Raw genomic sequence first — 57671 nt, forward strand, 5'->3', positions numbered from 1 at the left:
CGCGACTGAAGAGAAAGCTTTGCTTGCATAAGCGACCTGAAAAGGGATGCCAGATTCTTCAAAAGTCCGGACAAAAGCACGTGCATTCTCTCGTATCTTCTGAACATCATAAACAAACAAAGGTGTGCCATACTTTTCAATTAACTCAATCGAATCAATACCACCAATATGCAAATGATTACTACTCATTAATTATCTCACCTTTTCTCTCTGAAGCAAAGCTAATAGAAATAATTTATCATAAATGCGATACTCTTTTCAATTTTAAACGCAGTTTTCATGGCAGCAATCATAGAAGTCCAACCTTCTTAACCAGCAAAAATAAAGCGACCAAATGAATTACTGGTCGCTCTGATTTAATCAGATTTCAATTATTTTGTATTTTCGCCTTTAGGCATTCTTGTTGCTGATTGAGGGTGAACGATACTCGGGCGGAACCGTTGATGTGGAACTGTCATCCGGATGAATACATGCCAAAGTGCTCTTCCGTTGAATGGAATTAATGGCCAAAAATACGGTGTATTCATTGAGATGGTTCTTACTAAATGAAGCAAGTACAAAGTTACGCCGACCATAAATCCAGTTGCTCCCCAGATCGATACAGCGATGACCAACATAATTCTCGCCAATTTATTCGCAACACCAAGTTCATGACTTGGTGTGGAATACGTACCGATTGCGCTTATTGCTACATATAAAATAATCTCCGGACTAAATAAACCAACTGTAATTGCGATTTCGCCAATCAACACCGCAGCAATTAAACCCATAGCCGTCGATAAGGCGGTCGGTGTGTGAATGGCCGCTATCCTCATAAATTCCAGCCCGACATCTGCCAGTAAGACTTGCACAATGATCGGCAAATTTCCTTCTTCTTTCAATCCGATAAATGATAATTCAGGGGGTAAATATTCGGGTTGTGTCGCGAATAACACCCATAACGGCAATAAAAAGATTGACAATATAACACCGAAAAATCGAACCCAACGAATAAACGTTCCGACGGACGGAACTTGTCGACTCTCTTCCGCATGTTGAACATGGTGAAAGAATGTTGTTGGGGTAATCATCACACTCGGTGATGTGTCCACATAAATTAGGACATGACCTTCAAACAAGTGGGCTGAAGCGACATCAGGTCTTTCTGTATAGCGTACTAATGGAAACGGATTAATGCTTTGTGAAACGAGAAATTCTTCCAATGATTTATCGGACATCGCCATGCCATCTACATTAATTTTGTTAATCTCTTTTTTAATGACTTCAACTAAACCGGGATCTGCAATGTCTTTTAAATAAGCCACGGAGACATCTGTTTTTGACCGTTCTCCGACTCGCATAATTTCCATGCGTAGTCGCTCATCTCGTACCCTTCTTCTTGTTAAACCTGCATTCTCAATAATGTTTTCCGTAAAACCATCACGCGCACCTCGTACGACCTTTTCTGTATCCGGTTCTTCCGGCCCTCGACCCGGGTAATTCCTTACATCAACAACAAGTGCGAAAGGTTCCCCATCGATCGTCACTACCACTAGCCCTGCTAATAATTGATTAATGGCATCATCATAGGTTTTAAACTCTTCTACTTGATGGTTCATCAGTCGGTTTTTTATGATTTCGGCCAATTTCCGTTTTTCCGACTCAAAATCATTGATTTCTACCAGTTTCTTGATGATTTCAATCGTATATTCAGAATCGGTCAATCCATTCACAAAATAAAGATCCACATCATGCTCTAATACTGAAAGTGTGCGCCTTCCCACATCAAACGAGGTTCCAATACCTAATAGGTCTCCAAATACTTTACGACTCTTCTTAATCGAAGCATCAATTGTTTTACCTTTAACATCTTGAGCCATATAATTACCCCTTCTAGCCTTTTGGTTTAAAAATTAAGGCAATGATAAATCCAAATAAAATAGCAGAAGAAATACCTGCGGATGTCAATTGAAAAATTCCTACCGCTATACCCATAAATCCATGTTCTTCAGATTGAGCCATGGCTCCATGAAGGAGATTATGTCCAAAGCTCGTAATTGGTACAGTCGCTCCCGCACCAGCAAACTCGATTAGCTTGTCATATAAATCAAATCCGTCTAATACGGCTCCAGCGACAACAAAAGAAGACATGACGTGCGCTGGGGTAAGCTTTGCGACATCAAATAATAATTGACCTATGACGCAGATTGCTCCACCAACTAAAAAAGCCCATAAAAACTGTAAAATCATCAGTCTTTCACCCGCTTTATAACCACTCCATGCGCTATGCATGGAATAGATTCTTTTTGTTGGACAATCGTCGGACTAAGTAATGCACCAGTAGCTACAATAAGTACTTTATCCAGTTTGTTTTCCATCATTTGTTGCATAATGTATCCATAAGTGACCACTGCAGAACTCGCACAGCCACTTCCTCCCGCGTTTACTTTTTGGCTGTCGTGATAGATCATCAATCCACAATCTTGATGCACTTCTTCAATGTCATAGCCTGATTGCTCTGTTAGTTTCTTTACAATCGGCGTACCTACACTGGCTAAGTCGCCTGTCAAAATAATATCGTAATCCTCAGGTTGGCGACCGAAGTCTTTGAAATGCTGGACAATTGTATTTGCTGCAGCTGGCGCCATCGCGGAACCCATATCCAAAGGGTTCGTTACTCCATAATCAATCACTTTTCCGATAGTCGCACCTTCCACTTGGATGGCTGACTTTTCATTTTGTACGAGTACAGACCCAGCACCAGTAACTGTGCAATGAGCCGTATTCGGTTTTTGAATACCATACTCTGTCGGATAGCGAAATTGTCTTTCAGCTGTGGAGTAATGACTGCTTGTACTCGCCACAACTTTAGAACAATGACCCGCATCCACTAACGAAGAGCTGATGGCTACAGTTTCCATCGATGTGGAACAAGCACCGAATACACCAAAAAAAGGAGCATCCAAGTCCCTTGCTACATAGCTGGATGATATATTTTGATTTAATAAATCACCACTAATTAATAAGTCGACAGCATCCTGACGTGTATTTGTTTTGGATAACGTCAATTCAATTGATTTTTTCAGTAACGCTTGCTCTGCTTTTTCCCATGTTTTTTCATTGCAATATAAATCATCAAAACTATAATCAAAAGTATCCGCAAGCGGTCCCTGTGCTTCCTTTGGGCCAGTTACTGTGGCATTTCCAGCAATATATACACCATTTGTAAATTTCCATGAGTTTTTACCTTGCTTCATTTGAGATCACCTCTATTGTTAGAGTAATTGCTGGATTGTATACCGAATTAAGCCAACGACATACGCAGATACAGTACCGAAGACGATTACGGAACCAGCTAGTTTAAACATGTTTGTCGATATCCCATAGAGAATCCCTTCACTCTTATGCTCTAATGCAGCACTTGTTACCGAGTTGGCGAACCCAGTAACAGGAACGGCAGCCCCCGCTCCAGCAAAGCTACCTAAACGGTCGTAGACGCCAAAGCCGGTAAGTAAAGCAGAAATTAATATGAGCGTTGTTACCGTCGGATTTCCTGCTTGTTTTTCTGTAAAATCAAATACATACATATAAAAATAGGTCAATGCCTGTCCGAATACGCAAATTAAACCACCGACAATAAAGGCTTTCATGCAATTCTTTAATAATGGCGGTTTTCCTTGATAGGGTTTGATGCTTTCTTTATAGTTATCTTTCGTGATCATTCATATGCCCCTTTCTAAAAATCAAATATTGTCCATTGAAATACCGAACCGAATATTTTACCTAAGACAATTGCAAGTAAGAGTGTCAATAAATACTGATTCAGCCGAATACGCTTAAACAAAATTGGAAACACATTGAGTACTTCGGTTAACGCGGCAGCAAGCATTCCGATAAAGATCCCGTGTAACAAACCCCATAACACTTCAATTGGCAAAGGTACAGGGATGATAACCGTCTGAAATGATAAGTAGGTCCCGAATACGGCGCCAGCAGTCACGGCATTTTCAAAGAAATGAATAAATCTTCTTGATTTTGATAGTTGAGCTAATCGAGGGATGATTCCTAAAACCGTTAGAAATGCGACAAATCCTGCGCCAACAGTGAAACCAGCTGCTAAGCCGATAAATAAATCAAACAAGTAGTTAATCTTCATCTCGTTCAACCAATTCATTTTCATGGTAGGTCACGTATCTTCGAATATCTTCATCATAGTTGTGCATCTCGATGTCTAGAGGACTCGGTTCTTCATTTAATTTTTTCTTGAAAATATGATTAAAAAATAAGATCATCCCAAAGCCTAAACCAAATGAGTATGGTATTTGAAACCATAAAATACTTCGTCCTTTTTCACCCGTAATCATATAATGAATACGTTCTTGAACTTCTTCCATGCTGACATCATAGTGAAAATTCACAATCGCCATAGCTGAACCAATAAACAGCAGAGACCAAATAAAAACAACGTACAACGGAAAGATTTTCGAATGCTTCTTTTGAAGTTTTAGAATAGTTTGTGCAGGTCCGATTGTTTCTATTTCATATTCCGGATAGATCTTCCTAAGCTTTTCGATAATTGTAAAAATATCTAGAACTTTATAAGTCAGATCTTCTTTTTTAACTTCTGAAACAAAAAGTTGCTCAAGCTTTCGTTTCACTTCCTCGTCAGCTTGAATCCAAGCGATGTCCCTTAAGTAAATCTTTTCATTCATTTGAACTGTTTTATGATGTTTTAACTTAATGTAAATCACTTGTGCCATCGTTTTCACCTTCAATAGTTGACTCTAGCAATTAGTATGTACGTTTAGCTTCAAACCATGTATTTGAATAAAAAAATTGACGATTGAGCTGAATAAATCCAATTTGATATTTAAACAAAAAAGCCTTGCAGATTGATGGGAATTCAACCTGCAAGGAGTGTTCATTGATTCAAATATTCTTTTAAATGATTAAGGATATTTTTTTCCAACCGCGATACTTGCACTTGTGAAATGCTTAGTCGTTCAGCTACCTCCGATTGGGTTTGGTCTTTATAATACCGTAAATAGACAATTAGCCGTTCTCGTTCATTTAAATGCCGGACAGCTTCCTTCAATGCAATATGATCAAACCACTCGGTGTTCTGATCGGCTATTTGATCCATTAGTGTAATGGGATCTCCTTCATTTTCATAAACCGTCTCGTGAATCGAATGTGGTTGTTGGTTTGCTTCAAGCGCTAAGATGATATCTTCTTTTGGAATATTCATTTCTTTACTTAACATAGAAATGGATGGTGATTCACCGAGTTGTTTCGTAAGTTCATCTTTTTTAATACGAATTTTATTGTTCAATTCCTTTAGCGATCGACTCACCTTCAATGAACCATCATCTCTAATAAAACGCTGAATTTCTCCTATAATCATTGGTACAGCGTATGTAGAGAATCGCACTTCATACGACAAATCGAATTTATCAATTGATTTAATCAATCCAATACACCCAATTTGAAATAAATCATCCGGTTCATATCCACGATTCAAAAAACGTTGGACAACAGACCACACAAGCCGCGTATTATGTTCGACGATTTCATCACGAGCTTTTTCATCACCACTTTGACTTTTATTAATCAATTCACGAACCGTTTCGTTACTGAGCGATATATTCTTCTTGATCTGGCTATTTTGGCTCATCGGCATCACCTAATTGTAAGCCGATTGATTGTTTAAGAACTTTTTTCTCAAAGTGACGGTTGTTCCGTGATTCGGTATCGATTCAATTTCAAAGTGATCCATGAAGTTTTCCATAATGGTAAAGCCCATTCCGGATCGTTCTAATTCTGGCTTTGATGTATACATCGGTTGAATGGCTTCATCGACATCTTCAATCCCATTACCGAAATCACGAATTGTCAACGAAATATTATCGTCTTTAAGTTCACATTCAATCAAGACGGTCCCTTTCTCATTTTCTTCATATCCATGAATGATTGCATTGGTAACCGCTTCAGAGACAACCGTCTTAATCTCTGTCAGTTCCTCTACCGTCGGATCTAACTGAGCAATGAATGCAGCCACTGTCGTTCGAGCAAAAGATTCATTTTCACTTTTGGCGGCAAATTCTACTTTCATGAAATTACTCATAATGCCACCCCCAACCGAGCTAGAGCGGCTGCTTCATTTTCAACTGCATCGATAATCTTGAATAAACCCGATAACTCAAATAACCGTTGAACATCATAATTGATTGAGCAGATGACCATTTCACCGCCAATTTCTTTCACTTCTTTATAACGACCGAGAAATACACCTAACCCTGAAGAATCCATAAAATATAAGTTTTCCAAATTTACAACTACATGTTTTGTCATTCCGTTTTGTAAATAAGATTGCCAATCATTTTTTAATTGCTCCGCTTCGTGATGGTCCAACTCACCTGTCAATCGGACTAACAATACATCTTGTTTTTGTTCAAAATCATAAGTAAGACTCAAGGCCATACCCTCCTCTTGGTTTTAGCTACTTGAGTCTTTCTTTAATACTTATGAAAAATCCTTCTCCCTGACAAAACTAGTTCTTATTCGACGTTTTATATCCCTGATGTAAATACTTTCCGACACGATTAAACAATTTAAACAAACCAGCTTCTTGTACATCTTCCTGTACATATAGCGGTATTTTTTTCATCGTCGTATCACCTTTTTTAACATGTAAATGACCCAGTTGTTCGCCTTCCTTCATAGGCCACTTACTGATGTTACCGGGCTCAACAACAGTTTTATAATCTTCCATTTTTTCTCCCTTAGATAATAAAACTGAAACATTTTGATCGGCGACCAAGTTCAGCTCATCTTGCTCTGATTTTAAATGGGACCACGAATATAGAGGCGTATCTTTATCATGCAATTTATGAAGCTCATAATGACTGAATGCATAGTCCAACATATTGGTTACATCAGCGTTTCGATCTTTTACGGTTTCTGCTCCCATTGACACAGCGATCACTCGCATATCCCCTCGTTTTGCGGTAGCCGTCAGACAGTATTTCGCTGCATTTGTATAGCCTGTTTTTAATCCGTCCACACCTTGATAAAATTTCACCAATTTATTTGTGTTGACTAGCCAAAATTCTTCGTCTGTTCCTTTTCGTAAATAATCCTCATAAATTTGTGTATAAGAAGTTATTTCATCATGCTTTAATAGCTCTTGTGCAATCTTGGCCATGTCATATGCAGAACTAAAATGACCTTCCTCAGGTAAACCGGTTACGTTTTTAAATTTCGTGTTTTTTAATCCCAACTCTTTAACACGTTCGTTCATCCGTTTAACAAAGTTTTCTTCAGAAACGGCAATTCGCTCAGCTAAAGCGACAGATGAATCATTCGCAGAAGCGATTGCAATACTTTTCAGTAGGTCGTCAACCGACATTTCTTCATTCGGCTCTAAAAATATTTGTGACCCTCCCATTGACGCTGCATATTCACTCACACGCACTTTTTCACTAAGTGTCAGCTTTCCTTGATCAATCTCCTCCATGATCAATAATAGTGTCATAAGCTTTGTCATACTTGCGGGTGGTAGTTGTTTGTGGGCGTTCTTTTCGTGTAATACTGTGCCTGTATCTACCTCCATTAAAAATGAACTTGATGAATGGTTAGTTAATTCGGCATCTTCGGCGAATATAGATATACTTGGCATCATCAATAAAACAGTCAGTAATAGAATAAAATGTTTACGAATCATAATGTTCCCTTCCCTCCATTCGTTCTGCTTGATATTTTTTCCATGATTCTTGAAATTATTACACCGTTTTACGAATTAGTGAAAATGAAGGGTTATAAGGTTGTTCCATATTGATTAAATAATAATTAAAAAAACCAAGCTACAGGTTGTATTCCATAGCTTGGTTGCTAATTATTTCATTTACTTATTCCGTTATAATTTGTCTGATTAAATCAGGTGGGATTAAAGGATCAGGAGAGATTTTAATATTTTCTTTTAATTTGTTCTCAACTTCTTTAATGTCTTCTTGGTTGCTATGAACGGTTAACAAAGGTTCTCCTTTTTCAATTGTGTCGCCAACTTTTTTCTGCAGTACGACTCCGACGGATAAATCAATTTCTGAATCCTTCGTTAATCTTCCGGCGCCTAACATGCTCGCTGCATGACCTATTTCATCGGCGACCATTTCATGAATATATCCCGACGTATCTGCAAGTACTTCAAATTGATACTTAGCCTGTGGTAACAACGTCGGTTCATCAACAACAGATGCATCTCCACCTTGTGAAGCTAAAAACTCTTTAAATTTTTTCAAAGCATCTCCGTTTTCAATGCTTTTCTCTAATAATGACCATGCATCCGTTAGATTCTCTGCGTGGCCAGCCAAGACAACCATTTGACTGCCTAAAGTTAAGGATAGTTTCGTTAAGTCTTCAGGTCCTGTACCTTTCAGCGTCTCAATCGCTTCCTTGACTTCTAACGCATTTCCGATTGCATTTCCTAATGGTTGGCTCATATCACTAATGACAGCCTTCGTTTTTCTGCCAACAGAATTACCGATTTCAACCATTGCTTTCGCCAAATCAATTGATTCGCTTTCTTCTTTCATAAATGCTCCTGCACCTGTCTTAACATCCAAAACAATTGCATCTGCGCCAGCGGCTATTTTTTTACTCATAATAGAACTAGCAATCAACGGAATCGAGTTGACGGTCGCTGTAACGTCACGAAGTGCGTATAACTTCTTATCGGCAGGTGTTAAATTCCCAGATTGTCCGATAACAGAAACCTTTCTTTCGTTAACGTTTTGAATAAACTCTTCTTTAGTTAGTTCGACATGAAATCCTGGCACAGATTCCAGTTTATCAATCGTTCCACCAGTATGGCCAAGACCTCTTCCACTCATCTTCGCAACTGGCACACCGACGGAGGCTACAAGTGGTGCTAGAATTAATGTCGTCGTGTCACCTACGCCACCTGTGGAATGTTTATCGACTTTCGTTCCTTCGATCTCTGATAAATCAATCATATCACCGGATTGTGCCATCGCCATCGTAATGGCTGCACGTTCTTCCTTGTTCATACCTTGAAAATAAAGTGCCATCGCAAACGCACTCGCTTGATAATCAGGAATTTCTCCAGAGGTATAACCGTCTATAAAAAACTGGATTTCTTCTTGAGACAATTCTCCCCCATCTCTTTTTTTGGCAATAATATCGTACATTCTCATACTGTCCACTCCGATCTACATTTTCTTTAAAATCGAGCGAACGATCTGGATGAAATCCTCTCGCACACGCTCAGTCGTCTCAATTACTTCTTCATGAGACAACGGTTGATCCAAAATACCTGCAGCCATGTTGGAAATACAAGAAATGCCCAATACTTTCATTCCCGAATGGTTCGCAACAATTACCTCAGGTACAGTTGACATGCCAACAGCATCGCCACCTAATATACGCAACATTTTTACTTCACTACTTGTCTCATAAGTTGGCCCGGAATTTCCTACATATACGCCTTTACGAATCGTCTGTCCGAGCTCGTTAGCTGTCTCTTCAGCAAGGTTGCGTAACGATTTACTATAAGCTTGGGACATATCCGGGAACCGAGGTCCAAGTTCATCTGGATTAGGTCCAATTAATGGATTGGTACCCATCATATTAATATGATCTTGAATAATCATTAAATCTCCAGGTTCAAAATTTTCATTAATTCCACCTGCAGCGTTTGTAACAATTAATTGTTCAATGCCTAATGCATGCATCACCCGTACTGGGAACGTCACTGCTTCCATCGGATAGCCTTCATAATAATGAAACCTACCTTGCATCGCTAAGACGGTTTGGCCTTCCAGTTCGCCAATCACTAATTGTCCCTCATGTCCAGCTACTGTTGATTTAGGAAAATGAGGAATCTGTTCATAAGGAATGGTCGTCGGTTCCTCGATATAATCAGCTAAAACACCTAACCCAGAACCAAGAATGAGTCCAATATTAGGTTCCTGTTTGTTTAATTTTTGTTGAATAAATTGCTTTGCTTCTTCAATTTGATTCATTAACTGCATGAATATAACTCCCCTTTACTTGTTATCGAATGTCTTTTAAAAAGCTTTCGCCATGCTCTGGTAACTTTATGTTGAAGTTATCTGCAATTGTCGCTCCAACATCTGCGAAAGTTTTACGAATCGGTAATTCTTCGCCTGTGTTGATATTCTTATGATGAACAAGCAAAGGAACATACTCTCTCGTATGGTCTGTACCGTGATGCACTGGATCATTACCATGATCCGCGGTGATGATGAGTAAATCATCCTCTTTCAATTGTTCAAGCAGTTCTGGTAAACGTTCATCAAAAGCTTCCAAAGCTTCACCATATCCGATTGGATCTCTTCTATGTCCGAATTTCGCATCAAAATCAACTAAATTTAAGAAACTGATTCCTGTGAAATCTGTTTTCATCGTTTCATGAATTTGATCCATTCCATCCATATTGTCTTTCGTGCGAATTGATTTTGTAATACCTTCACCGTCATAAATGTCTGAGATTTTTCCAATTGCAATCACATCATAATCGTTGTCCTTGAGTTCGTTCATCACTGTGCGACCAAAAGGTTTTAGAGCATAATCGTGACGGTTAGATGTCCGTTCGAACTCGCCGGGTTTTCCTATAAAAGGTCGAGCGATGATCCGACCGATCATATACGGCTCATCTTTCGTAATCTCTCTAGCATACTCGCAAATTTCATATAACTCATCGAGTGGAACTACTTCTTCATGAGCTGCGATTTGTAAGACAGAATCAGCTGAAGTGTAAACAATTAATGCGCCTGTTTCAACATGCGCTTCACCTAATTCTTTAATAATTTCTGTACCGGATGCAGGTTTATTTCCAATAATTTTGCGTCCGAATTTACTTTCAATTTTTTCAATGAGTTCATTTGGAAACCCATCTGGAAATGTACGGAAAGGCTGATCGATCCGAAGACCCATCATTTCCCAGTGTCCTGTCATCGTGTCCTTTCCGCTCGATGCTTCTTCCATCTTTGTGAAATGAGCTTGTGGTTGCTCAGCTTTTTCAATCCCTTGAATTTCACGGATGTTACTCAATCCGAGCTTACTCATATTCGGCATATTCAAGCCATTCATTTTCTCAGCTATGTGCCCGAGGGTATCCGCACCGACATCATTAAATTCTTTCGCATCAGGTGCTTCGCCAATTCCTACAGAATCCATAACAATTAAAAATACGCGTTTAAAATCCATAAAAAACTCCTCCGTTTTTAAATAAGTAAAGTTGCCAATTCGTATTATGCCCGAGGATGATAGGTATGATAAATATCCTTTAACCTTGTTTTTGTCACATGAGTGTATATTTGAGTCGTTGAAATGTCCGAGTGACCCAACATTTCTTGGACAGCCCGTAAGTCAGCTCCATTTTCTAATAAATGTGTTGCAAAAGAATGACGCAACATATGTGGGGATACTTCTTTTTGAATGCCTTTCTTTAAAACAATTCCCTTTAACACTTTCCAAAAACCTTGTCGGCTCATCGGGTTTCCATGGTGATTCAGAAAAAGAGCATCTGATTGCTTTTTCTTCTCCAATTGAGAACGAGCATTCTCCACATAATCTTCGATTGCTTTTTGTGCATGTTTTCCGAGTGGCACAATTCGTTCTTTTCCACCTTTACCCGTTATACGGACAAATCCCATTGTTAAATGAAGATCATCCAACTCTAATGATAACAGTTCGGAAATTCTGAGACCGGTTGCATAAAGCATCTCCAACATTGCTTTATTCCTAAGATCAAACGGTGAGTCACCTTGAATATCGAGCAATGACTCTACTTCCTCGCTTGAAAGTACTTTTGGCAACATCCGTTCTTTCTTAGGCGTTTCGATATGTAAGCTCGGATCATGCTCTGCTAAACGCTCATAAATTAAAAAATGATGAAAAGAACGAATGGTTGATATAATTCGAGAAATTGAAGCCGTCGATTTATTTTGTTCTTTTAATGAGAGTAGAAAATGTTTAATGTGCGGTCGCTCAATCTGTTTAACTTCATGCAATGTATATTCGTTTGTCAAAAATGAATAATACTGCTTTAAATCTCTTTCATAAGATTTAACCGTGTTTTCTGCCAACCCTTTTTCAATCGTCAAATAGTGAACAAAATCAGCAATTTCATTATCCATAACGGTATCTCCCTCAAATGATGTGACGTAAAAAAGGCTATAGTTAGAATTTATCATACTACAGCCCTTCATTTCACTTAAAAACTCTATAATATATTAGAGAACATTTAAGAAAATTAAAAAGATGAACTCGAATGTACCGAGACCATCTTATCAATTGCTATTTTATGATACCTTACGAATTCACTTTACTTGTTATTGTTTGGCATTGTTCACAAACACCATGAAAGGTTAAACGGTGGTCTTTCACTTCAAAAGACCATCTTGATTGAACAATGGCTTCAACATCACCGAGTAAATCTTCTTCAATTTCTTTAACGGAGCCACATTCTACACAAACGAGGTGGTGGTGAAAATGTTCCGCCCCCTCTTTTCTAAGATCATAACGTGAGACACCGTCGCCGAAATTGATTTTATCAACCACTTTTAGTTCAGATAATAATTCCAACGTACGGTATACAGTGGCTAGACCAATCTCTGGGGCTTTTTCCTTTACGAGGAGATAAACATCTTCAGCACTTAAGTGGTCTTCTTCATGTTCAAGTAATACACGCACAGTGGCTTCGCGCTGTGGTGTCAATTTATAGCTTTGAGATGAAAGTTGCTTTTTGATCTTTTCAATGCGATTCTCCACTTATATGCACCTCTCCTCTTACTCGTTCAAGGTTTATTATAAGTAAGAGTCGTAAACATGTCAAATTAAAATGATTATTAATAGCAGATTATAATAAATATCTGAAGATAATCATTATTAATTGATAACTAAGTGGATCGCTTGGCTAGAAATTAAAATTTCAACAACACATCCTGCCAAAAGAATACAGAAAGAAATGGCAAGGTTTTTGAAATAACTACTCAACACTTCACCGATAGAAGTTTTGTTTCCTAGTCGGCTAAATAATAGTCGCATGACGCGAATACTGAAAATCATACTCCCAGCAGCCAAGAACAAGTAAGCCGGTATTATCAATAGATTTTGTGGAGCGATCGATACAAGCGAGATAAAAAATCCATCCCAAGCCAATTGGTGGACGAGAAAGCCGACAGTGAAACCGACAACTACACCTTTTAAAAATAATAAAAACCATACAATGGGCAGACCCACAAACGATAAACCAAATAAGAATAGAAATATCATATATTTACCATGCGTATATAAGATATTCAAAAAGCTATCCAAAACCGCTTGATCTGTTGGTCTCTCCAACATTTGAAAATAGTTTTCGACAAAAAACAACAAATCTTGTTGTTGTAAAAAGTTTAAGTTTCCGACCAAATTGGCCCCAAAAATCACACCTATTACAAATAAGACAAATAGAAAGACATACAGACTAATATAAGGTTCAATTGTATATAATGACCCTTTGATCCATCGCTTCATTCTAGATCCCCCAATCTCAATTTCCTATTAAAAATCTATGTGAGGAATCTTAAAACTAGAACGAAAGATCGTGAATTAATCGATGATTTTCCCGTAAACTCCGCCGCCACCAGCTTGCACAGAGATTTTTCCTTCTCGTAAATCTAATATTTTTCTAGCAATTCGCTCGTTGGAGTTTTCCTTCAACTGTTCGAAGCTAGCTCGATGAATAATATACATATCATGATGTAAATGCTCCCTCAACCGTTCAAGCGTCTTCGGGCCCAAACCAGGGATATAATCTAAAGGAACTTGATGAATATAAGGTGGTCGTTCCGTATAAGAACTATCTTCCGTAGACAAATCCTTTATGCGCTCGCTTACCCCTCGAATAACATTTGTCGATCCGCAGTTAGGACAGACCGTCCCGATAATCTCCGTAGTCTCGCATTTTTTACACACTGAATGATGATATTTTCCTAAATGAGGATTCATCCCATAATTTGCTTGAATTTTTCTTCCTGCTTCATTCTTTAACGCTTTTGCAAATTCATTGAACGTAGCTTCTTTTAATTCCAATGCGTTGTATTCACGTGCAATTTTTTCCAATGAATGAGCATCCGAATTCGTAAGGAATGGATAAGCTTTAATTTCTTCGATGTTTCGAACCATGTTTGTATCTGAGCTTAACCCTAATTCAACGGCATCGATCAGAGTTGGGTCAAAGACTTCTGTCAGGCTTTTTTTCACACCTTTGCCGTACAAACTTTTAAACGGCGTAAAGATATGTGCGGGAATAAATAATCCTTCTAATTCTTTGACCTTCTCTTGAAGTGCTTTTCCATCGACATATATTCGTTGAGAGCTTAGTTCCGGATTACTGACGTGTTGACGATACCATTGGGAAAAGTTTTTCATTCGCTCAACCGTTGCAAAAAAGCAGAGGATATGAATTGGTCCACTACTACTTGAATCGTAAATTTCAATTTCCGAGCCTAGTAAAACCGTTACCGATCCATTGGAGATACCGCCATCAGGCAATTCGATATACTTCTTATTCTGTACAGAAAGTTCAATTTCTTCGAGAACAGCGGGCACGTGGGCATCGATAATCCCAATCAAATCCAACCCCTTCTTCTCTTTGACGAATTCCATGATTGTTGAAAGCCTTAATTGATTGGAGGCGGAGATTTTCACCGGTTTCCCATGCATAGTTTCTCCGATATGAATATGGATGTCTGCATAGTAAGTTGATAAACTCAATTGCTACACTTCCTTCATTAAGGCGTAATACACAGCATGGACTGTTTTGGCATCGTGAATTCTTTCTTGTTTAATATATTCAATCGCTTCTGTTGGAGTAAGTTCTATTAATTCAACGAATTCATCGTCATCTCCCAATGATTGTTCTTCTACTTTATAGAGGTCTTTTGCTAAAAATAGCTCAATCTTTTCATCCGCAAAACCAGGTGAAGTGTAGTAAGACATAATAAAGTCAAACTGACGTGCTGCATATCCTGTTTCTTCTTCTAATTCACGTGCAGCTGTTTTAACTGATTCTTCTCCAGGTTCTAGTTTCCCAGCCGGAATTTCAATTATGCTTTTTCCTAAGGGCTTACGGTATTGCTCAACCATGATTATTTTTCCTTCACCCGTCATCGCTAATATGGCAACTGCACCTGGGTGGCGAACAATCTCCCGCTTCGACGTCTTCTTATTTGGTAAAATGACATCGTCAATCTCTAAATCAATGATTTTTCCTTCATAAACCTTTTCGGTGTGTACTGTTTTTTCTTCAAACTTATTCACTTTACATGCCTCCTGCTATTGATTCATTTTACCATAATCATAAGTATCCAATCATTTGTCTTTCCTATTCTTCAATTCTACAATGAATAATAAAGGAGTGAAAATTCGATGAAAAAACGTAGACTTGGAAACTCGAACCTTCATGTCAGTGAAATTGGCTTAGGTTGTATGAGTCTTGGCACAGATGTCAATCGTGCAAAGGATATCATCCATGAAGCCATTCAATCAGGAATTAATTATTTAGATACTGCAGATTTATATGATTTTGGCGAAAACGAAAAAATTGTAGGACAAGCCATTAAAGGACGACGCGATGACGTGGTCATTGCGACGAAAGGTGGTAACCACTTTGATAAAGACAAAAAAGATTGGTTTTGGGACCCATCGAAAACATATTTGAAAGAAGCGGTTAAAAATAGCCTACATCGTTTAGGAATTGATGAAATTGATTTATATCAATTACATGGGGGCACAATTGAGGATCCTTTCGATGAAGTTCTTGAAGCGTTAGAAGAAATGCAGCAAGAGGGATTAATTCGCTATTATGGAATCTCTTCTATTCGTCCAAATGTTATTCAGCAATTTTCCGATCATTCGAAGATTGTGAGTAATATGATGCAGTATAGTTTACTCGATCGTCGTCCGGAAGAATTTGAAGATATCCTTCATGATCACGAAGTAAGCATTATGGCCAGAGGAAGCTTAGCTAAAGGAATGCTTACAGATGATGGAATGAAAAAATGGGAACAAAAAGGCCAAGATGGTTTTCTTGATTATTCAGGGAAAGAATTGCGCCATACGATTAAGGAATTGCTTGCATTATCAAAAGAAAGTGGTCAACCATTACAGTCACTTGCGATGGCTTATTTATTTAATAACAAAGCACTTGGAAGCTTAGTAATTGGCGCAAGTGAAGCAAGTCAGGTTGAACAAAACATGAAGGCTTATGAACAAGCATCGATTTCTGATGAATTGTACGAAGAGTTAAGAAAAATAACGAAATCGCAACGCTATGAAAGTCATAGGGTTTAAATAAAACGGGATTGATCACTACAATAGAGATCAATCCCGTTCTTTTTAATTATAAGTTACTTTTGATGTGTCATCGTCGGTGCATAGTAACTTACACCGTTGGATTCTACATTATTGACCGCACCGATACTTTCAAGATAATCCAATTGTCCAATTGTTTCAGACATTGTTAATCCAAATTGCGATTCATACTGTCTGGCAAATAACCACGTACAAATCTCATACGGTGTCAGAGGGCCTTTTTCTTTTAAATAAACCAATACGTTTTCTGCCCGCTTCGCCTGTCTTTCAAGTCTTCGTTCGATCAACTCTTTATGCCCACGAAACGGATTCCCGTGTCCCGGGAGAAACTGCTCGACGTCATATTCCAGAAGTTTTGCTAATGATTTTCTGTATTCCAATAATGGTTTCGGCCTTGCGTCACCTTTATTCTCTGGTGGTTCTAATAATGGATTGGAAGATATATGCTTTAACAACACATCTCCGACGATCATTTGCCGATTCGTTTCATCCCAAAAAGATAAATGACTCTGTGCATGTCCCGGTGTTTCGATTACTCTCATGCCGGGAATTCCCTCAATAATATCACCTTCAGACAAATAGTGATGCAGTTTACTTTTAGAAGAAAACTTTTTTGTAACTGCTATCGTTTTTTCAATGTTACGAAAACGTTGGGGTACATCCCACTTTTCATATAAATCATTAAAAAAGTCACGATACCCTTCGAAAAATCGATCGGATTGATTCAACCATGGCTCAACCAATCGGTGTCCATAAACAATTGGTTCGTGTTCGAATCGTCCAGTAAGTCCTATATGATCAGGGTGATGATGGGTCAAAATAATTTGTTCGATATCGGATGGTTGTAAGTTAATTTCTTTAAGACCCTTTACAAACTGGTCCCACGCTTCATCAGTATTCACACCTGCATCAATTAATGAGACCGATTCACCTTTATAAACATACATGTGTACATCACCTACGGCATAAGGTGTCGTAACAGTAATTTGATGGATTGAATGATTTATCAATAGTAGGCTCCTTCCGTCTGGTTGATTGAATGGTTATTCATTTAATTATACTACAAAATTATTTTCAGATGTGAATGAAAAGAAAATTCATCTTACAACTAGCTTGATTATTGACTTTTAGTAATCTATACAAGACAATCAAAACAGATAACGATTTGAGGTGTTTTTTGCTGTGACACAAATTATCGCTCACCGAGGCGCGAGTAAATTTGCTCCGGAAAACACCCTTGCCGCATTTCAATTGGCAGAAAAAATGGGCGCAGATGGTATAGAGCTGGATATCCATCTGACCAAAGATCAAATTCCTGTCATTATACACGATACTGATATTAAACGTACAACGAATGGGCGAGGGTTTGTACAAAAATTTACGTATAAAGAACTCCAGCAATACGATGCTGGAAGTTGGTTCAGTGAACGGTTTTCCGATGAACGAATCCTTTCATTGGAAGAGTTTTTCGCATGGATTTTACCAAAAGACTTATTCGTAAACATTGAGATGAAAACAAAAGTCATCAGATACCCAAATATCGAAAAAATTGTGTTCCAATTAATCCGTGAATATGGCTTAGAAAACCGTGTAATCATTTCAAGCTTTAACCCACACACACTTTATCGTATGCGGGAGCTTCATCCTAACATTGAACTAGCTCTTTTAAGTAAAGTAGCCTTCAGAAACATACAACAATACTTAGCTGATACAGGCGCAAATGTTATGCACATTAAATCACGTCTATTATCCTCAAGAATGGTTCGCGCAATGAATCATCATGATATTCCTTTTCGTGTATATACCGTAAATAGAAAAAGCACTTTTAAGCAATGTGTCGATAAAAATGCGGCTGGAATCATAACCGACCGTCCAGACTTGTTTTCCATGAACGAAACTGTTCATCAAAATGAACAACATCTGGACGAATTATAATTAGATAAACATAAACTATTGAATTAAGGGTGGAAGTCAATCATGAATAAACTTTTTTCTCCTTATACAATTAAGGGAGTACAGTTAAAGAACCGAATTGTCATGTCGCCAATGTGTATGTACTCTTGTTTCGATGAAGATGGTCTATTAACACCTTTTCATTACACGCACTATGAAAGTCGAGCAATCGGACAAGCGGGACTAATTATGGTCGAAGCAACAGCTGTCTTGCCAGAAGGGAGAATTTCAGCTCAAGACTTAGGGATTTGGTCTGATAAGCACATTTCTTCTTTTCAACAACTAAACGAACGAATTCATTCACATGGTGCCAAAAGCGCGATTCAATTAGCTCATGCCGGCCGCAAATCTAAAGTCAAAGAAGAAATCTTTGCACCGAGCGCTTTACCTTTTGATGAAACATCACGCATACCGACAGAAGTGACGATTGATGAGATTCATAAAGTAGTTCAAGCATTTCAAGACGGTGCACGTCGAGCGAAAGATGCCGGATTTGATATCATCGAACTACACGGCGCACATGGGTACTTAATTAATGAGTTCCTCTCCCCTCTTTCAAATGTTCGTGAGGATGCATATGGCGGTACAAAAGAAAACAGGTATCGATTTTTAAAAGAAATCATTCAAGCTGTTCGGGTAGTTTGGCATGGTCCCTTATTTGTTCGAATATCAGCAAATGAATATCATGAAAATGGATATGATGTTCATGACTATGTCGATCTCGTGAAAGAAATGAAGTCAGACGGAGTAGACCTTATTGATTGCAGTTCAGGTGGAGTTGTTCATGCACAAGCACCAATTGAAGTTTATCCAAGCTATCAAGTCCGTTACGCAGAAACGATTAGGCATGAAGTGAATATTCCAACTGGAGCAGTCGGGTGGATTCGTGACGGCAATCAAGCTGAAGAAATTGTAAGAAACGAACGTGCTGACCTTGTATTCATTGGTAGGGCCATGTTAAACAACCCTTACTGGCCTAAGCGAGCGGCTGATGATTTACAAGTTGACATCGAAGCACCTAGACAATACAAACGTGGATGGATTTAGTGTAGGAGGATAATGTTGTGGAAATCACTTTTTTAGGTACAGGTTCTGGAGTGCCATCGAAAAACCGTAACGTCTCCTCTTTGGCGTTGAAAATGCTACAAGAACGTGATGAAGTTTGGTTATTCGATTGCGGAGAAGCTACCCAACATCAAATTATGAATACGACAATCAAGCCTCGAAAGATAACTAAAATATTTATTACACATATGCACGGAGATCATGTTTTAGGTCTTCCTGGTTTTCTCAGTAGTAGGTCTTTTCAAAGCGGCGAATCTACTGTTGAGCTCTATGGTCCAACGGGACTAAAAGAATTTGTGGAAACGACTTTAAAAACAACAGGTACGCATTTGAATTATCCTCTCGTTTACAAGCCGATTAAAGAAGGAATTATTTATCAAGATCAAGACATTAAAGTTTCTGCCAAAAAGTTAAAGCACGGGATACCTTCTTACGCTTATAAAATTGAGGAAGAAGATAAAATTGGACCATTGCTTCCTGACCGATTGAAAGAACTAGGGGTCTCCCCTGGTCCAATTTATGAAACGATTAAAAATCAGTCAACGACCGTTCTTCCAAATGGCACGGAGGTTCATCGCGAAAATGTTACGGGGTCTGATATACCAGGTAAACGAATTGCCATCTGTGGTGATACAAAACCAGTAGATTCACTCGCACAATGGGTAAATGGTGTAGATGTATTGATCCATGAAGCGACATTTATTGAAGCGGATGACCAATTAGCAAAGGATTATTCTCATTCAACAGCAGCCGATGCCGCTCGGCTAGCCAAACAAGCACAAGTGAGATATTTACTCCTGAACCATATTTCTTCTCGTTACCAACAAAATATACTTGAAGAGGAAAAGACACGTTTACAAAGTATATTCTCTCCGTTACAATTCGTCGATGATTTTACGGAGTTTACAGTAAAGTAATAAAGGGTGTGAATACATGGAATTATCAACGATTTTACGTGATCATAGAGTAATGTATAGAGCCGGTAAAACAATGACACACACATATCGTATTCATCAACTACAAAAACTGAAAGACATGTTGAATCGCAACGAAAAACGAATCTACCAAGCAATCAAAAAAGATTTAGGAAAATCGGATTACGAGATTTTGATGACTGAATTAGGTGTTCTCTATAGTGAGCTCGACCATGTCATGCGGAATTTAAAAGAATGGATGCGTACAGAAAGAGTGAAAACTCCTACAACCCATAAGGGAGCCAAAAGTTATATTTATAAACAACCTTATGGAACAGTATTAATTATTAGTCCGTGGAACTATCCATTAAATTTAAGTATTACCCCGTTAATTGGTGCCATTGCTGGCGGAAACACAGCGTTCTTAAAACCATCAGAGTTTACACCTTACACAAGTGAACTTCTAGCTGACATAATTGCTGATACGTTTGAAGAGAAATACATTACAGTCGTTCAAGGCGGTAAAGAGGTATCACAAGAGTTGTTGGAATTAGAATTTGATTATATCTTTTTCACAGGGAGCCAAAAGGTTGGACAAATTGTCATGGAGAAGGCAAGTAAACATCTAATTCCTGTGACGCTTGAGCTTGGAGGTAAAAGTCCTGTAATTATCGATGAAGACGCTAAGATCTCATTGGCCGCTAAGCGAATTGCTTGGGGCAAGTTGTTAAACGCCGGTCAAACATGTATTGCTCCGGATTATGCGCTCGTTCATGAATCGGTAAAAAATGATTTTATTCAAGCATTAAAAAAGGAATTATCATCATTTTATGGCAATCAGCCAATGGAACACCCGAATTACACAAAACTTATACATGAGGATCATCTAAATCGATTAGAAAAATTATTGGATAATGAAAATATCATATTCGGCGGTGAAGCGGATCGCGAAAACCGTAAGATGAACCCTACACTCATTGATGAACCTTCATGGGATCGACCAATTATGCAAGAGGAGATTTTTGGCCCGATTTTACCTATCCGTTCGTTCAGCCATTTGGAGCAAATCGTTGATGAGATTGAACATTCCAGAAATCCACTAGCTTTGTATTATTTTTCTGAAAATGAACAGAAACAGCAATGGGTTGCGAACAATATCTCATTCGGTGGTGGTACAATCAATGATACGATTATGCATATCGGCACACCTCACCTTCCATTCGGCGGGATTGGTGCCAGTGGTATAGGTGCTTATCATGGGTATGAAAGTTTTCGTACGTTCACACATCGTAAAAGTGTACTGAAACAAACAACGGCCTTCGACTTATCTTTCCGCTATCCAAATTCGAAATTCGGAGAGCAGATTATGAGAAAGTTGTTTAAAAAATAAAATATTGAAAACACCCCGAGTCAAAGGATTTATCCTCCTTGCTCGGGGTGTTAATCAAAGAGGCTGAGAAAAATCAAAGTTATAAACTCAGAAACACGAATAATAATCTAATTTAGCGCAGGAAATATACGGAGACTTCTGCGGTCAGAAAATAAAAGAAATTCCGCTAAAACCGCACACGTCCTGTGTGCAACGCGGAAACCACCACATCCTGTGGAAGTACGTCCTGTGGCCAACGTTGACACTAGCTAGCCCTGGGCGTCGGGAGCAAAAGCCTAAGTGAGACCCTGCAGTGCGTAGCACGAGGGGGCTCACCAGCTGCCCGCGATATAGAAGACACTGCGATTTATCGCAGATGTCGCCTTATGCCCTGTGGGTAAAAGTGAAGTATATTTCCGAAGCGAGTATTTCCACCGTACTGAATTAGAATGGTTCGTATCTGTGTCAACTTTAAAGATTTTGTCTCAGTCTCTTTTTTCATTTTTAAAATCATTTAAAAAATCTTTCTGAAAACTCGTTGATAAATTTGGACGAGTTCTCTCTTTTGGCTGAATGAACACATCGTCGCCGTATTTTTCTTTCATATCTTCAACCGTTTGATAAAGTTTTTCTTTTTCGGCTTCTTCTTGATATGTAAACAAATTTAATTGTTTGGACAGTTCATGCTTTGGTACAAGGTCTTGTGCAGTTATTCCTAGTAGTCTAATCGGCTCCCCATTCCAATGTTCATCAAATAACATCTTTGCATTCATGAAAACTTCATCTTTTTTTTCTACGAAGTCACGTAATTGTCTACTACGTGTAACCGTTTTGCGATCGTGATAACGAATCATAATTTGAATGTTCTCAGAAACTACATCTTTATAACGTAATCTGGCTGAAACTTTATCGGCCAATTGGTCTAATAACGAATCTATTTCTAGTTGGTCTGTTGTATCGTGTGGCAATGTTCGTGAATTTCCGATGCTCTTAAATTCATAAATGGCATCTGGATCGACAGGACGATTATCATGTCCATTCGCACGGACGTGAAGTCGCTCTCCATTGATTCCTAAAAGCTGCTTCAATGCTACAACATCATGGTTTGCTAAATCTCCAATTGTTTTAATTCCAAGCTTTTGTAGCTTCTCCTCTGTTCGTTCACCAACACCATACATTTCACCTATTGGCAATACCCATAACTTCTGCTCAATCTCTCGCTTGCGAAGGACAGTAATACCCATTGGTTTCTTCATATCAGATGCCATCTTGGCCAAAAACTTATTCGGTGCAATGCCAATACTACATGGCAAATTTAATTCATCATAAATCTTCTTTTGAAGCCATTCAGCAAGCTCGATTCCATTCATTCCGAAGTCATGGTCTGTCACATCGAGATATCCCTCATCAATTGATACTGGTTGGACAATCGGTGAAACCTCATAAAGAATTGAAAATATCTTACTTGAAGCCTCACGATATTTCTCGAAATTAGGTTGTAATGCAATTAAATTCGGACATAACTCATAAGCTTTCCATAAAGGCATTGTCGTCTTGACGCCTTTAGCTCTAGCTTCATAACTACTTGTAACAATAATTCCCTTTCGCTTTTCAGGAGCTCCAGCAATGGCAACTGGTTTCCCTTTCAGCTCTGGGCGATCTGCAATTTCAACAGATGCATAGAAGCTATTCATATCGACATGGAAGATTACGCGACCTTTACTCATTTTTCTCACCTACATAATGGAAGCCCCATTCAAGCTTTGAATGAGGCTAGTTTACAACGGAAATAGTTATTGTTCAATCGATTAAGCTGAACCTTCTTCTGCTGCTTCAATCACAATCCCTGCAAGTAATGAAGAGATCTTCATCATTTCACTAATTGAAATTTCTTCTTCTGGAGTATGAATGTTTTTATAACCGACACATAAGTTTACCATTGGGAAGCCGTAACTGCTGATCACGTTCGCATCGCTACCACCGCCAGTGGCTTTCAATTGCGGTTCTAATCCAACGCGTCTGGCTGCTTGACTTGCCACTTTTACAACTTGTGTGTGTTCATCATGTTTGTACCCTTTGTACATAATTGTAACATCGACATCAATTGAGCCGCCAACTTCTTCCTCTGCTTGTCGGCAAGCATCCTTGATTTGTTCAATTTGACGATCTAATTTTTCGGGAACAAGCGAGCGTGCTTCTGCAATAACAACAGCTTCATCACTTACGATATTCGTTGCCTTCCCACCTTCAAATCGACCGATATTCGCAGTCGTATCTTCATCAATTCGGCCTAATTTCATTTTTGAGATGGCTTTCGAAGCTAGCGTGATCGCAGAGATCCCTTCTTCAGGTGCAACACCAGCATGAGCTGTTTTTCCATGGCAAGTGATTTCAAATTTTGCTTGCGTAGGAGAGGCGACGATTAATCCCCCGACGTCTCCGTGACTGTCCACGGCATACCCATATTTTGCATCGATGAATGTGGCGTTCAGTGCTTTTGCACCAATTAGACCAGATTCTTCACCAACTGTAAGAACAACTTGTATTTGGCCGTGGTCAATATCGTAATCCTTTAACAGACGAACCATTTCAATTATCGCAGCAATCCCCGCTTTATCATCGGCACCTAAAATAGTCGTGCCATCTGAGCGAATGATCTCATCTTCTATTTGTGGCTTGATCTCTTTACCAGGGACGACTGTATCCATATGGGAGTTAAAGAAGATTGGGTCGACACCCTCTTTAGTACCTTCCAATGTACAAATCAAGTTGTTAGCTCCGTGGCCTGTTTTCTCCTTGGCGTCATCTTCTACAACGGTAAAACCTAATGCTTCGAACTTAGCCTTAAGAACAACCGAGATTTTTTCTTCATTGCCTGTCTCTGAATCAATTTTGACCAGTTCAATAAATTCACTGACCAATCGATCTCGATCTGCTTGAATCAAAAGATAACCTCCTTATAATGGAATGTTTCCGTGTTTCTTTTTCGGTCGCTCCTCTTGTTTATCCTTTAAAATATCTAATGCTTGGACCAGTTTTTCTCTCGTCTCCCGTGGATCGATGACATCATCAACCATTCCGAGCCCTGCAGCAACATAAGGGTTAGCGAATTTTTCTCTATACTCATCAATCTTTTCTTTACGTGTCGTTTCAGGGTCGTCACTCTCGTTAATCTCACGAGCGAAGATAATATTCGCGGCTCCCTCTGGTCCCATTACTGCAATTTCCGCATTTGGCCACGCGTAAACCAAATCAGCGCCAATTGATTTACTATTCAAGGCAACATAAGCACCACCGTAAGCTTTACGTGTAATGACGGTAATCTTCGGTACAGTAGCTTCAGAGTAAGCATATAAAATCTTTGCTCCGTGGCGAATAATTCCACCGTGCTCTTGTTTAACACCTGGGAAGAAACCCGTGACATCTTCAAACGTAATCAACGGTATATTAAAGGAATCGCAGAAACGAATGAATCTGGAAGCTTTATCGCTTGAATCAATATCCAAACCACCTGCCATAAATTTCGGCTGATTACAAACTAAGCCGACGGTCTTCCCTTTTATTTTTGCGAAGCCTACAACAATATTTTTCGCAAATTGTTTATGAATTTCAAAGAACGAATTTTCATCAACGAATTCTTCGATAACGACACGAACATCATAAGGGCGAATGGAATCAAAAGGAATAATATCCGTCATATTCGGTCGATAATCATCCATTTCCTCCACTTCGATCTCAGGAGGTTTTTCATTATTGTTTTGTGGTAGATAACTAACCAAATCTTTTACTTGATCTAATGCCTCTTCCTCGGTAGCAGCTTTCAGATGCGCATTTCCGCTGATTGCATTATGTACATCCGCTCCACCTAAGTCTTCGGCAGAAATTTTTTCACCGGTTACCGTCTCAATGACTTTTGGCCCTGTAATAAACATTTGAGATGTTTTTTCAACCATAACAACAAAATCGGTAATTGCTGGTGAGTAGACAGCTCCACCTGCACTCGGTCCCATAATCACTGAAATTTGTGGAATAACACCGGAATAGATTGAATTACGGTAAAACACATGACCGTATCCATCAAGCGAAGCAACACCCTCTTGAATTCGTGCTCCACCAGAATCGTTTAGTCCGATAAAAGGCGTTCCGTTTTTTGCTGCTAAGTCCATGACTGCAGCGATCTTTTTACCGTGCATTTCACCAAGAGCTCCACCATAAACCGTAAAATCTTGAGCGAATAAGTATACGGGTCTTCCGTTAATTTTACCGAATCCGGTGACAACACCTTCACCCGGAGCTTTTTTACCCGCCATCCCAAAATCGGTGACACGGTGTTCCATAAAAGCATTCAGTTCCACAAACGATCCATCATCTAACAAATAATCAATTCGTTCTCGTGCGGTCATCTTTCCTTTTGCTTTCTGCTTTTCAATTTTGTCATCTCCGCCGCCTAATTCAATCTCACGACGCTTGTCATAGAGTTCATTAATTTTATCGTAAATATCCATGATTAATCCTCCTGTTTCGGCTGACAAAGTTCTAATAGGACACCATTCGCTGCTTTAGGGTGTAAAAAGGCTACTTGTGTATCATGAGCTCCTTGTTTCGGTTGGTCATTGATCATCCGTATACCTTCAGACTTGAATTGTTCCAGTCTCGCATGTATGTCATCTACTTCTAGAGCGATATGGTGAATACCTTCGCCCCGTTTCTCGATAAATTTCGCAATTGGTGATTCTTCATGAAGAGGTTCTAACAATTCAAAATTACTTTCTCCGATTGATAAGAATGCTACTTTGACCCCTTCACTCTCTACTTCATCAACGCCCCTGAACGCTAACCCGAGTGTATCTGTGTAAAAGGGCAGCGTTTCCTCTATGTTTCTTACAGCTATTCCGATATGATTGATTTTCTTCATACGGAATCACCTTGTACTTTCTCCTCAATGAAGTCGGCAACAGCAGTCATTGGCGTACCTGGAGTAAAGATTCTTTGTATTCCATGATCCAATAAAAATTGTATATCTTCTTCCGGGATCACCCCGCCGCCAATCACAGGAATGTCTTCTGCTTCCCTCTTTCTTAGCTCTTCCATTACTTTAGGAAATAATGACTTATGAGCTCCGGACAATGAGGATAGACCGATTACATCTACGTCTTCCTGAATAGCCGTCTGTGCAATTTGAGCGGCCGATTGCCTCAATCCCGTATAGATTACTTCCATTCCACGATCTCTCAATGTCTGTGCAATGACTAAAGCACCACGGTCATGTCCATCAAGACCAGGCTTAGCGACTAATACACGTATCTTTCGATTCATCTCTTCTTCACCTCTCTTAAAAACTATAAACTGTATTCATTAAGCACCTGTATATTCACCGAAGACGTCACGCATTGTATGACAAATTTCTCCGACTGTTACATACGCTTTCACACAAGCTAAAATATGAGGCATTAAATTTTCATTTGGGTCTTCTGCCGCTTCTTTTAAATCTCTTAATCTTTCATCGACAAGTTGTTGATCTCGGTTGGCCCGAATCTCTCCCAGTCGTTCGATTTGCTCTTGTTCTAACTTTTCATCGACTTTTAATAAATCTGCATGCGTTTCTTCATCCGTTGTAAATTCGTTCATCCCTACAATAATATCTTCTTTCGATTCAATTCGTTTTTGTGCTTCATAAGCTGCTTGGTGTATTTCTCGTTGCATATAACCCTCTTCAACAGCTTGTACAGCTCCACCCATATCTTCAATTTTGTCTAAATACTCACGGATTTGCTTTTCTACTTCGTCTGTCATCTGTTCTACATAATAGGAACCAGCTAATGGGTCGACCGTATCAGCTACACCACTCTCGTGTGCGATGATTTGTTGTGTACGTAAAGCAATTCTTGCAGACTCCTCTGTAGGTAATGCTAGCGCTTCATCACGGGAGTTTGTATGCAAGCTCTGTGTGCCTCCCATAACAGCCGATAAAGCTTGTAAGGCGACACGCACGATGTTATTATCCGGTTGCTGAGCAGTAAGTGTAGAACCGCCAGTTTGTGTATGGAAACGTAGGCGCCAGCTCTTTTCATTTTGCGCTTTATATTTATTTTTCATCAAATCTGCCCAAACTCTTCTCGCAGCTCTAAATTTTGCTACTTCTTCAAAGAAGTTATTGTGCGCATTGAAGAAGAATGCCAAACGTGGAGCGAATTCATCAATTTCTAAACCGCTTTCAAGTGCTGCATCAACATAAGCGAGTCCATCCGCAATGGTGAATGCTGCTTCTTGTACAGCGGTAGAGCCTGCTTCTCTAATGTGATAACCCGAAATACTAATTGTATTAAATTTTGGAACGTTGTCACGGCAATATTCGAAAATATTTGTAATTAGCCGCATGGATGGTTTTGGAGGGTAAATATAAGTCCCTCTAGCGATATATTCTTTTAATATATCATTTTGAATCGTACCAGTAATTTTTTCTTTTGGCACGCCTTGTTTTTCAGCAACAGCGATATACATGCATAGCAATACGGATGCTGGCGCATTAATCGTCATAGACGTACTTACTTTGTCTAGTGGAATTTGATCAAGCAAAATTTCCATATCTTCTAATGAGTCAATTGCTACACCAACTTTTCCGACTTCACCTTCAGCCATCGAGTCGTCTGAGTCATAACCGATTTGAGTCGGTAAATCGAATGCGACGGATAAACCTGTCTGTCCTTGATCTAATAAATAACGAAACCGCTCGTTCGTTTCTTTTGCGGAGCCAAAACCAGCATATTGACGCATTGTCCAAAAGCGATTTCGATACATCGTTGGCTGGATTCCCCGAGTAAATGGATACTGTCCAGGAAACCCTAATTTTTCTGCATAGTCATCATAATTCGATTCATTTTGAGGTACATATAAAGGTTCGATAGGAATCCCAGATAGATTTGTAAATGGATCTTTTCTCTCTGGAAAGCGTTCTTTAACTTTTTCACTCTGTTGTTCCCATATCTTTTTTTGTTCTGTAAAATGTTCACTCATTCATAGAACTCTCCCTTCTAATAACCATTCTACTATAAATATAAGGAATTTTTAATCTTCTTCATATTTTAGTGGAAAAAATACACTTGTCCAACAGCAAGTTTTTCTATAAAATAAGAAGTAATGGATATGAATGCAGGGAGGAATACACTTGGCTAATCAAAAAAAGAAAACGAGAGCACCGTTTTCGTCAAATAGAAGAAAAAAAGCAAAATGGACGACTATTGTCATTTATGCAATGATTATCGCAATGCTTCTAAGCTCATTGCTTGCTGGAGCAGCTATGTTTGTATAATAAAGAAAGCAACCACCATGTTCCCTTCTGGTGGTTGCTTTTTTACTTAACTTGGTTTCTCTTATTTTATTTAAAGCTCTTGATTGATCGTTTCAATGTTAAATATTGTTCGATTTCATTTAAAAGGATATATAAATTAGCTTGTCTTTCAAATTCTTCTCGGCTAACCGGCAATTCCTCTTTGTTAAATCGCTGTCGAATAGTACGCAATCGCTCCAAATATTGAATCGATGTATCACCTGGGTGTACATTTTTCGATAGATCTTCAAACAATTTAGCAATATATTTATACTGATTATCTGTTGCGTTAAGATGAGTAATAAAAGGCAGCATACGTTCCAATATTTCAAATTGCTTTTCACGCATATGAAAATAGTCGATATACGGATGCCGAGTGCGCAAAAGATGATTTTCAACATCTTTATTGGCTAACTCTTGAGCCTTCTCAAGCAATTGTGCCGTTTCAGCTAATTCCTCGCCTGACCATGAATGGTCTCCTGTTTCAATAAAGCGTGCCACTTCGTGTAATATACGCGAAAAATTATTTTCAATTTCCTTTCGAATTGTGACTAAATCATCGGTTAAGCTAGGCATATATAAATTCAGTACAATTCCAATAGTAATTCCAATAGAAAGCAAGATCACTTCATTAATAAACAAACCTACCGTTAACGCACCCGCATTATAAATATGAAGAATGATTACCGTACTTGTGATAATTCCTTCTGTCGCTTTCAGTTTTACTGCTAAAGGGATAAATAATAGTAACGTCAAACTAAACGTTAGTGGTGAATAGCCGATAAATTCAAATACCAATCCACCTATTGTAACGCCAATCAAGAATGAATAAAACCTGGACCATGCTTTTAAATAAGATGCCCTCCGCGTTGTTTGAATACATAGCATGGTGATGACTGCCGCAGAGATTGCATAATCCAGTTGAAGTAACTGCGCTATAAATATGGCTATGGGAGCGCCGATGGCTGTTTTGATCGTTCGGTAGCCTATTTTAAACATAATTTTTCCTCTCTTACTCAATTTAGTCTTAAACGATTACTGCATTAATGATTATATTAAAATAGGAACGATTTTAGTCGTTTACAGAAAAAAACTGACGGGATAGAATGTCACCGTCAGTTACCCCTTTCTATTCATAGAAAGAATTAATATTCTTCACAATGCTCGTCAAACAATGATTGAAGTCGCTGAACAACTTCCATTGGTGTGGAGCTTTCAATTTCTTCGCGTGGAACCATCGTAACAATTTTTCCATCTTTCATTAGTGCAAACGATGGTGAAGATGGTGGAAAGCCTTCAAAGTAATCTCTAGCTCTATCGGTCGCTTCACGATCTTGACCTGCAAAAACAGTTACTAAATGGTCTGGTCTTTTATCGAAATGAATCGAATTTGTCGCAGCTGGACGTGCAACACCACCAGCACAGCCACACATTGAGTTAATAGCTACAAGTGTAGTTCCTTTTCGAGTAAGTGCCTGATCGACTTCTTCAGGTGTTTTCAATTCTTCATAGCCAGAATTCGTAAGCTCTTCACGTGCTTGCTTAGACATATCTTCCATATATAGGCTAAAATCCATCTATGTGTACCCCCTAATTTTCTAAGTGTCAATTTCATCCTATCAGCTTCGAACAAGCTTTTCAATTTATTTGCTATAGCTATTTAACTATAAGATCAAATGATTATATGCTTGTTTTACAAAAGAACCAGCAAAAGACGATAAGCTTTGCTGGTTCCTTTGCTGCGTTTTAATTAATAAATAGATGTATTTTTCTCAGACATATTTTCTAAAATTTCTTTCACACGAGCTAAGAACTGACCACAAATCAAGCCATCAAGTACACGGTGATCTAATGATAGACAGAGGTTTACCATGTCGCGTGCTCCGAACATTCCATTTTCCATGAAAACAGGTTTCTTCACGATGGATTCTACTTGAAGGATTGCTGCTTGTGGGTGATTAATGATCCCCATTGATTGAACTGAACCGAATGAGCCTGTGTTATTTACGGTAAATGTTCCACCAGACATATCTGCGCTCGTTAACTTGCCAGATTTAGCTTTATTCGCAAGCTCAACAATTTCTTTAGCAATTCCCTTAATGCTCTTGTCGTCAGCATTTTTGATTACTGGCACAAATAAACGGTCTTCATGTGCTACGGCAATCGATAAATTGATGTCCTTTTTCTGGATAATCTTATCGCCTGCCCAAGAGCTGTTCAGTTGTGGGTATTCTTTCAATGCTTGAGCGACTGCTTTTACGAAAAATGCAAAATAAGTTAATGAGAAGCCTTCATTTTGTTTGAATTCTACTTTTTTCGCATCTCTAAATGCAACAAGGTCTGTTACATCCACTTCGACTGTCATCCAAGCGTGAGGAATTTCAGTTTTAGACGTAACCATATTTTGTGCAATTGCTTTTCTAACACCCGTGACAGGAATCTCGATATCTCCATCTTGCGTTGGCGCAGAAGGTGATTGAGATTGCGACTGCGTTTTAGCAGACATCGATTTCGTTTCATCTGCTACTTGTTGTGCAGGTGTTTCCTCTTGTGCAGATGGCTTTGGTATGTCGCCAGAAGCGATAATTTTCTCAATATCCTTCCGTGTAATTCGTCCACCTTTTCCTGAACCATCTACTTGGTTCAGATCAATATCATTTTCTTGAGCCATGCGCATCACTGCTGGTGAATAACGTTTTTTCATTGATTGATCTTTGTTTTCTTCTTCGGTTGTTTCACTTTTTTCTTGTGTTGAGGTTTCTTTATTTTCTTCTGTTGATGAATCTTCACCTGCTGATTCGGTTTCCATATAACAAATGAGTTCACCGACTTCGATTGTTTCTCCTTCTTTAGCTACAATCTCTTTGATAGTACCCGTAAAAGAAGAAGGTACTTCCGCATTTACTTTATCTGTTTCGACTTCTGCAATTGGATCATATTTATTAACGTGATCCCCAGCTTTCACAAGCCAAGAACTGATTGTGCCTTCTGTTACACTTTCCCCTAACTGAGGCATCGTAACTTTTTCTACCGCCATGATCTTTACCTCCTTCGTTTAAAATTCAGCTAATTCACGCATTGCTTTTTCGACTTTATCTGGATTGATCATAAAGAATTTTTCCATCGTTGGTGCATAAGGCATTGATGGTACATTTGGTCCTGCCAAACGCTGTACTGGTGCATCTAGATCAAATAGACAGTTTTCAGCGATAATTGCTGCAACTTCACCAATGATACTACCTTCTTTGTTATCTTCTGTTACGAGTAAAACTTTCCCAGTCTTCTTAGCCGCTTCAATAATCGCTTCTTGGTCAAGTGGATACACTGTTCGAAGATCTAGAATATGTGCAGATATTCCTTCTTCCGCCAATTTTTCAGCCGCCTGTAAAGCAAAGTGTACGCTTAAGCCATATGTTATAACTGTGATGTCTTCCCCTTCGCGCTTTATATCAGCCTTGCCAATTGGCAGTGTGTAATCATCTTCAGGCACTTCCCCTTTGATTAATCGGTAAGCACGTTTATGTTCAAAAAATAGTACAGGATCCTCATCTCGAATAGCCGCTTTTAACAAGCCTTTAACATCATAAGGAGTCGATGGCATAACAATCTTTAATCCCGGTTGGTTAGCAAAAATAGCCTCAACAGATTGCGAATGATATAGAGCCCCGTGAACACCGCCACCATAAGGTGCACGAATGGTGATCGGTGCATTCCAGTCATTGTTCGAACGATAACGAATTCGAGAAGCTTCGGAAATAATCTGATTAACAGCTGGCATAATAAAATCAGCAAACTGCATCTCAGCAACTGGGCGCATACCGTACATTGCCGCTCCGATTCCAACACCAGCGATTGCCGATTCAGCTAATGGTGTGTCAATGACACGAGATTCGCCAAACTGATCATATAGACCTTCAGTTGCTTTAAATACACCGCCTTTTTTACCAACGTCTTCTCCTAAAACAAATACTTTCTCATCACGTTCCATTTCTTCTTTCATTGCGAGTGTAACTGCTTGAATATAAGACATTACAGCCATTTTATTTCCCTCCTTCTTCAGCATATACATATTTCAATGCATGTTCAGGCTCTGCATATGGTGCGTTTTCAGCTTCGTCTGTTGCTTTATTCACTTCATCATCTAATTCCTTCATTAATTTCTCTTCAGCTTCTTCTGTAAGAACGCCTACTTCCTTTAAATATCTGCCAAACGCTAGCACGTTATCGTTTTTCTTCATTTCTTCAATTTCTTCCGCATCACGATAAGCTTTATCGTTATCATCGCTTGAGTGAGCAGTCATACGATCTGTCATCGCTTCAATCAATGTCGGACCTTCTCCGTTTGTTGCGCGCTCATGTGCTTCTTTAACGACCTTATAAACTTCCAAAGGGTCGTTACCGTTCACTTGATGTCCCGGCATTCCATAAGAGCTTCCTCGAATGGCTACGGACTCACTGGCAACTTGTTTTTCCAACGGTACCGAAATGGCATATTTATTATTCTCAACCATTGTAATGACTGGCAATTTATGCACTCCTGCAAAGTTTAGGCCTTCATGGAAATCACCTTGGTTGGAAGAACCCTCTCCTAATGTAACAAAAGATACTGCTGGGTTCTTATCCATCCGTGCAGCTAGGGCAACCCCTACAGCATGTGGCAACTGAGTTGTAACAGGTGAAGATCCCGTTAAAATACGATTCTTTTTCTGCCCAAAGTGTCCTGGCATTTGACGGCCACCTGAGTTTGGATCATCCGCTTTTGCGAATGCATGTAAAAACAATTCTTTTGTTGTCATGCCGAACGCAAGCACAACTCCTACATCACGATAATATGGAGCGACATAATCTACATCTCTGTTCAGTGCGAATGATGCCCCAACTTGTGCCGCCTCTTGACCTTGACAAGAAATAACAAATGGAATTTTCCCAGCACGATTGAGTAACCACATTCTTTCGTCAACTTTCCTTGCAAGCAACATGGTACGATACATATCAATCACTTGTTCGTCACTCAACCCTAACTCTTTATGACGATTCTTCTTTTGAGCCATACTATTTGCCTCCTTTAATTATCCATGAATTTGTTTTCCATCTACAGCTAAAGCTGCTTCACCTATTACTTCTGATAGTGTCGGATGAGGATGGATAGTCTCCCCGATTTCCCATGGTGTAGCATCAAGAACCATTGCAAGGCCTGCTTCGGAAATCATATCTGTTACGTGCGGGCCAATCATATGAACACCGAGTAAATCTTGATTTTCTTTATTTGATATCATTTTGACAAAACCGTCTGATTCCCCGTGAACTAATGCTTTTCCGACTGCTTTAAACGGAAACTTACCTACTTGCACATCATAGCCTTTCTCTTTTGCCTGCTTTTCTGTTAAGCCGACACTAGCAATCTCTGGATTTGAGTATACACAAGAAGCGACATGTTCATAACGGATTGCTTCAGGCTCTTCATTAGTGATATGCTCTACTGCCAAGATTCCTTCGTGAGATGCGACGTGAGCCAATTGCATCCCACCAATCACATCACCGATTGCATAAATATGACTTTCTTTTGTCTGGTTGAACTGGTTGACTTTAATAGCCCCCCGTTCAGTTTCAATATCTGTATTGTTCAAGCCGATATTATCTACGTTCGGTTTTCTGCCAACAGATACTAGCAGACGATCAGCTTCAAATGTTTTCGTTTCATTGTTGATTTTCGCTTGAATGGTTACGCCTTGATCTACGTTAACTGAATCACCTAGTACTTCTGCCTCTGTGAAAAACTCGATTCCTTTCTTCTTCAATTGCTTTAAAGCTTCTTTCGAGATCTCTTCGTCTTCTGTTGGTAAAATTGTAGAAGCATATTCAAGTACCGTTACTTTTACTCCAAAGTCCGCAAGCATTGATGCCCATTCAATTCCGATGACACCTCCGCCAACAATAATGATTGATTTAGGTAATTCATCCATTTCCAAGGCTTCCTCTGAAGTCATGATTGTTTGTCCATCAATTTCAAGTCCTGGAAGTGTGTTTGGAGAAGAACCTGTTGCGATAATGACATTCTTCGGTACGAGCATTTCATTCTCTTCGCCGTTGTTCATTTCAACAGAAATTGTTCCAGCAGTAGGAGAAAAAATACTAGGTCCAAGGATTCTGCCATGCCCTTCATAAACATCAATTTTTCCTTTTTTCATCAATCCTTGAACACCTTTATGTAGTTGTTCAATAATGGAATCCTTTCGTTCTTGAACACGCGTAAAATTTATTGTTGGAGAACCTGTTTCAACACCAAATTCAGCGGCATTCTTTGTTTGCTTAAATACTTCTGCACTTCGCAATAAAGCTTTAGACGGAATACATCCACGATGAAGACAAGTTCCACCTAACCCTGTTTTTTCGACAATTGCTGTTTTCAATCCAAGTTGGCTAGCACGTATAGCAGCCACATAACCGCCTGTGCCCCCGCCTAATATAACCAAATCGTACTCTGTAGCCATCAGTTTCTCCCCTTTCTTCTTTAAACCAATTTCGCCTTGCCAATTACATGAGTGAAGAGGAAACCAAATACGTTCCCTCTCCCATGTTTATTTTAATCTAGATAATGGATTCATTTCATTCGTTAAGAAAGTACTTCTAGAACGCTGAACGCTAGCAATTCTTTCTTCAGCCAAATGATCCGCTGCAGCTTGTGTCGGTATATTTTTCTCTTTGGATATTTCAAAGATCTTTTCCAAGCTTAAACCAATGTTTTCTACTTGTTTGTAAGCACGTTCTTTATTGTAGCCATTTAATTCATCTGCAACGTTAATGACACCACCGGAATTAATGACAAAATCCGGCGCGAAAATGATACCTTTTTCATGAAGGATTTCACCATGTCGTTCTTCCTTCAATTGGTTGTTAGCAGATCCTGCGATCACTTTCGCTTTTAACTTATCAATTGTTTCGTCATTAATTGTTGCACCAAGCGCACATGGAGCAAAAATATCACAATCCACTTCATAAATTTCCTCAGTACCTACAGCTTTGGCACCAAAGTCTTCTACAGCTCGATTGACAGCTTCTTCATTAATGTCTGTAACAATTAGATTTGCGCCTTCTTCATGCAAATATTTACACATCGTGTACGCAACACTTCCAACACCTTGAACGGCAATCGTTTTTCCTTCGAGTGAGTCAGAACCAAATGCCGCCTTAGCTGAAGCTTTAATACCTAAATATACACCGTAAGCCGTTGCAGGTGATGGGCTTCCGGCCGAACCATGTTCTGGAGATTTACCAGTTACATAGTCTGTTTCCATATAAATAAAGTCCATATCTTCAGTGTTTGTGCCCACATCGACAGAAGTAATGTAACGACCTGCTAGTCCTTGAATATAACGACCGAATGCACGGAATAATTCTGGACTTTTATCTGTTTTCGGGTCACCGATAATAACTGTTTTACCGCCACCTAGATTTAAGCCGGCAGCTGCATTTTTATAGGTCATTCCTCTTGCTAAGCGTAATGCATCTACTAATGCTTCTTCTTCGGATTCATATGTCCACATACGAGTACCGCCTAATGCTGGTCCTAATGTAGTATCGTGAATCGCAATAATTCCTTTTAAACCTGAGTTTTTATCTTGGCAAAATACCACCTGTTCATAATCATATTCCTCTAAGTATTTAAATAGTTCCATCGTAATAACTCCTCCTTGAATTATAAATTGGTTAAATTTCCATAAACCTAAGGATTGGGTCAACCATCCTCGGCAGAATTTAGTTGCTTTCCGATATTATACTTATCCATTTTGTAGTACAGATTTCGAATAGATATGTTTAACTGTTTTGCGGTTTTCGATTTGATATAATCATTTGCTTCCAAGATTTCCAAAATGAATTGTTTCTCGAATTCATCCATCGCTTCTTGCAAAGTCGCATATTCTTCATCTCGATGGTCGTGAAGTAAATCCAACTGATCAAAAGTATGTTTATGAAGTCTAGGAATGTGCTGCTCTTGGATTACACGTTCATGTGGGTGCATCTTAATGATTGCCTGAGCAATAATATTTTCCAATTCCCTAACATTTCCCGGAAAGCTGTATTTCCGAAGTTTTTCTAAAGCTTCTTCAGAAATATCATCTATATGCCGACCATAATTTTCATTTAAATGATTTATTAAATGTTTGGCTAAAGGTTTTAAATCATTCATTCTTTCTCTTAATGGAGGTAAATGAATCGGCAGTCGATTCAGCCGGTAAAACAGCGATTCTTTAAAAGAACCGTTAATGATCGCACGTTCCAAGTTCACACTTGTTGCCGCTATGATTCGAACATCGACGGGTATCCGTTCATGTCCTCCGAATCGAACAACTTCCTGATCTTCGAGAACTTTCAATAATTTACCTTGCATTGAAAGTGACATTTCACCTATATCATCTAGAAATACACTTCCGTTGCTTGCCTCTTCGAATAATCCCTTTTGTCTTTCTGGAGGTCCTAATTCATCACCGAAAAGTTCTTTCTGTAACGTCTCATCATCCACCGTGCCGCAGTTTACACGAATGAACTTATCAAACTTTCGGCGACTTTCATTATGAATTGCATGAGCTAGCAATTCTTTTCCGGTGCCAGGTTCTCCTCTCAACAGAATTGAAGTAGGCATTTTCGCACCGATTTTCGCTTGTTCAAGCGTTAAGCGCATATCCTCTGAGTTGGCAATGATGTCATCAAAAGTGTACTTGGCTTCAAGGTTGCGAATGATTCGTTTCGCTTTTTTTAATTCTGCACTGAGAGATTCAATTTCTGATAAGTCATGAATGACCCCTACACTACCCTTTAATGCTCCATCGACGATGATCGGTGCTACATTGACAAGTACATCTTTGTTGAAAGGACCAACTTTCATTTTTCGCCCTCTCACAGGTTTTCTCGTTCGTAACACTTCATAGTGAACACTATCACCTTCAGATATATCGATGGTGGCTGGCTTCCCGATAATCTCCTTCTCATCAAGTCCGGTTATCTTGGTATACGCAGGATTGATCATTAAACCAATACCATTTTCATCAACTACAGAAATTGCTTCCTCACTAGATTGGATAATTGCTTCAAGCATTGTTTGTACTTCTTTTAAATCAGTAACTTCCTCAGCAAGGCCTACGACTTCCGTTATATCTTTGAAAACTGCGAAAGCACCGATCAATTCGTCTGAGTCATCGATCATTGGTATTCTTGTCGTAATCACTTTTTTACCATTCTCAAGAGTTAATTGTTTATTAATTTCTTTCGTTCTCGTTTGGAGAATGTTTGGTAATGCTGAATCAGGAATAATTTCACGAATTTTCTTTCCAAGCATCTCTGTTTCCTGCAGACTTAGAATATTCGCAGCAGACTGATTAACAAATGTGATTTGCTCATCTGTATCGACAACAATCATTCCATCATGAATAGAAGATAGCAGGATCTCTCGCATATTCACTTCATTTTCAACTTGACTCATTAATCCTTCTTTTTCATACAATAGATCCGCAATCACGTGCGCCACTGTCCCAGGAATTAATACGCAATTTTTAGGTTTCATTTGCCTTAATTCTTGAAAAACAGTTGCTTCACCAGTCGTTTCCACGATAATATCAACGGTGTCGTCAATTGCTTCTTTGTAAGATAAGTATGTTGAAATCCCATTTTTTCTTGCTTTAATCATACCAGGCGCATTTGGATTAATGTCTGCAACTTTTTGCACAGATAGCAAATCGATATCTGAAAATAGATGTAAAATTGCAGTTCCACCTTTTCCTGCTCCTACGATTAACACATTTTGCATCTTATCCACCTTTATCACTGCAATTTTTTGCATAGTTCTATCATATATGAAAACGCTTTAATTTTTCAAGTGTTTTCTCTGTGTTTTAAAGATAAATTTGATATAATCATGGAGGGATATAGAGAAAAGAGGGTATGCAATGATTCGTTTAATCGCTTTAATCATTTTATTGATTCCTGGTATTTTAGCCGCTTACGGCATTAAATTACTTCGCGATTCATTTTTCGGTGAAGTTGCTCCAATATTTATTAATGTCATGATCCAATTTGGAGCAGGTATACTGTTCATTATTATTGGTATCGGTTTTATTGGAGGATTTATCTACCGAAGAGATCAGAAGAAAAATAAAACGAAGGAATCCAGGAAAGATTGTGTATTAATCGACGATAAAAACAATGATATGAAATAAATGATTATAAAATGAATAAAAAGGCAGAGCAGTCGATGTTGTTGACTGCTCTGCCCTTTTTTATTTATTCTCTTTTTCGTGCAAAATGTTTCCTGCTAATGCGTACAGAATAATTGTTGATGCCAAGTGTGAAGAAAAATCATTTGGATCTTGAATTGGATAAATCTCAACCAAATCCATGCCAATAATTCCTTTTTTAGCGAAAGCATGTACTAATTCAACCAACTCAAAAGAAGTTAGGCCATTTCCATCAACCGGACCACCTGGGTTGAAAGCGAAATCTAACACATCACTACAAATGGATAAATAAACAGCTTCAGTACCTTCGCTTGCAATTTGATATGCCTTATCTGCCATTGCTTGAATATTATTTGCATAACGAATTTCCCTCGACGTAATGGTTGTAGCACCTGCTTCAGCAGCAAACTTTCCAGTTTCTGGTTTATTTCTCGGTCCATGAATGCCCATATGGACGATACTTTCACTACGAACATTCTCATCTTCATACAAACGTTTGAATGGTGTTGATCGAGCATACATTTCGCCTTGATAATCATTCATATTGTCATAATGCGCATCTAAATGAATGATTCCCACTTTACCATCGATTTTTTTACCCAATGCACTGACTATCGGAAAAGTGATTCCATGATCTCCGCCAAATGCTACCGGAAACTTACCGGTGTCCCATACTTTGCCGGCAAAATTTTCGATTCGATTCATTGTGTCAGGAACATCATGAGGAACAATATCAACATCACCTAAATCACCTAGTTGATAATGAGCGAGTACATCAATCCCGTCCAATTCAGGTAAATAACCGCTGTAACGAGCGGAATTTAAACGAATGGATTTTGGACCGAGCTCTGCTCCTGTATAGTCTCCCCAAGTTACAGCGCCTTCCCATGGCACTCCATAGATCAATACGTCTCGATCATTTACTTGGTCGGTTCCAATCTGAACTTTTTTACCTCCTAAAAAACATGGGGTGTTCCCGTAAATTTTATCTGTCATCGAAATCACATCCTCTTCTGTGTTCAAGAAAAGGCTTGGAGTGTACTCCAAACCTTTTCTGTCGTTCTATGTCTATTTTATAGTTATTATAAGTTATTGACAACCTTATCATATTCTTCTGTAATCTCTTCTGAAGGACCTTTGCCAATTACACTAACTAATATAATAGTTAAACTACCGAACAGGAATCCTGGTACCATTTCGTATATTTCATAGCCTGTTAAGGACCACGTCATGACCGTTAAGCCTCCGACAATCATACCAGCAAGAACACCGTTCCGTGTCGTTTTTCTCCAGAATAGGGAGAATAAAATTGGTGGTCCAAAAGTAGCACCAAAGCCAGCCCAAGCATAAGAAACAAGGTCAAGTACTGAACTACTTTCATTCCATGCTAGGATAACTGCGATAACCGCAATGAGTAATACTGAAATCCGCCCGACCCACACCAGTTCTTTTTCTGACGCGGCTCTTCTGAAAAACCTGCGATAAAAATCTTCTGTTAATGCACTGGATGAGACCAGTAGCTGTGAGTCGACTGTACTCATGATCGCAGCCAATACAGCGGCTAATAAAAAGCCAGCAACCCATGGATTATAAGTCATTTGTACCAATACAATAAATACTTGTTCCGGGTCAGCCAGTGGCTCTGAAATTGATACAATTCCAATCATCCCAACTAGTAAAGAGGAATATAGCGGAATGACAACACCCATGATCATGGCAATAAGTCTGGATTTTCGGATTTCCTTGTGGCTTCGAATAGCCATAAAGCGGACTAAAATATGCGGTTGACCGAAGTAACCAAGTCCCCATGCTAACGCCGAAATAATACCCACTATACCGATTGCGCCTGCTGACTCCCATAATATGCCATTACCTTGGTCATATGCTGTTCCGGCAAATGCGTCCGTTAAGCTTTCACGGACACTACCCATACCCTCAAATAAAGCACCAAATCCTCCAATTTCATACACACCGACAATGGCTGTGATCGCTAAAGCGACGAACATTAAAAATGCTTGAATGAAGTCCGTAAAACTAACTGCTAAAAATCCTCCAAGGAATGTATAAGCTACAATAACGATTGCACCAATTAACAGTGCATTATGGTAATTAAAATCAAATGTTCCTTCGAATAACTTAGCTCCTGCAACAAGTCCTGAAGCTGTATAAAAAAGGAAAAAAGCTAAAATAAATAATGCCGAAATGAGACGCAACAAATTAGAACGATCTCGAAAACGGTTTTCAAAGAACTCAGGTAAAGTAATTGAATCTTTGGAGAACTGTGTATATACGCGTAATCTTTTAGCAACGAAACGCCAGTTAAACATCGCTCCGATTGCAAGACCGACGGCGAGCCACAAACTCCATTGTCCGAAACCTGCAGCGTATGCCGCACCTGGAAGTCCTAATAAAAGCCATCCGCTAAAATCACTTGCGGATGCAGAGAAAGCCGTCACCCAACTGCCAAGACGACGCCCTCCTAAAATATAATCGGACATCGTGTTTGTCATTCGGTACGTCGTAATACCGATCGCAAGAAGGACGACTAAATACAGAAGGAAAGTAATATACGTTGGATTCACTCAGAATCATCCTCCTTCGGTGCATCAGTATAATATGATATGACTGCCCATATTGCCAATAATGGCATAGGCACAAGAAACCAGAACCAAGTCCAGCTTGTTAAAGTAAGTATTACCATAGCCAAGTTTCCTCCCAATAATTTAGTTCTCTCTATTTTAAATTTATCAGATAATTAAGTCAACTTGATGTTGGCTACTCAAAAAATTCACGATAAAGAGATTGAACAGTTTGTTGAAGCTTTTCAGACTCTATTCCGAACATCATGGAAACTTCTGAAGAGCCCTGATTAATCATCTCAATATTCGTTGTCGCTTCAGCGATAGCCTTCGTCGCTTTCGCTGCAACATTAATCCGTTGGCTCATCCCTTCGCCGACCAACATAATCATTGCCAAGTTATGTTGAATAGAAATTGTATCAACATTTAATTCTGATTGGATTCGTTTTAATACTTTCTGTTCTTTTTCTTTCGTCAGTTGATGGGATCGGACAATAACTGACATATCGTCAATTCCAGATGGAGCATGCTCAAAAGATATGTTTTCATCGACTAAAATTTTTAAAAGTCGAAGTCCGAATCCTAACTCTCTGTTCATTAAATATTTCCGTACGTAAATACTCGAGAATCCCTCATCACTTGCAATTCCTACAACTGGCTTAGAGAAATCTTCTTTTTCAGCTTTAATCATTGTTCCTGGAAGATCAGGTTGATTCGTATTTTTAACAACGACTGGAATTTTCTTTTTAAAAGCTGGGATTAAAGCTTCATCATGAAAAACAGAAAATCCGGAATAAGATAATTCGCGCATTTCTTTATACGTAAGCATCGTAATTTCTTTCGGTTGAGGTACAAGCTTCGGATTGACACAGTAGACAGAGCTTACGTCCGTGAAATTTTCGTATAAATCAGCCTCAACGCCTGCAGCTATAATGGATCCCGTAATATCTGAACCACCACGTGGGAAAGTTCTCAATTGGCCGTTTTTTGTATAACCAAAGAACCCTGGAATGACAATAACACCACGTTCATTTCGGAGTTGATGTATTTGTTCATATGCTTCATCCAGAATGACCGCATTTCCATAATCGTCACTCACAATGATTCCAGCTTCTTTAGGGTTTCTATATGTAGATTGTATTCCCAATTCAGACAAATAATCACTTAGAATCCGAGCCAATGTGTCTTCGCCAAAGGATTTTAATTCATCCACCAGTTGTTCATCGCTCTTTTTCATAGAAAATAATTTTTCAATCTTATTTTTCAGGTCGTTTGGAATATCATTTGGTAATAATAATTCTTCTGTAATCATTCGAAAACGATTTACGACTTTGTTCAATGTGTCTTGGTAGTCGACACCGTCTTTGAATTGCTTTAGTAATTGGATAAATAAATCAGTTACTTTGTGATCGTCTTCAAATCGTTTCCCTGGCGCTGAAACAACAATAAATTTGCGGGTTTCATCCGCTTTAATAATATTGGCTACTTTTTTCAACATCTCTGCACTTGCTACTGAACTTCCACCGAATTTCGCAACTTTCATGTAGACACCTTCTTTTCCTCACCTGAATTAAAGATGTTCTATTTTAACATGAAAGCAACATTATTAACATATCAGGATTTTCCAAATAGGCGTTGAATGAAAAATAAAAAAAGCGACCGAAATGGCCGCTTTTTTGTTCAATTAACTCACTTTATGTTCTAAACGAAGTTTATCTGCAATCATTGCAATGAATTCGCTATTTGTCGGTTTCGCTTTGGAAACGCTTACTGTATATCCAAAAATCGATGATAATGAGTCAATATTTCCACGGTTCCACGCTACTTCAATCGCATGACGGATTGCACGTTCTACACGTGATGCCGTTGTATTGAATTTTTTTGCGATATCTGGATAAAGTACTTTTGTAATCGAACCGAGTAGCTCAATATCATGATAAACCATTGAAATTGCTTCTCTTAAATACATATAACCTTTAATATGTGCCGGAACGCCGACTTCATGAATAATTGAAGTAATATTGGAGTTTAAATCAATTTTCTTTGGTTGTGCTACGCCTTCATTGTATGATTTAACTCGTGTCATTGTTTGCCCACCAGCCGCTTGAACAATTTGATCTCTTAAATGTTCCATATCAAACGGTTTCATCATGTAGTATGTAGCTCCAAGATCAACAGCTTTTTTCGTAACCGACTCGTGTCCAAATGCGGTCAACATGATCACATTAGGCAATGTTTCAATTTCTAATTGATGCATATCTTCTAACACCGCTAAGCCATCGATATGTGGCATGATAATATCCAATACTAAAACATCTGGAATGGTCTCTTCCAACATGCTTAAACATTCTTTTCCATTATAAGCTGTTCCAACAACTTCCATTCCTTCTTCTGTTAAATACTTCTCTAACATATGCACTAAATCTTTGTTGTCATCTGCGATTGCTACATTAATCTTTTCCATAATTACCCTCCAAATTTGTAATTTCCATTTCCTTCTACAGTATAACTTCTATAAATAACCTAAATCCCCTCTTTTTTCTTTAAATTTTTTTAAATTATCTATAAAAAGCGAGTTTTTCTAATGAATGCTCAAGAATTCGTTTAGTTTCAACAAATTATGATGTATTTTGTCGAAAATATTATGTAAATTAACCAGTCGGGATGTACCGACTGGTTAATGGTTAACTTGCTAATGCTGTTTGTTTATCAGCTATTTGTAGACCTGCTTCATTTAACATCCACTCAACATGTACACCATATCCGCTTTTTGAATCATTTAGAAACACATGGGTAATTGCTCCTACCAATTTTCCATCCTGTATGATTGGGCTTCCGCTCATACCTTGCACAATTCCACCGGTTTTCTTAAGCAAACGTTCATCGGTAACTTTAATAATCATTCCTTTTGTTGCTGCTTTCTGAGAAGGCTTAGAACTAATTATTTCTACATCAAATGTTTCAACTTCATCGCCTTCAATTACCGTATAGATTTTTGCTTTACCTTTTTTGACTTCATCGGATGAAGCTACAGGAATTGGCTTTTTTTGTGAAAATAATTCGGATCCTTTTGTAATTTTACCAAAAATACCGAAATCGCTGTTCTTTTGTATTGTGCCTAAGCTTGAATCTTTCATGGAAAATCGCGCTTTTTTCTCACCGGGAACACCGTTTTCGCCTTTGTTTATAGATGTAACCTGCGATCGAACAATTTTACCATTATAAATATCCATCGGTTTTTTTGAATGTTGATCGGTTATCCTATGACCAAGTGCACCATATTTCTGAAATTTGGGGTCGTAAAAGGTCATCGTTCCAATACCTGCTGTTGCATCTTTGATGAATAAACCTAATTTTAGTTCATCATCGATCTCGTATGGTTTTAAATTAATTGGAAAGATGTTTTCTTTTCTCTTGACCATTAATTCAACTGTATCGGATTTCTCGGTCATCCGTTCTAATAAGGAAGTGAATTCGCTCATGTTTTCAATTTTTGCTTGATTTACTCGGATAATGATGTCACCAACTTGAAGACCTGATTGCTTTGCCGGAGAAATTTCGCCATCTGACGTTTTAATTTCACTAAATCCTGCAACGACTACGCCAGAGGTGTGTAATTGTACACCGACTGATTGGCCACCAGGTATGACATGAGTTACTGTTGGTTGGTTTTCCGCTAAAATAATGGTGCCAGATGCGAATGGAGTGATGAACGAAACAAGGAGGATCATAAAAAGGGTTACGCGGGAACGGATCATATATTCAACTCCTCATTTCATGGTGTTTTCATCTTCTGATGTTTCACCATTAATTTGAGCTAAATCGATGTTTTTTAAACGACTTAATACCATGCAATGAAGTTTAACTTTTCCTTTTATGAGTGAAATTATGACGTATAGATCGTATTTTTGATGTATTTATGCTAAATCGAGAAATGATTGGACAATAAAAAAGCTATCCGTTTATTGGATAGCTTTTGAATTATGATTATGCTTTTTTTAACTGAATCGATTGGTCAATCAATTCTTTGGCATGTTGTTTTGTTGATTCTGTCATTGTTTCCCCAGATATCATTCGACCAATCTCCTCAACTGCTTGATCGTCTGTCAATAAATTGACAGTTGTACGTGTCGAGTCATCACTTTTTTGATGTTTTTCAATACGATAATGGTGATCAGCCATTGCTGCCACTTGCGGTAAGTGGGAAATACAAAGGACTTGCGATCCCTTTGAAATGTCGACAATTTTTTGAGCTATCGCTTGTGCAACTCGCCCACTGACACCTGTATCGACTTCATCAAAAATGACACTTGTAATTCCTTGATGTTTAGAGAAAATTCGTTTTAGCGCAAGCATGATTCTCGAAATTTCTCCACCAGAAGCCACTTTGTGGAGTGGTTTTAATGGCTCTCCAGGATTTGTACTTATTTTGAATTGAATCTGATCGAAACCTTCTTTAGTCAGTCTGATCGATTTATCTTTCCAATTCACATCACCCGAAGGCTGGGAAAAATCAACTTCAAAAACTGCTTTTTCTAAGTATAAGTCTTTCAATTCCTGTTGAATTTCTTTTGTGAGGTCAACACTAATTTTTTTTCGAAGTGTATGCAGCTGTTCTGCTTCAATCAGTGCATCCTTCGTAAGTTCGTCAATTTGCTTTTCATAAGACTGAAGATGGACTTCCCGATGTTGAAGCTGTTCAAGCTCTTCTTCCATCATTGCCATATGAGACATGAGGCCTTCTAGATCTTTATTGTACTTTCTTTTCAGTCGGTTTAATTCAAATAATCTCGATTCAATTTCATTTAAGCGATCTGGATGAAATTCCATCTGATCCAATTCGTGACGAATATCAAAGCTTAATTCTTCTAAAGCGAAATAATGCGACTTCATTTGTTCTGAAATCTTTTGTAATTGATCATCTACATCTTCAATTTGTTCGAGTGCGTTCATTGCATTAGATAAGAAATCAAGTCCTCTGTTTTCACCATATAGAGAACCATAAGCTGTTTGAAGTCCATCAAAGATTCGTTCATAATTTGCTAATTGATTCCGTTCTTTTTCCAATTGCGTGTCCTCTTCAGGTTCCAATTGCGCCTCTTGTAGCTCAGTCAGTTGGAAAGTAAGCAAATCTAAACGTTCTGTCGTCTTATGTTCGCTTTCGGAAAGCTCTTTCATTCGTTCTTTAGCTTTTTTCAATTCATTAAATATCATTAAATAATCATTTTTAGAAGAAGCAATTTTCTTTGCATCAAATTGATCCATTAACTCAATATGCTGATCTGGATTCATTAATGATTGGGTCTCATGTTGACTATGTATATCGATCAGTTTGCTACCGACTTCTTTCAATATCGCTAAAGTCACTAATTTGTGATTAACACGACATATGCTTTTTCCTTTAGCTGTTATGTACCGTTCTAAAATAATATTTCCTTCTTCATCAATCGGTAAATTGAAATGCGAAAGAATATCATATACTTCATGTTTTTCATCATCTATAAAGAAAAGGCCTTCAATTCTTGCTTGGTCTTGGTTGTGACGCACGAAATCGACTGATGCACGTGCACCAGCCAACAGTTGAATTGCATCAATAATAATGGATTTACCGGCTCCAGTTTCTCCTGTAAGAACGGTTAATCCTTCTTTAAAATCTAACGTTATTTCATCAATAATTGCGAAATCTTTGATTGAAAGCTGACCAAGCATTGTGTCACCTCAATTAATAAATCATTTCCATAAACCGTTCATATACAGCCTCGCGACTTTCTTCCGAACGGCAAATGATTAAACAAGTATCGTCTCCACAAATCGTTCCCATCATATTTTCCCAATCCAATTGATCAATTAAAGCGCCAACAGATTGTGCATTCCCAGGCAATGTTTTTAAAACAATAAAACAGTTAGCGTGATCGATTGTCACTAGGTTATCCACTAACGACCGAGAAAGTTTTTCACGTGGATTTCCGGTTGGTTTAATCGGTAAACTGTATTTATAAGTTCCTTTTTCCGTTGGTACTTTGACGAGTTGTAATTCCTTAATATCACGTGAGATTGTTGCTTGTGTCACATTGTACCCTTGTTCATTAAACTGGCGAACGAGTTCATCTTGTGTCTCGATTTCATGCTTTGTAATAATTTCTCGCATTTTAATTAACCGTTGTGTCTTTTTCACTTGTCATTCCTCACTATTCCTAAAGGTTACGACATTTTAAAAAATAAAAGCACTTAAAAAGATTCATGAGCAGATGATATGACCTCATTAATTTTTTCGCTGACATGATCAATATTTCCTGTTGAAGACCACCTTGCGTGAATTAAATATTCAATATTTCCATCACCACCGGTAATTGGTGAGTAACTTAAATCAACGGCTTGAAAGCCTTCAGACACGATAAACTCAGTAAGCTCACGAATTACTTTTTCATGTGTTTTAGGATTGCGTACGATCCCCTTTTTTCCGACTTCTTCTTTTCCCGCTTCAAACTGTGGTTTAATTAATGCAATAATATCGGTATCGTCTTGAACAAGCTTTTTAATCGTTGGGAAAATCAATCGAAGCGAAATAAATGAAACATCGGTCACAACAAAATTCGGTCTGCCATATTTCAAATCTTCAGGTGTGACATAACGGAAGTTCATTCGCTCCATGACATGTACTCGTTCATCACTTCTCATTTTCCAAGCCAGCTGATTATAGCCTACATCAATTGCATAAACTTCTTTTGCACCGAAAGACAATGCACAATCCGTAAAGCCACCCGTTGATGAACCGATATCCATCACTAACTTATCTGTGATATCTACGTCAAATTCCTTTAACGCTTTTTCTAACTTCAAACCCCCTCTACTTACATAAGGAACAGCTTTTCCTTTTACAGTAAGCTTGGTGTTAGGGTCAATCTTCACACCTGGCTTGTCCAATATCTCACTTTCAGAATGAACAAGGCCAGCCATAATAGATCGTTTCGCTTTTTCTCTCGTTTCAAAGTAGCCCTTTTCGACTAAAAGGACGTCTAATCGAACTTTTTTCATTCGTTAAGCTCTTTTCTTTTGTAGTGGTACAATTTTTTTAATCTTCTTCTTAATATCGTCTACGGTTAAGCCAGTTTCTTCGAGTAGTTCGCCGACACTTCCATGTTCAACAAAATAATCCGGAAGGCCCATACGATAAACAAATGGATATAAATAGTCTTGTTGCTCAATAAATTCCAAAACAGCACTTCCAAATCCACCTTGCAACGCATGTTCTTCGATCGTTAAAATCGGGATATTTTCTTTGACGACTTGATGAATCATTTTCTCATCCAACGGTTTAATGAATCTTGCGTTGACTACCCGGACAGATAACCCTTCTTCACTCAATTGTTCCGCAGCTTCCATTGCCAAGTCGAGCATAGTTCCAAAAGCGAATATGACACTATCTTGTCCTTTTTTAAGAACTTCCCAAGAACCAATTGGAACTTGTTCAAACGGTACATCCTTAGGAGCTTCTTTTGCATTACCACGAGGGTAACGAATCGCCATCGGACCATCCTTTTGACTTAGTGCTGTATAAACCATGTTCTGAGCCTCTGTCGCATCTTTCGGCATCATGATTCTCATGTTTGGCAAATGTCTTAAGAAGGAAATATCGAACACACCTTGGTGTGTTTCTCCGTCTGCTCCAACAAGTCCAGCACGGTCAATACCGAACGTTACAGGTAAATTTTGTCTAGCTATATCATGAACGACTTGATCAAATCCACGTTGTAAAAACGTTGAATAAATCGACAAGAAAGGTTTCATTCCAACAGCTGCCAATCCACCAGAAACAGTTGTCGCATGTTGTTCAGCAATTCCGACATCGAATAAGCGGTCAGGAAACTCTTTTTTGAAATCCTCTAATTTTGAGCCGACCGTCATCGCTGGCGTAATAGCAACCACTTCTTCATCGTCTTTTGCGATTTTCATTAAAGAGTCACTGATTACTTTACTCCATGCAGGGCCTGATCCGCTTTTTTTCAACGTTTCACCAGAATCAATTTTATAAGGGCCAACGCCGTGCCACGTACCAATTTTATCGGATTCAGCTGGGCGATAACCTTTTCCTTTTTTCGTAATGACGTGAAGAATGATTGGTCCTTCCGTATTTTTCGCATAACGAATTGAACGGAATAAATCTTCATAGCTATGACCATCAATTGGACCATAGTACGTAAATCCAAGTTCTTCAAAGAACATTCCAGGTACGAATAAATATTTCATACTATCTTTCAATCGCTCGGCTGTTGATGCTAGTCGACCGCCGATCGCCGGAACCTTCTTCAATAAGTATTCCATTTCGTCTTTTACATAATTGTATCTTTGACCACTTCGAAGTCGGCCCAACACATTGTGCAAGGCGCCAACGTTTGGTGCGATGGACATTTCATTATCGTTTAAAATGACGATCATGTTCTTCTGTTCATGACCGATATGGTTTAATGCTTCAAGTGCCATTCCACCGGTTAATGCACCATCACCGATAATTGGTACGACAGCGTGGTCTTCACCACGGATATCCCTCGCAATCGCCATTCCCATTGCTGCAGACAAGGAAGTGGAGCTGTGTCCAGTTTCCCAAACGTCATGTTCACTTTCCGAACGTTTCGGAAAACCACATAAGCCTCTATATTGTCTTAACGTATTGAAGCCCTCCATACGTCCTGTCAGCATTTTATGCACGTACGCCTGGTGTCCGACATCCCAAATAAACTTATCTTTTGGACTGTCGAAAGCATGATGCAAAGCAATCGTCAATTCAACTACACCTAAATTTGGGCCAAGATGGCCACCAGTCTTCGAAAGTTCCTGAATAAGGAATTGACGAACTTCTTCACTCAGTTTTTTTAAATCATCGATCGAGCATTGCTTGATATCGGATGGAGTCTTAATATCTTTAAGATCCATATGCGGATCCCTCACCTTATAATTATATTTCTTTTCGCTTCTTTTTCTTCAAATCGGGTAAAATTTTAATATGCAACTTTTTATCGAAAAAAGCAAACATTTTCCCCACAACCAAAATGATATTTGTTGATCGGTGAATGGCATATGTTTTGGCAATTGCCTTACCACCGACCGTCAATGCGGCGACAAAACTTGTTAATATGATATTCAATATGAATTGTAGGTTCGTTACATCAGACTGTAACACCACAGCCAATTGAATGACGACCAAAGTGGACGCTGCACCACTAATGATTCCCGAAATATCTCCGATTACATCATTACAAAACGTAGCAAATCTGTCTGCATTTCTGACGATGACAATCGCTTCTCGTGCACCATTCACTTTTTCAGAAGCCATTGAGTGAAACGGTTTTTCATTAGCAGCAGCTGCAGCTACTCCCATCATATCAAAGAATACACCAATCAATACAATAAATAAAACAATAAGTAAGCCTAGATACCAGCTTGTACCTTCTAATGAAGCGTTTGATATAACTGAAAAAATGGCCGCTAACACAGCTGTGATAACGGCAATTCCAATACTAAATTTAATTGATCGTTTCAACAAACTTTTTTTCATAAATAACCTCATCTTAGCTCATACTAACAAAATAATAACTATGTATAGAGGGAATGGACACTTAAATGGTAAAAATTGTGGCTTAGGTCCAGTAGGTTTTCCCAAGCTGCTACCATGTGTTGCCACATTGGCGGTTTCCCTTTAAAGCAACCTTAGCCGCGTCACCGCCAGCTAGACTGGATTACCACTTAGTCCACACCATAATCCCATTTAAGTGCATGTTACGACAGTCTAGGAGATTTCCTCAACAACCTTTGACCATTTCCTAGCCTCTTTTGCAGTACTTATTTCATGCAATTGTGCTCACACACTGGTAACGACGGCCGATCGTTGTAGTATGTTAAATTGCAATCCCCTAACTACCACTCAAGGCAGGCTACGCTGCCGATAGAGTTTCCCCTATCCAGCAGGTTCATACCCCACTTCATATCTCGGTAAGCGCAATCACCGAAACACAAGAGTGGGCCTCCGCGGAAGCAGGGTCTACGCCCACATGCCTTTGTGGATCGCCCTACGACCTTAACTCCCAGCATTGACCCCAGGCTGGGCGCCTCAAGCCAACACAAGGAACTTCATCGATGTGCCCTTTGGCGGATTTTTAGGCCCGCCTTCAGAAATGGAGGGTCGACTAGAATACTGTTCCACTCCCTATTTAATTATATTTTATCACAGAACGAACGTTCATACAATTTATTGAACCTAATTTGATCGGTTGCCAAACACATTAATAAGCTCTAAAAGACGCGGTTGATTAACATTAGAGGATAAATAGGCTTCCTTGGCCTTATCCATATATTGGTTTTTCTGATCTTTGGCACCTTGTAAACCGAGTAACTTTGGATAGGTACTTTTATTCCTAGCTAGATCACTTCCGGTTAGTTTCCCTAACTCATTTGAATCCCCTTCAACGTCCAATAAATCATCTTGAACTTGAAACGTTAACCCTAAATAGTAACCGAAAGTTTGTAATGATTCAATTTGTGGTGGAGTAGCTCCTCCTAAATAGGCACCGATCTTTATTGCCGCTTGTATAAGCGCACCTGTTTTCTTGATATGGATAGTTGATAATTCATGTTCTTCAATCTCTTCGTTTTCTGCTTTTAAGTCTAAGTATTGGCCACCGACCATGCCATTAACACCGCTCGCTTGACTTAATTGTTGGATGACATACACTTTTTCCTCTGCTTCAAGGAATGGTGAGGAAGAAATTAATTGAAAAGCATACGTTAATAATCCATCACCAACTAATATCGCCGTAGCTTCATCGAACTGACGATGCAACGTCGGTTGACCTCGGCGTAAATCATCATCGTCCATAGCCGGTAAATCGTCGTGAATTAACGAATACGTATGGATAAGTTCCAAAGCAACTGCTGGGTGCGTTGCTTTTTTAAGCTCTGTTGAGAATCCTTCATATGTCGACATCAATAATATAGGGCGAAGTCGCTTCCCTCCAGCTTTTATTGCATATTCAATGGCTTCTTTTAAAAGGCTCGGTGCTTCGAGTTCTTCAACCAACTCAATTAGCTTCTTATCAATCAATTTTTGTTTATTTATAATAAAACGATTAATTGTCACCAGGTTCTTCCTCCATTGTGAAGTCTTCAGTAGCACCGTTTTCTTTCATAATCTGAGTCATCTCTTTTTCGACAGACGTCAATTTATGATTACATATTTTTGAAAGCTCCATACCTTTTTTATACAACTCGATTGCTTTCTCCAAAGGGACGTCACCCTCTTCTAGTGCACGTACAATTTCTTCTAATTGCTCCATTGCCTGTTCAAAGTTCAGTTCTTCATTGGCCGTCTTGCTCTCTTCAGTCATTTAAATCATCCCCTTCGATTAATTGTTCCACTTTACAATCCATCATTCCATCCGATAAAGATACACGGACTTGATCGCCGACGCTAACTTTGTCAGTCGATTTTATAAGTTTTCCAGAAGGTTCGTATACGATTCCGTATCCTCTTTTCATCGTTTCAAGTGGACTTAAAATCGTTAATTTTTCCAGTTGATTATAAAAACTCGTCGCTTTATGATCAAAAAGATTTGAAGCAGATTTCACGATCGATTGTGATAAATAATGCAACTCACTTTTTTTCTCTGCTACAAGATGACGAGGTGAATAGCTAATCATTTGCTCTTTACGACGTTCAAATCGTTGCTCTTTTCGATCAAAGAGGATACGCATATTTCGATCCAAACTAGCGACAAGTCGATCAAAATCTTGTTCTTTCTGTTGCGTTAGTTGAACTGGATATTTGAAGGCGTACGTATTTTCCAATGCTTTTAGCTGTTCTCTTTTTCGTCTAATCTCTGCGTTCAAGTGATAATTTAAACGATTTTCAAGGTGGTTTAATTGATTATGTAATTCAAGCATAGATGGAACAGCTAGTTCTGCTGCGGCTGTCGGAGTAGGTGCTCGCAGGTCTGCAACAAAATCGCTTATTGTAAAATCTGTCTCATGACCTACTGCCGAAATGATTGGTATTGACGACTTCGCAATGGCACGAGCAACCTGTTCTTCGTTGAAAGCCCATAGTTCCTCAATGGAGCCTCCACCTCTACCAATGATCAACACGTCGAATGACTCACCATTCGCTTTTTCAATTGCTTTCACAATCGATGGAGCAGCATCTCGACCTTGCACGTTGACAGGAAGTAATGTTCGTTTAATAAATGGAAAACGTCGTTCAATCGTTGTTAAAATATCTCGAATAGCGGCCCCAGTCGGTGAAGTAATGATACCAATATGATTCGGAAATGATGGTATTTGTTTTTTTCGTTCATCCTGAAACAAACCTTCTTGTGTAAGCTTTTTCTTTAATTCTTCATAAGCTAAATAAAGGGAGCCGATTCCATCAGGTTCCATCGCCTGTACATAAAGCTGGTACTGTCCTTGTGGTTCGTATAAATTTACTTCTCCTTTAACGAGAACTTTCATTCCATTTTCAGGTCGAAATTTCAAAAATTTATTTTGAAACGAGAACATTACCGCAGAAATCCTTGAATTTTGATCTTTTAACGTAAAATACATATGACCCCGTGAATGATGGTTGAAATTTGAGATTTCTGCTTGTAACCATACACTTCGTAAATGTTTGTCTGTTTCAAGCTTTCTCTTCAGATATTTTGTTAAGGCAGTAACTGTTAGATACCGTTTATCCATTTTTCTCCACCTTTTGACGCAAAAATTTACTGATCTTCAGTGATTCGTGCTTTTGCAGAAAGTACTGTATTGTACAAAAGCATTGTGATCGTCATTGGTCCTACACCCTTTGGAACAGGTGTTATAAAACTTGCCTTTTCTTTTACTTCATCAAAAGCAACATCTCCGACAACTTTTCCTGACTCAAGATAAGTATTTCCTACATCAACAATGACTGCTCCTTCTTTAATCATATTTGCAGTAATGGTGTTTGCCTGACCAACAGCAATAATCAATAGGTCTGCTTGCTTCGTTATTTCTTTTAAGTTTTTTGTTTTGGAATGGCAATAAGTAACTGTCGCATCGTTGTTTAATAAAATTTGCCCAATTGGCTTACCGACTATATTGCTTCGTCCGACTATGACTGCATGTTTACCGGTAACTTCTACTTCATAATAACCAAGCATTTTTTCAATACCTAATGGTGTGCAAGGAATAAACCCTGGTTGATTATTTGATAATCGGCCGACATTGATTGGATGGAATCCATCAACATCCTTCTCAGGTTTAATCGTTTCTAAAATTTTACGTTCGTCAATTTGTGGTGGAAGTGGAAGCTGAACAAGAATTCCGTGTATGTTTTCATCTTCATTGAATTCATTGATTTTATCTAAAAGTGTTTCTTCATTTATATCATCCGGAAATTCTACTACCTTTGAATAAATCCCGATCTTTTCAGCTGCGTTTCGTTTGATTCGCACATAAGTTTTAGATGCATAATCATCACCAACAATAATGACTGCCAAACCTGGTTGAATATTCTTTTGAGATAAAACTTTTACTTCTTCTTTTAAGTCGGAACGCATTTTATTGGCTAATTCTGTTCCGTACATAACTGTTGTCATCGTGCGTTCCCCCTTATTTTGTAGTAAATTTTGATAAAATACCGTTAATGAATTTTCCCGATTGTTCTTCATTAAATCGCTTCGCTAGATCAACAGCTTCATTAATCGAAACTTTGACTGGTACATCATCTATATATAATATTTCATACACAGCAATTCTTAGCACTGTTTTTTCAACAGTACCGATACGATTAAAAGACCATTTTTCTAATTTTTCACTGATTGCTGTGTCAATTTTCTGTTGATGTGTAAAGACACCTTCAATAAGTTCATGAGCATATGAATCCACTTCCTCCTCAATTGCTCGGAACAAATCCTTATAATTCACTGTTTCATTAATATCTAGTTGGTACAATGCTTGAAATGCTTTTTCTCTTGCGTGTTTTCTTGAAATCATATATAAACTCCTTAACTAACCACTATTTCACTTATTATATACATAATATCCTTCGTTAGTTTACCATGAAACATGAGAAATAAAAAAGAATATATTGAACAAGTTGGTCTGATGGCAGACGACAATAAAAAAGCCTAACAATAGAAAGTATCCTTTCCATTGTTAGACTTTTTACATTTATGCTTTTTCTTCAGCTTTATCCTCGATTTGTACGCCAACCACATGAACATTGACCTCAAGAATCTCTAATGCTGTCATATTTCGTAGTGTTGTCCGGATGCTATCTTGAATTTTTTGAGCGACCGTTGGCACAGAAACTCCATAATCAAGAACGGTGAAGATATCAATCTTAATACCCTCGTTTTTTAGTTCTACTTTAACGCCTTTTCCATGTCTTTTCTTACCTAACTTCTCAGATACATTGGATGCTATGTTACCGCGCATGTTTGCAACACCACTAACATCATTGGCAGCAATTCCTGCAATGACTTCAATAACTTCTGGTGCAATTTCTACACGACCTAATGATTCGTCATCACTGACATTCAACAGTTGTTTATCGTCCATTATTGCTCACCTCTTTCTACTCTCCATCATCTTCCATAACTTTATAATTTTCAAGGAATTTAGTATTGAAATCACCTGAAACGAAAACAGAATGATTCATCATACGTTGATGAAAAGGGATTGTTGAGTGAATACCTTCAATCATGAATTCATCTAAGGCACGTTTCATTTTATCAATCGCTTCTTGTCTTGTCGCGCCATGTGTAATTAATTTTGCAATCATGGAATCATAGTAAGGCGGAATCATCCAACCGGAATAGGCGGCAGAATCAACACGGACTCCGAAACCACCAGGAGGCAAATACATCTCTATTCTACCTGCAGATGGCATAAAGTTCTTATAAGGATCCTCGGCATTAATCCGACACTCAATCGACCATCCTTCAAATTGAATATCCTCTTGTTTGACGGATAGTACTTCTCCACTTGAAACACGAATCATTTCCTTGATTAGGTCAATTCCTGTAACCATTTCTGTAACAGGATGTTCTACTTGAATCCGTGTATTCATTTCCATGAAATAGTACGTATTATCTTCCAGATCATAAATAAACTCAACTGTACCTGCGCCAATATAGTCAACAGCCTGTGCTGCACGAACAGCTGCTTGTCCCATATCAGCTCGCGTTTTTTCATCAATAGCAGGTGAAGGGGTTTCTTCAATTAATTTTTGTAAACGTCTCTGGACTGAACAATCTCTTTCACCTAAGTGAACAGCATTCCCATGACCATCGGCCATTATTTGAATTTCAACATGACGGAAATTCTCAATGTATTTTTCTAAATATACACCTGGATTACCGAAAGCTGTTTCAGCTTCATTTTGAGTGATTCGAATTCCTTTGACTAACTCTTCTTCGTCTTTAGCGACTCGAATTCCTTTTCCACCGCCCCCAGCTGTAGCTTTAATAATTACTGGGTAACCGATTTCTTTGGCTACTTTTTTGCCTTCTTCAACGTCAGCGATAATTCCTTCTGAACCAGGTACGATTGGAACTCCAGCATCTTTCATCGTTTCTCGAGCAACATCTTTTGTACCCATCTTAGAAATCGATTCAGCACTTGGCCCAATAAAAATGACATTACATTCTTCACACATCTCTGCAAAATCAGCATTTTCAGCTAAGAAACCATACCCTGGATGAATCGCATCGCAATTGGTCAACTTCGCGACACTCATAATATTCGTCTTATTTAAATAACTATCTTTACTAGAGGCAGGTCCAATACAGTAAGCTTCATCTGCCAATTGAACATGTAGTGATTCTTTATCGGCTTCTGAAT

At 38.6% G+C, this 57671-nt stretch carries 56 protein-coding genes and 1 pseudogene (2 of these 57 running past the window's edge); 7 read left to right on the forward strand and 50 right to left on the reverse strand.

Annotation, left to right across the window (positions count from 1 at the left end):
* The 19 genes from lysA to FPQ13_RS00730 all read right to left on the reverse strand — a co-directional run.
* Positions 1 to 189: the 5' portion of a diaminopimelate decarboxylase gene (lysA, locus tag FPQ13_RS00640; RefSeq protein ID WP_144087369.1), read on the reverse strand. 1089 nt of this gene lie to the left of the window's left edge; the window shows 189 of its 1278 coding nt (coding positions 1-189); its start codon is at positions 187 to 189; the stop codon falls past the left edge of the window.
* 182 nt (positions 190 to 371) lie between these two features.
* The gene (locus FPQ13_RS00645) at positions 372 to 1859 is read right to left on the reverse strand and encodes a spore germination protein (RefSeq protein ID WP_144087370.1); all 1488 of its coding nucleotides are present in this window, start codon (positions 1857 to 1859) and stop codon (positions 372 to 374) included.
* Positions 1860 to 1872: 13 nt separating this feature from the next.
* Positions 1873 to 2229 carry a stage V sporulation protein AE gene (gene spoVAE, locus FPQ13_RS00650; RefSeq protein ID WP_144087371.1) on the reverse strand — a complete coding sequence of 119 codons (357 nt, stop codon included), beginning with the start codon at positions 2227 to 2229 and terminating at the stop codon, positions 1873 to 1875.
* Complete coding sequence (gene spoVAD / locus FPQ13_RS00655; RefSeq protein ID WP_144087372.1) at positions 2229 to 3236, reverse strand: stage V sporulation protein AD; 1008 nt, start codon at positions 3234 to 3236, stop codon at positions 2229 to 2231. Before spoVAD ends, spoVAE begins: the two co-directional genes overlap by 1 nt.
* A gap of 18 nt (positions 3237 to 3254) precedes the next feature.
* Entirely contained in the window at positions 3255 to 3701 is a 447-nt protein-coding gene (spoVAC, locus tag FPQ13_RS00660) for a stage V sporulation protein AC (RefSeq protein ID WP_144087373.1), read from the reverse strand.
* A 14-nt stretch (positions 3702 to 3715) separates the two neighbouring features.
* Complete coding sequence (locus FPQ13_RS00665) at positions 3716 to 4135, reverse strand: stage V sporulation protein AB (protein ID WP_144087374.1); 420 nt, start codon at positions 4133 to 4135, stop codon at positions 3716 to 3718.
* Positions 4125 to 4739 (reverse strand): stage V sporulation protein AA, encoded by a 615-nt coding sequence (locus FPQ13_RS00670; protein WP_144087375.1) that lies wholly within the window; start codon positions 4737 to 4739, stop codon positions 4125 to 4127. Before FPQ13_RS00670 ends, FPQ13_RS00665 begins: the two co-directional genes overlap by 11 nt.
* A 161-nt stretch (positions 4740 to 4900) precedes the next feature.
* Complete coding sequence (gene sigF, locus FPQ13_RS00675; protein ID WP_144087376.1) at positions 4901 to 5653, reverse strand: RNA polymerase sporulation sigma factor SigF; 753 nt, start codon at positions 5651 to 5653, stop codon at positions 4901 to 4903.
* 9 nt (positions 5654 to 5662) lie between these two features.
* Positions 5663 to 6103, reverse strand: a complete 441-nt coding sequence (gene spoIIAB, locus FPQ13_RS00680; RefSeq protein WP_144087377.1) for an anti-sigma F factor — start codon at positions 6101 to 6103, stop codon at positions 5663 to 5665.
* Positions 6100 to 6453 (reverse strand): anti-sigma F factor antagonist, encoded by a 354-nt coding sequence (gene spoIIAA, locus FPQ13_RS00685; protein WP_144087378.1) that lies wholly within the window; start codon positions 6451 to 6453, stop codon positions 6100 to 6102. The genes spoIIAB and spoIIAA overlap by 4 nt, the downstream gene beginning before the upstream one ends.
* 76 nt (positions 6454 to 6529) lie before the next feature.
* Complete coding sequence (locus tag FPQ13_RS00690) at positions 6530 to 7702, reverse strand: D-alanyl-D-alanine carboxypeptidase family protein (protein ID WP_144087379.1); 1173 nt, start codon at positions 7700 to 7702, stop codon at positions 6530 to 6532.
* Between the two features lie 184 nt (positions 7703 to 7886).
* Positions 7887 to 9191, reverse strand: coding sequence for a pyrimidine-nucleoside phosphorylase (locus FPQ13_RS00695; RefSeq protein ID WP_144087380.1), 1305 nt, complete (start codon positions 9189 to 9191; stop codon positions 7887 to 7889).
* A 15-nt stretch (positions 9192 to 9206) separates the two neighbouring features.
* Entirely contained in the window at positions 9207 to 10028 is an 822-nt protein-coding gene (locus FPQ13_RS00700; protein WP_377863225.1) for a purine-nucleoside phosphorylase, read from the reverse strand.
* Between the two features lie 22 nt (positions 10029 to 10050).
* Positions 10051 to 11226 carry a phosphopentomutase gene (deoB, locus tag FPQ13_RS00705; RefSeq protein WP_144087381.1) on the reverse strand — a complete coding sequence of 392 codons (1176 nt, stop codon included), beginning with the start codon at positions 11224 to 11226 and terminating at the stop codon, positions 10051 to 10053.
* 44 nt (positions 11227 to 11270) lie between these two features.
* Positions 11271 to 12158: a site-specific tyrosine recombinase XerD gene (gene xerD, locus FPQ13_RS00710; protein WP_144087382.1), complete on the reverse strand. Its 888-nt coding sequence runs from the start codon at positions 12156 to 12158 to the stop codon at positions 11271 to 11273.
* 175 nt (positions 12159 to 12333) lie between these two features.
* Positions 12334 to 12792, reverse strand: coding sequence for a ferric iron uptake transcriptional regulator (fur, locus tag FPQ13_RS00715; RefSeq protein ID WP_144087383.1), 459 nt, complete (start codon positions 12790 to 12792; stop codon positions 12334 to 12336).
* A gap of 117 nt (positions 12793 to 12909) precedes the next feature.
* Complete coding sequence (gene spoIIM / locus FPQ13_RS00720) at positions 12910 to 13539, reverse strand: stage II sporulation protein M (protein ID WP_144087384.1); 630 nt, start codon at positions 13537 to 13539, stop codon at positions 12910 to 12912.
* Positions 13540 to 13614: 75 nt separating this feature from the next.
* Positions 13615 to 14781 carry an endonuclease Q family protein gene (locus FPQ13_RS00725; protein WP_246065288.1) on the reverse strand — a complete coding sequence of 389 codons (1167 nt, stop codon included), beginning with the start codon at positions 14779 to 14781 and terminating at the stop codon, positions 13615 to 13617.
* Positions 14782 to 14784: 3 nt separating this feature from the next.
* Entirely contained in the window at positions 14785 to 15327 is a 543-nt protein-coding gene (locus FPQ13_RS00730) for an NUDIX domain-containing protein (protein WP_144087385.1), read from the reverse strand.
* A 108-nt stretch (positions 15328 to 15435) separates the two neighbouring features.
* On the opposite strand from FPQ13_RS00730, the gene FPQ13_RS00735 reads away from it, so the two are divergent.
* Positions 15436 to 16359 (forward strand): aldo/keto reductase, encoded by a 924-nt coding sequence (locus FPQ13_RS00735; RefSeq protein ID WP_144087386.1) that lies wholly within the window; start codon positions 15436 to 15438, stop codon positions 16357 to 16359.
* A gap of 56 nt (positions 16360 to 16415) precedes the next feature.
* Here FPQ13_RS00735 and FPQ13_RS00740 read toward each other — a convergent pair whose 3' ends face one another.
* Entirely contained in the window at positions 16416 to 17390 is a 975-nt protein-coding gene (locus tag FPQ13_RS00740; protein ID WP_144087387.1) for an MBL fold metallo-hydrolase, read from the reverse strand.
* A gap of 172 nt (positions 17391 to 17562) precedes the next feature.
* On the opposite strand from FPQ13_RS00740, the gene FPQ13_RS00745 reads away from it, so the two are divergent.
* From FPQ13_RS00745 to FPQ13_RS00760, 4 genes are read left to right on the forward strand one after another with little or no spacing between them, the layout of a single operon-like run.
* Positions 17563 to 18315 (forward strand): glycerophosphodiester phosphodiesterase, encoded by a 753-nt coding sequence (locus FPQ13_RS00745; RefSeq protein ID WP_246065290.1) that lies wholly within the window; start codon positions 17563 to 17565, stop codon positions 18313 to 18315.
* A gap of 39 nt (positions 18316 to 18354) precedes the next feature.
* Positions 18355 to 19380, forward strand: coding sequence for an NADPH dehydrogenase NamA (gene namA, locus FPQ13_RS00750; protein ID WP_144087389.1), 1026 nt, complete (start codon positions 18355 to 18357; stop codon positions 19378 to 19380).
* A 17-nt stretch (positions 19381 to 19397) separates the two neighbouring features.
* Positions 19398 to 20315: a ribonuclease Z gene (gene rnz / locus FPQ13_RS00755; protein ID WP_144087390.1), complete on the forward strand. Its 918-nt coding sequence runs from the start codon at positions 19398 to 19400 to the stop codon at positions 20313 to 20315.
* A gap of 16 nt (positions 20316 to 20331) precedes the next feature.
* Positions 20332 to 21702 (forward strand): aldehyde dehydrogenase, encoded by a 1371-nt coding sequence (locus FPQ13_RS00760; RefSeq protein ID WP_144087391.1) that lies wholly within the window; start codon positions 20332 to 20334, stop codon positions 21700 to 21702.
* 464 nt (positions 21703 to 22166) lie between these two features.
* Here FPQ13_RS00760 and FPQ13_RS00765 read toward each other — a convergent pair whose 3' ends face one another.
* The 5 genes and pseudogenes from FPQ13_RS00765 to FPQ13_RS00790 form a co-directional block, all read right to left on the reverse strand.
* Entirely contained in the window at positions 22167 to 23408 is a 1242-nt protein-coding gene (locus tag FPQ13_RS00765; RefSeq protein WP_144087392.1) for a DNA polymerase IV, read from the reverse strand.
* 81 nt (positions 23409 to 23489) lie between these two features.
* The gene (locus FPQ13_RS00770) at positions 23490 to 24626 is read right to left on the reverse strand and encodes a M20/M25/M40 family metallo-hydrolase (protein WP_144087393.1); all 1137 of its coding nucleotides are present in this window, start codon (positions 24624 to 24626) and stop codon (positions 23490 to 23492) included.
* A 12-nt stretch (positions 24627 to 24638) separates the two neighbouring features.
* Positions 24639 to 26186 carry an acyl-CoA carboxylase subunit beta gene (locus FPQ13_RS00775; protein WP_144087394.1) on the reverse strand — a complete coding sequence of 516 codons (1548 nt, stop codon included), beginning with the start codon at positions 26184 to 26186 and terminating at the stop codon, positions 24639 to 24641.
* 2 nt (positions 26187 to 26188) lie between these two features.
* A pseudogene (gene mce, locus FPQ13_RS13695) lies at positions 26189 to 26997 on the reverse strand (methylmalonyl-CoA epimerase).
* A gap of 39 nt (positions 26998 to 27036) precedes the next feature.
* On the reverse strand, positions 27037 to 28695 hold the full coding sequence (locus tag FPQ13_RS00790) for an acyl-CoA mutase large subunit family protein (RefSeq protein WP_144087397.1): 1659 nt from the start codon (positions 28693 to 28695) through the stop codon (positions 27037 to 27039).
* 151 nt (positions 28696 to 28846) lie between these two features.
* Here FPQ13_RS00790 and prli42 point away from each other — a divergent pair, with 151 nt between their 5' ends.
* A complete protein-coding gene (gene prli42 / locus FPQ13_RS13355) occupies positions 28847 to 28990 on the forward strand; it encodes a stressosome-associated protein Prli42 (RefSeq protein WP_246065292.1) in 144 nt (47 codons plus the stop codon).
* Between the two features lie 66 nt (positions 28991 to 29056).
* Here prli42 and FPQ13_RS00795 read toward each other — a convergent pair whose 3' ends face one another.
* The 8 genes from FPQ13_RS00795 to FPQ13_RS00830 all read right to left on the reverse strand — a co-directional run bounded on the left by FPQ13_RS00795 (position 29057) and on the right by FPQ13_RS00830 (position 38810).
* Positions 29057 to 30007, reverse strand: coding sequence for an aromatic acid exporter family protein (locus FPQ13_RS00795; RefSeq protein ID WP_144087398.1), 951 nt, complete (start codon positions 30005 to 30007; stop codon positions 29057 to 29059).
* Positions 30008 to 30153: 146 nt separating this feature from the next.
* Positions 30154 to 30585, reverse strand: a complete 432-nt coding sequence (locus FPQ13_RS00800; RefSeq protein WP_144087399.1) for a BrxA/BrxB family bacilliredoxin — start codon at positions 30583 to 30585, stop codon at positions 30154 to 30156.
* A 173-nt stretch (positions 30586 to 30758) separates the two neighbouring features.
* Positions 30759 to 32045: a dihydrolipoamide acetyltransferase family protein gene (locus FPQ13_RS00805; RefSeq protein ID WP_144087400.1), complete on the reverse strand. Its 1287-nt coding sequence runs from the start codon at positions 32043 to 32045 to the stop codon at positions 30759 to 30761.
* A gap of 18 nt (positions 32046 to 32063) precedes the next feature.
* Positions 32064 to 33047, reverse strand: a complete 984-nt coding sequence (locus tag FPQ13_RS00810) for an alpha-ketoacid dehydrogenase subunit beta (protein WP_144087401.1) — start codon at positions 33045 to 33047, stop codon at positions 32064 to 32066.
* Between the two features lies 1 nt (position 33048).
* Positions 33049 to 34059 (reverse strand): thiamine pyrophosphate-dependent dehydrogenase E1 component subunit alpha, encoded by a 1011-nt coding sequence (locus FPQ13_RS00815; protein WP_144087402.1) that lies wholly within the window; start codon positions 34057 to 34059, stop codon positions 33049 to 33051.
* A gap of 18 nt (positions 34060 to 34077) precedes the next feature.
* On the reverse strand, positions 34078 to 35499 hold the full coding sequence (gene lpdA / locus FPQ13_RS00820) for a dihydrolipoyl dehydrogenase (protein ID WP_144087403.1): 1422 nt from the start codon (positions 35497 to 35499) through the stop codon (positions 34078 to 34080).
* 87 nt (positions 35500 to 35586) lie between these two features.
* A complete protein-coding gene (locus FPQ13_RS00825; RefSeq protein WP_144087404.1) occupies positions 35587 to 36684 on the reverse strand; it encodes a Glu/Leu/Phe/Val family dehydrogenase in 1098 nt (365 codons plus the stop codon).
* A 59-nt stretch (positions 36685 to 36743) separates the two neighbouring features.
* A complete protein-coding gene (locus tag FPQ13_RS00830; protein ID WP_144087405.1) occupies positions 36744 to 38810 on the reverse strand; it encodes a sigma 54-interacting transcriptional regulator in 2067 nt (688 codons plus the stop codon).
* Between the two features lie 139 nt (positions 38811 to 38949).
* Between FPQ13_RS00830 and FPQ13_RS00835 the strand changes: the two genes are divergently transcribed.
* The gene (locus FPQ13_RS00835) at positions 38950 to 39219 is read left to right on the forward strand and encodes a DUF2627 family protein (protein ID WP_144087406.1); all 270 of its coding nucleotides are present in this window, start codon (positions 38950 to 38952) and stop codon (positions 39217 to 39219) included.
* A 60-nt stretch (positions 39220 to 39279) separates the two neighbouring features.
* Here FPQ13_RS00835 and FPQ13_RS00840 read toward each other — a convergent pair whose 3' ends face one another.
* From FPQ13_RS00840 to accC, 17 genes are all read right to left on the reverse strand, one after another.
* Positions 39280 to 40233, reverse strand: coding sequence for an agmatinase family protein (locus FPQ13_RS00840; protein WP_144087407.1), 954 nt, complete (start codon positions 40231 to 40233; stop codon positions 39280 to 39282).
* 86 nt (positions 40234 to 40319) lie between these two features.
* Complete coding sequence (gene putP, locus FPQ13_RS00845) at positions 40320 to 41819, reverse strand: sodium/proline symporter PutP (RefSeq protein WP_144087408.1); 1500 nt, start codon at positions 41817 to 41819, stop codon at positions 40320 to 40322.
* Positions 41820 to 42012: 193 nt separating this feature from the next.
* Complete coding sequence (locus FPQ13_RS00850) at positions 42013 to 43359, reverse strand: aspartate kinase (protein WP_144087409.1); 1347 nt, start codon at positions 43357 to 43359, stop codon at positions 42013 to 42015.
* 141 nt (positions 43360 to 43500) lie between these two features.
* Positions 43501 to 44280 (reverse strand): sporulation transcription factor Spo0A, encoded by a 780-nt coding sequence (gene spo0A / locus FPQ13_RS00855; RefSeq protein WP_144087410.1) that lies wholly within the window; start codon positions 44278 to 44280, stop codon positions 43501 to 43503.
* Between the two features lie 220 nt (positions 44281 to 44500).
* Complete coding sequence (gene spoIVB / locus FPQ13_RS00860) at positions 44501 to 45574, reverse strand: SpoIVB peptidase (protein ID WP_144087411.1); 1074 nt, start codon at positions 45572 to 45574, stop codon at positions 44501 to 44503.
* Between the two features lie 229 nt (positions 45575 to 45803).
* Entirely contained in the window at positions 45804 to 47525 is a 1722-nt protein-coding gene (recN, locus tag FPQ13_RS00865; protein WP_144087412.1) for a DNA repair protein RecN, read from the reverse strand.
* A 13-nt stretch (positions 47526 to 47538) separates the two neighbouring features.
* On the reverse strand, positions 47539 to 47991 hold the full coding sequence (gene ahrC, locus FPQ13_RS00870; protein ID WP_144087413.1) for a transcriptional regulator AhrC/ArgR: 453 nt from the start codon (positions 47989 to 47991) through the stop codon (positions 47539 to 47541).
* Positions 47992 to 48044: 53 nt separating this feature from the next.
* Positions 48045 to 48851: a TlyA family RNA methyltransferase gene (locus FPQ13_RS00875; RefSeq protein ID WP_144087414.1), complete on the reverse strand. Its 807-nt coding sequence runs from the start codon at positions 48849 to 48851 to the stop codon at positions 48045 to 48047.
* Positions 48852 to 48854: 3 nt separating this feature from the next.
* Positions 48855 to 50747, reverse strand: coding sequence for a 1-deoxy-D-xylulose-5-phosphate synthase (gene dxs / locus FPQ13_RS00880; protein ID WP_144087415.1), 1893 nt, complete (start codon positions 50745 to 50747; stop codon positions 48855 to 48857).
* Positions 50748 to 50769: 22 nt separating this feature from the next.
* A complete protein-coding gene (locus FPQ13_RS00885) occupies positions 50770 to 51369 on the reverse strand; it encodes a CNNM metal transporter family protein (RefSeq protein ID WP_144087416.1) in 600 nt (199 codons plus the stop codon).
* 699 nt (positions 51370 to 52068) lie between these two features.
* Positions 52069 to 52947, reverse strand: a complete 879-nt coding sequence (locus FPQ13_RS00890; protein ID WP_246065294.1) for a polyprenyl synthetase family protein — start codon at positions 52945 to 52947, stop codon at positions 52069 to 52071.
* Positions 52937 to 53194, reverse strand: a complete 258-nt coding sequence (gene xseB, locus FPQ13_RS00895; protein ID WP_144087417.1) for an exodeoxyribonuclease VII small subunit — start codon at positions 53192 to 53194, stop codon at positions 52937 to 52939. Before xseB ends, FPQ13_RS00890 begins: the two co-directional genes overlap by 11 nt.
* Positions 53187 to 54539, reverse strand: coding sequence for an exodeoxyribonuclease VII large subunit (xseA, locus tag FPQ13_RS00900; protein WP_144087418.1), 1353 nt, complete (start codon positions 54537 to 54539; stop codon positions 53187 to 53189). The genes xseB and xseA overlap by 8 nt, the downstream gene beginning before the upstream one ends.
* Before the next feature lie 26 nt (positions 54540 to 54565).
* Positions 54566 to 55423 (reverse strand): bifunctional methylenetetrahydrofolate dehydrogenase/methenyltetrahydrofolate cyclohydrolase FolD, encoded by an 858-nt coding sequence (gene folD, locus FPQ13_RS00905; protein ID WP_144087419.1) that lies wholly within the window; start codon positions 55421 to 55423, stop codon positions 54566 to 54568.
* A 13-nt stretch (positions 55424 to 55436) separates the two neighbouring features.
* Complete coding sequence (gene nusB / locus FPQ13_RS00910; RefSeq protein ID WP_144087621.1) at positions 55437 to 55817, reverse strand: transcription antitermination factor NusB; 381 nt, start codon at positions 55815 to 55817, stop codon at positions 55437 to 55439.
* A 180-nt stretch (positions 55818 to 55997) separates the two neighbouring features.
* Positions 55998 to 56387: an Asp23/Gls24 family envelope stress response protein gene (locus FPQ13_RS00915; protein ID WP_144087420.1), complete on the reverse strand. Its 390-nt coding sequence runs from the start codon at positions 56385 to 56387 to the stop codon at positions 55998 to 56000.
* Between the two features lie 16 nt (positions 56388 to 56403).
* Positions 56404 to 57671, reverse strand: the 3' portion of a protein-coding gene (gene accC / locus FPQ13_RS00920) for an acetyl-CoA carboxylase biotin carboxylase subunit (RefSeq protein WP_144087421.1). It continues 94 nt past the right edge of the window; 1268 of the gene's 1362 nt are visible here — the last part of the coding sequence; the start codon falls outside the window, past its right edge; the stop codon is at positions 56404 to 56406.

It is taken from the genome of Allobacillus salarius (assembly GCF_007559425.1).
In the GTDB taxonomy this organism is placed as follows: domain Bacteria; phylum Bacillota; class Bacilli; order Bacillales; family Alkalibacillaceae; genus Allobacillus; species Allobacillus salarius.

What these genes read in the sequence shown, in the direction of transcription:
- spo0A (WP_144087410.1), bottom strand. Translation starts at nt 44,280, where the DNA reads ATGGAAAAGATTAATGTAGCAATCGCAGATGACAACAAAGATTTAGTG.
- sigF (WP_144087376.1), bottom strand. Translation starts at nt 5,653, where the DNA reads ATGAGCCAAAATAGCCAGATCAAGAAGAATATATCGCTCAGTAACGAA.
- FPQ13_RS00835 (WP_144087406.1), top strand. Translation starts at nt 38,950, where the DNA reads ATGATTCGTTTAATCGCTTTAATCATTTTATTGATTCCTGGTATTTTA.
- folD (WP_144087419.1), bottom strand. Translation starts at nt 55,423, where the DNA reads ATGACAACAGTTATGTACGGAACAGAATTAGCCAATAAAATGCGTTCC.
- xseB (WP_144087417.1), bottom strand. Translation starts at nt 53,194, where the DNA reads ATGACTGAAGAGAGCAAGACGGCCAATGAAGAACTGAACTTTGAACAG.
- FPQ13_RS00765 (WP_144087392.1), bottom strand. Translation starts at nt 23,408, where the DNA reads ATGAGTAAAGGTCGCGTAATCTTCCATGTCGATATGAATAGCTTCTAT.
- FPQ13_RS00700 (WP_377863225.1), bottom strand. Translation starts at nt 10,028, where the DNA reads ATGCAGTTAATGAATCAAATTGAAGAAGCAAAGCAATTTATTCAACAA.
- FPQ13_RS00805 (WP_144087400.1), bottom strand. Translation starts at nt 32,045, where the DNA reads ATGGCGGTAGAAAAAGTTACGATGCCTCAGTTAGGGGAAAGTGTAACA.
- FPQ13_RS00810 (WP_144087401.1), bottom strand. Translation starts at nt 33,047, where the DNA reads ATGGCTGTAATGTCTTATATTCAAGCAGTTACACTCGCAATGAAAGAA.
- FPQ13_RS00815 (WP_144087402.1), bottom strand. Translation starts at nt 34,059, where the DNA reads ATGGCTCAAAAGAAGAATCGTCATAAAGAGTTAGGGTTGAGTGACGAA.
- FPQ13_RS00695 (WP_144087380.1), bottom strand. Translation starts at nt 9,191, where the DNA reads ATGAGAATGTACGATATTATTGCCAAAAAAAGAGATGGGGGAGAATTG.
- FPQ13_RS00670 (WP_144087375.1), bottom strand. Translation starts at nt 4,739, where the DNA reads ATGGCACAAGTGATTTACATTAAGTTAAAACATCATAAAACAGTTCAA.
- lpdA (WP_144087403.1), bottom strand. Translation starts at nt 35,499, where the DNA reads ATGGCTACAGAGTACGATTTGGTTATATTAGGCGGGGGCACAGGCGGT.
- spoVAE (WP_144087371.1), bottom strand. Translation starts at nt 2,229, where the DNA reads ATGATTTTACAGTTTTTATGGGCTTTTTTAGTTGGTGGAGCAATCTGC.
- FPQ13_RS00850 (WP_144087409.1), bottom strand. Translation starts at nt 43,359, where the DNA reads ATGAAAGTTGCGAAATTCGGTGGAAGTTCAGTAGCAAGTGCAGAGATG.
- xerD (WP_144087382.1), bottom strand. Translation starts at nt 12,158, where the DNA reads ATGGATAATGAAATTGCTGATTTTGTTCACTATTTGACGATTGAAAAA.
- dxs (WP_144087415.1), bottom strand. Translation starts at nt 50,747, where the DNA reads ATGGATCTTAAAGATATTAAGACTCCATCCGATATCAAGCAATGCTCG.
- FPQ13_RS00915 (WP_144087420.1), bottom strand. Translation starts at nt 56,387, where the DNA reads ATGGACGATAAACAACTGTTGAATGTCAGTGATGACGAATCATTAGGT.
- FPQ13_RS00885 (WP_144087416.1), bottom strand. Translation starts at nt 51,369, where the DNA reads ATGAAAAAAAGTTTGTTGAAACGATCAATTAAATTTAGTATTGGAATT.
- spoIVB (WP_144087411.1), bottom strand. Translation starts at nt 45,574, where the DNA reads ATGATCCGTTCCCGCGTAACCCTTTTTATGATCCTCCTTGTTTCGTTC.
- FPQ13_RS00825 (WP_144087404.1), bottom strand. Translation starts at nt 36,684, where the DNA reads ATGGAACTATTTAAATACTTAGAGGAATATGATTATGAACAGGTGGTA.
- spoVAD (WP_144087372.1), bottom strand. Translation starts at nt 3,236, where the DNA reads ATGAAGCAAGGTAAAAACTCATGGAAATTTACAAATGGTGTATATATT.
- FPQ13_RS00735 (WP_144087386.1), top strand. Translation starts at nt 15,436, where the DNA reads ATGAAAAAACGTAGACTTGGAAACTCGAACCTTCATGTCAGTGAAATT.
- FPQ13_RS00665 (WP_144087374.1), bottom strand. Translation starts at nt 4,135, where the DNA reads ATGAAGATTAACTACTTGTTTGATTTATTTATCGGCTTAGCAGCTGGT.
- FPQ13_RS00875 (WP_144087414.1), bottom strand. Translation starts at nt 48,851, where the DNA reads ATGAAAAAAGTTCGATTAGACGTCCTTTTAGTCGAAAAGGGCTACTTT.
- deoB (WP_144087381.1), bottom strand. Translation starts at nt 11,226, where the DNA reads ATGGATTTTAAACGCGTATTTTTAATTGTTATGGATTCTGTAGGAATT.
- FPQ13_RS00690 (WP_144087379.1), bottom strand. Translation starts at nt 7,702, where the DNA reads ATGATTCGTAAACATTTTATTCTATTACTGACTGTTTTATTGATGATG.
- FPQ13_RS00840 (WP_144087407.1), bottom strand. Translation starts at nt 40,233, where the DNA reads ATGACAGATAAAATTTACGGGAACACCCCATGTTTTTTAGGAGGTAAA.
- FPQ13_RS00645 (WP_144087370.1), bottom strand. Translation starts at nt 1,859, where the DNA reads ATGGCTCAAGATGTTAAAGGTAAAACAATTGATGCTTCGATTAAGAAG.
- FPQ13_RS00795 (WP_144087398.1), bottom strand. Translation starts at nt 30,007, where the DNA reads ATGTTTAAAATAGGCTACCGAACGATCAAAACAGCCATCGGCGCTCCC.
- spoIIM (WP_144087384.1), bottom strand. Translation starts at nt 13,539, where the DNA reads ATGAAGCGATGGATCAAAGGGTCATTATATACAATTGAACCTTATATT.
- FPQ13_RS00775 (WP_144087394.1), bottom strand. Translation starts at nt 26,186, where the DNA reads ATGGATATTTACGATAAAATTAATGAACTCTATGACAAGCGTCGTGAG.
- recN (WP_144087412.1), bottom strand. Translation starts at nt 47,525, where the DNA reads ATGCTTGGTCAGCTTTCAATCAAAGATTTCGCAATTATTGATGAAATA.
- spoIIAB (WP_144087377.1), bottom strand. Translation starts at nt 6,103, where the DNA reads ATGAGTAATTTCATGAAAGTAGAATTTGCCGCCAAAAGTGAAAATGAA.
- FPQ13_RS00790 (WP_144087397.1), bottom strand. Translation starts at nt 28,695, where the DNA reads ATGAGTGAACATTTTACAGAACAAAAAAAGATATGGGAACAACAGAGT.
- FPQ13_RS00800 (WP_144087399.1), bottom strand. Translation starts at nt 30,585, where the DNA reads ATGGATTTTAGCCTATATATGGAAGATATGTCTAAGCAAGCACGTGAA.
- xseA (WP_144087418.1), bottom strand. Translation starts at nt 54,539, where the DNA reads ATGGATAAACGGTATCTAACAGTTACTGCCTTAACAAAATATCTGAAG.
- spoVAC (WP_144087373.1), bottom strand. Translation starts at nt 3,701, where the DNA reads ATGATCACGAAAGATAACTATAAAGAAAGCATCAAACCCTATCAAGGA.
- FPQ13_RS00830 (WP_144087405.1), bottom strand. Translation starts at nt 38,810, where the DNA reads ATGCAAAATGTGTTAATCGTAGGAGCAGGAAAAGGTGGAACTGCAATT.
- FPQ13_RS00760 (WP_144087391.1), top strand. Translation starts at nt 20,332, where the DNA reads ATGGAATTATCAACGATTTTACGTGATCATAGAGTAATGTATAGAGCC.